Below are 57,671 nucleotides of genomic sequence, written 5' to 3'. Positions count from 1 at the left end.
TAGACACTGCCATCCTTAAAAGTATAGTTGCCAATCTTTATTTCAGTGGAGAATGTATCTTTAATTTTTCCGAAAAATCCGCCTTTTTTTCCTTCATTTTCTTGTGCCATCACTCCCTCTTGTGCAAGAAGAGCCAATAAAAGTGTAGTATATAGATATTTCCTCATTGGTTTTAGTCGTTACTCATTTTAGAATTACAATTTGGACAAAGATACAATTTCTATCCCAAACAGCCCACTTTCGGAAAGCAATTTATGACAACTTTTTACCTGCAATGACCTCTTTTAATGTCTCTTTGCACAAATAGCGCTGTGCCAAATCCTGTATTTCCATCGGAGTAACCTCATTCACAGCCAGCAGAGAACGTGAAAAGTAGTCATCATCCAGACCGGAAGTAGCTATGAAGATCCACGCATCCGAAAGTGAGAAAGGCGACTCATAACTACGGCACATTTCTCCCAACATATAGTTGCGTACAATAGTCAATTCTTCGGCTGACACAGGTTCCTGATGCAGGCGGTCTATTTCATGATACACTTCCTGTATCAACGGTTCCACATATTCATTATCCGTTTCTGTCGAGATAGCCAATAGTCCGCTATCCGGATAAAACATGATTCCTGCCGAAATACCATAAGTATATCCCTTCTCTTCACGAATATTAGACATCAGCCGACTGCCGAAATAACCTCCGAATAAAGTCATCAATACCCGAAGTTTCAAATAATCAGGATGATTACGAGTAATGGTCGTATATCCCATCTTCACAGCACTCTGCATGGCGTCTTCACGCTCTGTAAAAATTCTCTTTCCGGGAACAGCAGTAAAAGGAAAACTTAATCTCAACACCTGCTGCTGATGCTGGCCGAAAGAAGTGCCGAATGTATCTGTCACCCGGCTGATAATATCCTCCGTCACCTTACCGGACAAAAAGATAGAGCAATTACCCGAATGATAATACCGTTCATAAAATTCACGGAGCACTTCCGGAGTGATGGCATGATAATCCTCCTCCACCACTATTTTACCACATGGATGCTGTTCACCGTAAAGCGACTGCAACAGACTGCGGTGTGCCAGAAAATCAACTTTGGAAGTATTGACCTGGTATTGTTGGATATTGGTATCGAGAATGGTATGCAATTCCTTTTCCGGGAAAAGCGGTTCTTTAATCATGGATTCCACCACCTCCAATGTTTTCGCCAAATATTTATTCAACGAATAAACAGTGATATATGCATATTTCGACGAGCTGGACAATTCGAGCCATGAGCCGTAGTAATCCAGTTTCTCGGCAATGGTGGCAGCCGTATATTTTTTCGTGCCTTCGCGCAGCATCCGGTTCGTAAACAGAGCTTGCAGTTTCTGCGACTGTTGCCAGCGTCCCCCGGCAAAAAGCACATCTATGCGTACCACTTCCTGTTCACCCGCATTAATAATAGTCAACGGAATACCGTTTGGCAACGTCATTCGAACGGGAGGAAGTATACGAAAATTTTTCAGGGTTTGTATTTCAGGTTGTATCGTACGATCCATAAGATTAGATTCTATTCTTCAAAAATTCTTCTGCCCGTTCCAAGTCTTGCGGGGTATCAATTCCAATAGTTTCCACCTCACTGATGCCGACCTTTATTTTGTATCCGTTCTCCAGCCAGCGAAGCTGCTCCAAAGATTCGGCCAACTCCAAAGAAGACTGTGGAAGCATGGTAATCTCTTTCAGCACCTCTGTACGATAAGCATACAATCCGATGTGCTTGTAGTAGGTATGTCCCTTCAACCAGTCCTGTTTCTCGGCATTCCGCTGATAAGGAATGATAGAACGGCTAAAATAAAGTGCATTCCAGTTCTTGTTGACTACCACTTTCGGTGAATTCACGTTTTCCAGTACGGCAAACGGTTCATCAGCAGTAAAAGGCTTCACCAACGTAGCAATCTGCGTGGTTGCATCATCGAAACAAGCCTTTACCGCATCCAGTTGTGAAGGCTGAATAAAAGGTTCATCTCCTTGTATATTCACTACGACGTCAAAATCACCTCCAATCTTGGTACAGGCTTCATAACAACGATCCGTACCACTTTTGTGGTGAACGGAAGTCATCACAACCTTTCCCCCGAACGCCTTAACAGCAGCTTCAATGCGTTCATCATCCGTAGCTACATAAGCGTCATCCAAAACGCCTGCCACTTGTTCGTATACGCGTTGTATGACTGTTTTTCCGCCCAACACAGCCAACGGTTTCGCAGGAAAACGAGTGGATGCATAACGGGCAGGTATAATTCCAAGAAATTTCATCTACTTAATAAATAATGAAGAATGGAAAGCAGATAATGACTGTTGTATATATCCCCTTTGCCAATCCTCCGGTTTTAATATTTTGTTATCATATAAAAGCATGTCAATATCCAGACATACTTTTTCCTCTTTCTTATCCTCCGAACGACGTCCGGACCTCTGTTCTATATCTTTCAGCATTTTCCTCACCGTCTCTTCATCCTTATCGGAATAGAACAGAACCACTTGGTTGGAAAACAGAGCCGGATTCTTAAAAAACAAAGGTTTAGTTTCCAGTTCGGGAGCAAAACATATAGAAGAGAACGATTCAGTCAACTTCTGCCTGGCAAAAGTCAAGTTCTCTTTCCTGTTGTAATTACTCCCTATACAAACAATATACTTGTGCACTTCTTTAATTGAAAAGATCGTCCAATCCCCCTTCTTCTATCACTTCGCCATCAGGAGTTTCCGAACCGGCACACGGGTCAAACCCTTCAGGGAGTTTGAATCTCTCCTGCTGGTCATATCCCAAGGTCGGATCGTCATACACTTTCTTCATATACATTGCCCAGATAGGCAAAGCTGCAGCAGCACCCTGTCCATAGGTCATTCTACCGAAGTGAATATCACGTTCGTCCCCTCCTACCCAACAACCGGATACCAGTGAAGGAGTGAATCCCATAAACCAGGCATCGGAGTTATCATTGGTCGTTCCTGTTTTTCCACCCATATCGGCGGTAATTCCATATCGACGAACACGTCCACCCGTTCCTTCATTAATAACGGCACGCAGCATAACCAGCATTTTGTAAGTGCTCGACGCGCTTATTACTTCTTCCATTTGCGGTGCAAAAGTAGAAATGACATTGCCATCACTATCCTCAATACGGGTAACGAACAATGGAGCCACCCGGATTCCTTTATTGGCAAAAGCTGTGTATGCGCTGACCATTTCACCGACAGAAATTTCACAAGGTCCCAGACAAAGTGAAACCACCGGATCAATTGCTTTATTACGTACACCGAAACTATGAATCAGGCGTACCAAATCATACGGATTCAGCTTACCCATCAGATATGCAGAAATCCAGTTATCGGAGTTTGCCAATCCCCATTTCAGAGTTACCATTTCTCCATAACGCTTATCATTTGCATTACGTGGTGTCCAGGGAGTTCCATTCTCATCAATCAAAGTTTGCTCTACGTGGCGTGCCTGATCGCAAGGAGAAAATCCGTTCTCCATTGCCAATGTATATAAATACGGCTTAATAGTAGAACCTACCTGACGACGTCCTACCATCACCATATCATACTGGAAATATACATAATTCGGTCCGCCCACATAAGCCTTCACGTGTCCGTTTGCCGGATCCATTGACATAAATCCCGTCCGCAAGAAAGATTTGTAGTAGCGGATGGAATCCATCGGTGTCATAATCGTATCTTTATCACCCTTCCAGGAAAAGACAGTCATTTCTTCCGGTGTATCGAACGCCTTACGAATCTGTTGTTCCGAAGCTCCCGCCTCTTTCATGAGGCGATAACGTTCCGTTTGTTTCATTGCTTTCGTCAACAACTCTTCCACTCGTTTTTCCGGTAGTGATCGTGCATACGGAGCATTCTTACTTCCCTCTTTTTCTTTGAAGAATATAGGTTGCAGATAATCACCCAAATGCTCTTTTACAGCATCTTCGGCATACTGCTGCATACGTGAATTGATAGTTGTATAAATCTTCAATCCATCTGTATAGATGTTATAATTTGTACCGTCTTTCTTCTTGTTTTTCGCACACCAGCCATATAACGGGTTAGTTTCCCAAGCGATAGAATCCTCATAGAATTTCTGCATTTGCCAACCACGATAATCACTTCTTACCGGTTTCGGTGCTGTCATGACACCGCGGAGATATTCACGGAAATAAGTAGCCAGCCCCTCTTTATGGTCAACACGATTGTAAGTCAGTTTCAACGGAAGAGCCTGCAAAGAATCACATTCTGCATCTGTGATATATCCGGCTTTACGCATCTGCTCGAGCACCACATTACGACGGCCACGGGAACGTTCGTTGAAACGAACCGGATTGTAAAGTGACGGATTCTTACACATACCCACCAATGTAGCTGCTTCTTCAATCTTCAAGTCCTTCGGTTCACAGCCAAAATAGGTATATGCAGCAGTTTTGATACCAACAGCATTATTCAGAAAATCAAATTTATTGAGATACATACTCAATATTTCCTCTTTGGTGTAGTAACGTTCAAGTTTCACCGCAATCACCCATTCAATCGGTTTTTGGAAAAGACGTTGAAGTGTATTTCTCGCCACATTTTCTGTAAACAACTGTTTAGCTAGCTGTTGTGACAAGGTACTACCCCCACCTGCATTTTTCTGAAACATCAAACCACGTTTCACAAACGCACGGAACAACGCTTTGGCATCAATACCCGAATGCTCGACAAAACGAACATCTTCCGTTGCAATAAGAGCATTGATAATACTGGGTGACAAATCCTTGTAAGCCGTGTACACCCGGTTTTCCTTGCTGTAAGACCATGTACCAAGCACTTTCTCATCTTCAGAAAAAATCTCTGTTGCAAATTTATAGCTCGGGTTCTCGAGTTCCTCTACAGGAGGCATATAGCCAATCCAACCCTTTGAAATGGAGACAAAGACTATAACAATAGCCAATACTATGACTGCCAAGAATATCCAAAGAGCTTTTATTATTTTTCGAATCATGTTTTTTCTCGCTTAAAATGACGCATTTAATTAAGATGCAAAGGTAGATAAAATCCGCTATTCAGCCAACGAGTTTGATTATAATTTCTATTTTGTTAAAATATATAGCGATACTCCTAACAAATAGCATGAAACAAAACAAAAAAGAGCATTTTTCAAGAAAGCAACCCTCTTATTATATCTAAACACAAACAGGCGGGAAAAATCCCGCCTGTTATTCATTCATAAATATACCTATTTATAAGATAATCAATTACAAGGTTGCTGCCTGCACACCTACCACTCCGGCAATCGCACCGGCAACAGCAATAATCACTTTCAAAATAATACTCCACGTTTTTTTCATAGACATTTCTCTTTTTAAATTAAACACTAAATGAACACTCTAACCGTCAGCTATTAATCAACAAGACATTAAGCTGCGGGATCCGGTGCCTCTCCGCTACCGCCACCTTCATCTCCGCCACCTTCGCCTTCATCCGGTTTCTCGGGATCTTCCGGAGATACAGTAACGCTAATTTTCTTCAGATATTCATCCAGACTGATCAGATCTAACTTCTCATCTGCACGGGTAGCAGTTTTGGTGACACGCAACTCTTTATTGGCTTGGAAAAAGATACGAACACTATCCACACTCTTAGCATTAATATCCTTCGCCAACTCCGCACCTTTCGAACGGGCAGTCAACATAAACACACCCAAACCTTCGATATTCACAGACTTACCTTCCAACAACTGCTCCTTCATTTTTTCCACAAAATTCTGGATTACACTCTTGATGTCACCGATAGACAGCGAAGAACGATCCTGCATTTTCTGTGCAATATATTTCAGGTTGACGGACTGACCTAAAGTGATCAGATGCGGATAATATCTCTTAGGAGAATTGGGAACACGCGGATCTGTTGGCCGCGTAATGACTTTGTAAATTACACTCATACTACGTTTTTTTAAAGATTTAAATTCAAGTTTATTTATTCACCTTTTGTTGATCAACAATGCAAAGGTGAAACTTTTATTCCGGATAGAAAAGAAAAAAGCTCCTTGCGGAGCTATTTTCATTTACCTAAGTATATAATAAACTATAAATCAACAACATAATCAGCATCCTATAATCTCCCAGTCCCCAATCGTACACCGTTCGCTATCAAAACAGACAGCCACCTTTACGACAGGCAATCCACATAAAGCAAAGCGTTCCGGATAATTCTTCAAATCAATTTGCTCCATCGCTTCACCCGCACTTTTATCCAATTTCAGTTCCATCACATACAATGTAGTCTTCGTACGAAGTACTATATCTACCCGTCCACGAGGAGTACGAACCTCCACATCCACGTAATATCCCAACAAACTGAATATGATATAAAAGACCTGCTGATAGTGTCCTTCGAACCTTGTATTGTCGCAGTAAGGAATCGTAGACAGAAATTCCTGCAAACGGTGTAAAGCAGCATCCATATCACCATTCTGAATATCATAAAAAAGATAAGCTACCATGGTAGTTGCTTCAGGTGTCTTGTTATTTACATAATAAGGAAGAAGGCTCTCCATAAGTCCCAGCCTTACTTCTTTATTGGGAATATCCAGCGTATAAAGGTCTAGCATCTTATTATAATCCTTAATAGTGATATACCCACTTTGGTACAATAAAGGTACTGCATCAGTCATCGTTTCAGTAGGAGCATCGAAAACTGAAGATTTCAGCTGTCTACGTCCAATTTCGGAAGGTTTCACACCGAATTTATCCAACATCTTAACCAGATATGTAGGAGTACCGCTACCAAACCAATAAGATCCAAATTTTCCATCAGCAAAAGCATTTAGCAAACTGAAAGGATTATATATATCGGGCGAAGGAGATGTAAAATGATAACCATCATAATTTTCTTTCAATTTCATCAAAGCCTCTTCAGGTGTTATCTCCAATTTCTTTGCCAATCCTCCCAAATCATCCTTCATTTGCAAACGTATCTCATCTTCACTAATTCCACAGATAGCAGCGTATGGCTCATCCATACTAATATTCTTTATATTATTCAACTCACTAAAAATACTTAGTTGTGAGAATTTAGTAATACCAGTCAGAAATACATAACGCAAATAAGGATCACAAGCTTTTAACGGACTGTAGAAGTTACGCATGATGTTACGCAATACATCCAGATTTTCCCGTTCGTGCACCACATCCAGCAGAGGAGCATCATATTCATCAATAAGCACAACCACTTTCTTTCCGGTCTGCTCATAGGCACGTTTTATCAGTCCCATCAAACGCTGATTGGGATTAACCTCCTCCTCCAACCGTCCATAAATCTGTTCATAACCATATAGTTTCAGATTCAATTCTTGGAGCAACTGTTCACTATCCGCATGTTTGGCGGTACTCATATCGAAGTGAAGTACCGGATATTCCGTCCACTCCTTCTCCAGTTTCTCCATAGCCAATCCATGAAACAGTTCCTTACGACCGGAAAAATAGCTATGCAGCGTGGAAGTAAGTAATGATTTCCCAAAACGTCGTGGACGGCTCAAAAACATATAGCTGGAAGCCGAATGAGTCATCCGGTAAACATATTCCGTTTTATCAATATAGAGGTAATTCCCCTCCCGTATCTTCGAGAATGTCTGTATCCCGATAGGATATAGTCTTTGCAAATCTTCCATATCAATCATATTTTTCACAAAGCTACTAAAAAATATCCATCAGTCATTGCTTTACAAAAAAAATATCAACTATCTTCACAGACGGTTGATATAATAGAAATCACATCGGATTTACACCGACATGAGGGCGTTGATCAGGAATACACCGCTGTGTATTTCCTGACCACAAAATGTAGGGGTCTTCATGTGTGTAGCATGAAGTTAGGGACCTACATGTTCCATCTCACTTTTGTGTAAAGTATTAAAAGTACTCTATGACATTATTAACTTAAAAAATATCGGTCATTAATGGCTTTAGTCTTCCTTGGCGTGAGATTGTTCTCCATATCCATAACCGTAGCCATATCGCTTACCATAGCCATAATACTTGCCATATTTGCCATAACCGTAATAATAACCGTACTTTCTTTTCTTCAGATCCAAACCATTGATTACAGTACACAGGCTAGGTAATTTATCTTTTTCAGCAAGTTCGTTGATCAAAGTATACTCATTTTTATGAGTATAGTCTGCACGGCAGACATAAACAGATAAATCAGCCACACGCCCTATCAATAAGGTATCAGTTACCATACCAACAGGAGCTGTATCCAGAATCACATAATCAAAATTTTTCTTAAGAGTTTCAATCGCTTTATCCAGTCCATCACGAGCCAATAATTCGGTAGGATTAGGAGGAACTGTTCCACCGGGAAGAATATACAGATTTTTACTGACATCGGAAAGCTGTACTAAATCCATCAAGTTCTTTTCCGGATTAGCCAAATATTGAGTTATACCAACTTCTTTTCTTGGAATATTAAATACCTTATTCAAGCCCGGTTTACGAATATCAAGACCAACGATTACTACTTTCTTCCCTAATAAAGAAAGACTAATAGCAAGATTAGCAGAAATGAAAGATTTGCCCTCACCACTAACCGTAGAAGTAACCAGAATCACCTTCTTGTCATTTTCAAGCATAAACTGAAGATTTGTTCGGATATTACGGAAGGTTTCACTCATCAGGTTATTTTGATTCTCAAATACAGCAATAGCTCCTTGTTTTTCATCAGTTAATGGGATATCACCGACAATAGGCAAACTTGTGAGCTTTTCTACATCAGAACGACCTTCAATTTTAAACTTGGTTAATTCGAGCAAATAAATAACCCCTACCGGAATTCCAACTCCTAACACTAAAGCAATCAGGTAAATCATTTTACGTTTAGGAGATACAGGAGCATCATCTGCTATCGCGTCATCTATAATCTTTGCATTGTTGGCTGTAGCAGCCAGAGTTATAGCATTCTCCTCACGCTTCTGAAGCAACATCAAATAAAGTCCGGCCTTTATCTCCTGTTGGCGAGCAATACTCACAAACTCACGCTCCTGACCAGGTGCCTCACTAATGCGACGGGAATAACGGTTCGCCTCACGATCCAAATCCGCCTTCGTGATAAATAATCCACGCAACACTCTGTCTAAAGAGACTTGTACATTCTCTTTCATTGCACTAATGCTGGTATCCAGATTTATAATGGTAGGATTATTCTCTGTTGATGTACGTAATAAACGTTTCCTCTCAACAAGCACCTCATTATAACGGTTGATAGCAGCTGCAAGATTCAAATCCTGCAATCCGATATTACTAGGTAGAACCTCATAACCTTCATTTTGCATATATTTCTGCAAATCCTGCAGCAAATTAATCTGGGTTTGATTCTCCACACGCTTCTTTTCATATTCAGCACTACCGGTCAACGCAATCTGTGCATCACTAGTCAAATCCGTAATACCTGCCCCACGTTTAAAACTTTCCAGGTCCTTTTCTGTACTACCCAGTTCTTTGGAGATTATGCTAATACGTTCATTGATAAATTCTGCTGTTTTTTGTGCCACTTCATTCTTATCATTATTCGTATTGATATTATACATCTCCAATAACTTATTGATAAAATCCTTTCCTCGCTGTACATTTGAATTTTTCAATGATATGACAGCCACAGAAGTGGTTTTGGAAGTAGGCTCAATAGTCATATTCTTGCAATACGCTTTCGCTACAGCCAAAGGCTTATTAATTGTGGCTGTTATATTACGTGTAGTCTTTTCCGAAGCTGTAGTTTCTTCCAATATTCTTTTAGAAGACGAAATAGAATCCGGTGTCAGAAAGAAAGCCAATGTCCCTTTGTCAGTAGGAAAAACCGCTGGCAATTTCTCAAAATGTTTCTGATATTCATCATCGTCAATCTTCACAGTCACATCCATACTTCCCTGTGGTTGCAATGTCATCTCCACTATCATCGGTTCCTCCAACAAGTCAGCCTCCTGTGGAGTCAGGCTTACTTGTACAGGTGAAGTCTTATACATGTTTCTGGAAGGGAATTCATCTTCATCCGTATAGGAAATATAGAGTCCCAAATCTTCAACCACCTCTTTGACGATAGTCTTGGAACGGAGAACTTCAATCTCGTTATCAATATTCTGCGAAGAAGAGACCATACCATCCAATCCCAGACTCTCCAACCCGGAAAGCATTCCGGCACTACCACCTTTTTTATCATCCTTTATTAAAACCGTAGCGGAAATATTATATACGGGAGTGGATGTATAAAGATAGACCCATGCCGCAATCAAACACACCACAACCGCCCCCACAAACCAAGGCCAGTGGATCAAATACTTAAACAGTAGTTCCTTGACGTCTATATTTTCTTCCTTAGATTCTTGTGCTTCGTTGAAATCTGTTTCTTTCATTGCAAATCATTATTTTAAAATATTTACTAATAGGCTGACAATGGATACCAGGATAGAGGTAGCGGAGAACCAAAGACTGGTACTGTTGCCCACATCCGAATTTCGAGCCTTTGCTTTATTGGGAGTCACATAGACAATATCATTCTGCTGTAACCAATAGTAAGGTGAAAGAATGGTTTCGGCCTTATTCAAATCCAAGGTTACAATTTGCTGTTTACCGTTTGCGTCCTCACGAATCAACTTTACATTATCACGAAGACCGTAGACTGTCATATCACCAGCCATGGCCAATGCCTCCAACAGATTCACTTTCTCATTAGAGATAGTGAAAGTACCGGGACGGGTAACTTCGCCGATAACAGATATTTTATAATTTACCATACGGACCGTTACAATGGGAGTCTCCTTCATATAAGGCTTCAATTTATCTATAATCAGCTGTTCCGCTTCCCTTTTCGTTAAGCCTCCTAACTTCAATTCTCCTAAAACCGGAAAATTTATGTTTCCGTCATTATCAACCAAATAAGGCTGTAATACAGGTTGCGTAGTTACATAAGACGAACCGCTTGCAGCCAGACTGGCACTACTAGCCACTGTTAAGTTAAAGGGGATCGCTAGTTCAGGATTAGTACATGACACCACAATGGTCAACAAATCCTTCGGCATAATCCTGGCATCATAAAGCTTCTCCTGCTGTTCTACTTCATTCACCACTTCCACATCCTGGAAATAAGGTACTTTTTTATAAGACTGACAGGCGACCAGTAAGAATGATAGCAGCATCAGCCATAAATTTCTGTTGTTAAGTCTTCTCATCATAATTTTTAAATTCATAATTAAACGCCCTTTAATTCCTATTTTTTTATTCTCATTTTTTTATTTTCAAATATTAATTTTATTAATATGCTTCTTTTTCTCCATGTATGGCATTATACACCGTCTTATACATAATATATAAGTCCAATAAAAAAGTCCAATGCTCTATATACCAAATATCACGTTGTACACGTCCCTCCATCTGCCAGAGCTCTTTCGTCTCACCGCGAAAGCCCGTCACCTGGGCCCAGCCAGTTATTCCAGGTTTAACGAAGTGACGAACCATAAACTTATTTATCAGATTGGAATATTCCTCCGTATGCTTCAACATGTGTGGACGGGGACCTACAATGGACATATCACCCTTCAACACATTGATGAATTGCGGCAATTCGTCCACACTAGTCTTCCTCATAATCTCTCCGATACGTGTTTTACGAGGATCGTTTTCCGTGGCCTGAAGGGTATCACACTGCGCATTAACCTTCATCGAACGAAACTTGTAACACCAGAATTCACGACCATCCTCACCACTGCGTTTCTGTTTGAAAAAGACAGGGCCGGGAGAACTTAGCTTGATCGCAATTCCAAAAAATATATAAACGAACGGGAATACCGTACAAAGAAACAGCCCTGAACAAACGATATCAAAGGCACGCTTGATAATACGGTTCTCCAATGACTCCAATGGTTCACAACGAATGGAAAGTACAGGAACATTACCCAATAATTCAAAATGCATCCTACGTTTCAAATAATTACGGACATTAGGAACGCTAAAAAAACGAACCAGATGGTTCTCACAGTAATTAATGATGGGAACAATCTCCGCACTGCGCACAGAAGGAAGGCTGCAATAAAGCTGGCTGATCTCTCCTACATGTTTTTCTAAAAAAAGATTTACGTCACTAGGTTGTCCCAAATATGGAACATCCTGTGGATACCGGTCCGAAGGAAAATCCTCGAAATAACCCAGTATACGATAACCGGACGTAGGATCATCCGTCATCGCATGATAAAGTTCCTGCATATTCTCATGGCTCCCAACCAATACTACCTTGCGGACATTTCCGCCCTTTTTTCGATAAATCTCCAGTAAGTGACGGGAAATTAAGCGGTAGCTAATAATGACAATTATCAGTGCAACATAAAACAGTCCGAAATAGCGGGAATGAGAAAAATGAAAATGAAAAACAAGCAACGTACAAACCGATAAAAAGACAAAAGGAACCATGTTACGTAAAACACGAATCATGATCTGTTCAGGACGGACCACAGGACGGTGAAGAATAACACCCGAATGCATGTTACAAAGTAAATAGCACAGAGTGATAAGAGTCATACCCTGAAAGATAGAACCACAATGAATACACCAGAAACGGGTACCCAGAAACAAATTAAATCCCCATAAAAGCAGGTTCAGCAAAATAAGATCCCCCAAAAGGACCAAAGATTTTAGGACTTTGTTGAAACGTTGGACTTCTTGCATAAATGTTTCCTATGATTGATGTAAATTAGCCATAATACTATCGTCTCAAATTACAATAGCAAAACTTAGGGTTTTAAGATATTCAAATCAAATGCTTACAATAGGCAAATATTATCATGTCAAAAATGGCTTGTGCCCCTCTTTCCACGATTCATTTGCAAAAATATCATAATCCAATTTTGTCACATCGCCAATAATCTTTGCAGGAATGCCACCTACTATCATATTAGTATGCACGCTCTTATTCACCACCGCATTAGGAGCAACAATTACGTTATCTTCTATGATTACGGGACCTTGTATCACGACACCCGAACCTATATAGACATTATTACCTATCCTAGGACATTCCTTATAAGGACCTTGCCCCACAATCGACACATTGTTACCTATTTTACAGTTCTTACCAATGACAACTTTGAGATTTATCAGTACCCCTATGCCAGCATGGTTGAAAAAGCTCCCTCTCCCAATTGACATTTTATAACTAACAGAACAGTTATACATTAGAAAAGTGATAAGCTGCAATAATTTTGGTAAAAAAGGAATATGATGCAAATACAGCCAACGGGCAATCCTATATAATCTTATCGCATTTATCATCTCTATTTCCCCCTACTTCTAAAGTATCTGTCATATCCTTCAAGCAAAGCTTTACTAGTATGTTCCCATCCCAATTCGTTGATTACACGATTACGCCCATACTCACCCATCCATTTACGTTTTTCTGGATTATCAAGCAATTCTAGAATTTTCCTTGCCATATCATTCGCATCGTTGTGCTCGGCATAAAGTGAAGCATTTTGTGCAGAATATCGACCTTCAGTCAGATCAAACTGCACTAAAGGTTTACCCAATGCCATATATTCAAGCACCTTATTCATGGTACTCTTGTCATTCATGGCATTGTACTCGTCGCAGTTAACACACACATCAGCAGTATTCAGATAGTCAAGTAATTTCTGATCCGGTACGCGACCTGTAAATTCGACAATATCATCGAGTCCCATTTCATGACAAAGCTTTTTCATACGTTCCAAGTCGGGACCGCCCCCAACAATCCCCCAAAACACATCGTTACGTCCTGGTAACTCTTTGATATATTTTGCAGCTTTCAGTAAATACTCAATGCCTTCCTGCTGTCCAATCACACCCAGATAACCCACCATGAATTTCTTTCCACGTTTTATTTCTGATTTCGGTTCTTGTATCTTCAACCGCTCCAGTTTCGGACCACTACGCAAAACAAATACATCTTCCGCTTTCATCCCCCCACGTTCAATGGCTATTTTCTTATAGCTTTCATTGGTAACAAAAGCAAATTTGCAATGTTTGTAAGTCTGGCGTTCCAGCCATAGCTGACTTTTATAGAACATACCTGTAGTCTTTCCAAATTTTGCTTCATATAATTCTGGGCAAATGTCGTGATGATCGAAAATATAGTCCACTCCCTTTTTCTTAAACAGACGAGCAATCATCCAAATATCATCAGGCGGGTTACAGCCATGAATGCAATCAAACCCAACCTCTTTGTAACACTTCCTAGCCAAACGATATTCATGCCACAGAGCAGTCCCATATTCTCGTGCATATCCCAAAGCCCCATTGCCATCTTTCGGCAATTTGTGGCGATAAACATGTACTCCTTGTAAAAATTCATATTCTTTGTCATAGCCTTTGCCAATAGGACAAATCACCGATACAGTGTATCCGTTTGCAGCCAGTGTAGTAGCTTCCTGCCATACACGTGTATCGAAGGGAACCGGTAGGTTCTCTACGACAATCAAAATTTTTCTATCCATAAGATATAATGATGTTCTATAATAAATTGATACTAATTTTGATATCGTTACTTTTCGAGTGACTTCTGATCCTGATTACTTTGGATTTCTCTTTTATACCATATTGCTCCGATACAAAAATATCCTCTATTCGTATTTCTCCTTCACACGACTCCAATGTAAATGCATCACATGTTACCCTACGTTCTGACACCGATAGTTCATAATCCCTTGCTATCACGAAAGATGCCGTCCAATCACAATCTTTATCGAAACGGTCGTTAATCAGTAGTACCCCCTCAGATCGTCCAAAACGAAATGTACGCGTGTGCACCACTCTACACAACCCTGTGACACTAGCCGTAAGTTCGTCTACATCTTCTTGGAACGAATACGACAACAGTTTCGTTTCCGCCTTCTTACCCCAAAGAAAAGCCCCCAAAACCTGCGATTGCTCTTCCCCATTGATCATCACCGTATTGTGGTGATCAGTCCGACGGAAAATATTTCTTTCCTCTATCTGACAATGGTAGATATAAGTACCTGGATCGATGAAAATTCTTTTTCCGTCTTTCAGTATCTGAAAACTCAGTGCATCCGCATGTCCATGAGCGGCAATAGTGCCAAATCCCAGTGCCGCATGGTCGATACCTATCAATATACTTCCATCGCTACTTCTCAAAAAAGAGTTACCACCTTCACTAAAGCAACGGCTTCGAGAATTGTCATATATAGGCAAAGATTTTATCCGGTCAATCGACTCAGAACTAAACCACCAACCTACATTTTCGGTCACCTTTTCAAAACTATGATAGCGCATCCCTAATACTAATGAAAGCAACTGTAACACATAATTATAATGATCGGTATGTCCTCCAACCAAGTCCACAATCTTCCCCTCATCATTATCTCCAAATTCACATACTGCCTGTTCACACCAACAACAGTGACTTACAAACTCACACATCCTCCCTAACCATTTTTTCCATCCATCAGGCAGACATACGCCATTATGTAACATACAACACCCTACGATACCGTAAGCCTCCATGCCAAATGTCTGGTAATGCAGAGACAATTCCTTATTTACGCCATCCTTATAATTTTGCTTTGGCAATTCCTCAGACAGTATGCCAACAGCTAATTTCTGCCACGCCTGATGATGAAAAACAAACCCTGACAGAGCAATAGCAGCTGCTTCTACTAACAAATGATTATTAGCCGATGAAAAGCGTGAGTAGTGATTGCAAAGATAATCCGTCATGTTTACAATACCCGTCTCCATATTCTCCATCAATTCTCCATATAGAATATCACCTTTTTTTTGAAGAAAACTAAGAGCAATAGTCCACTGAATACAGCGAATAGCAATCTCCATAGCGCTTGTCCATGAAATACCATGTAAAAAACTATTCTTCTCATTCCAATCGATAAACAATTCCTCTAACGAGTCGGCATACTGCCGATCACCACTCACAAAATAGCCTTTTGCTAACAAAGCAAACTGAAAATGCCGGTTCAGTTCCCAATTGGTACGTGCATCTCCAATATCATCTCGTTGCTTATAGTTCAGATAGTAGCTAAACTCGCCATCCCAGCAATTCTTCGTTTGAAAACCGGCGGCCCAATCCTTCTTATAATAGTTATAATCATACCCACCGAGCAGATGAATGGAAGTATTCACACTATAATTACGATTACCAAAGTAAATCCCCAGTGCATCACAGTCAAACCTCAATTTTTCCAGCGCCTTGTTGAAGCGAAAAGAAGACACAGCCACCTTACAACCACTAAATCTTCTTTTCTCTTTCATTTGAATCTTTTTCTGCTCCAACCTCCAGATTACCTCCTGCAGGTTCATAGCTTTCAGGCGATTCACATACCAAGCCCATTTGCTCATTTAAAACTCAGTCTGTTTAAAATCCTCCACATACTCCATATTCTGTCCCTCATTAGTATTAATATTACCCCAAGAAAGACCTTCATATTGACCATTGTAATCCACCTCTTTCCATTGGCGTACCAAGTCAATTATAATCTTATGCGGATAATTTTTCAACACATCTGCAAAATCCTTCTCTTTATTAGTGACTACCAATACATCACTGTTTCTGCACACAACATCCAAGTCATCTGTTACAAAATGCTGCAAATGCGGAATTTTTGCCATAATAAAGTCCTTGTTTGTACCAGTCAATTCACTCACTTTTACATTACGATCGTAAATACGGATATTGAACCCCTTCCCCAGTAAGTTCTCCACCACATCCACGATAGGAGAGCATCGCAAATCATCGGTGCCCGCCTTGAAACTCAGTCCCAAGATACCAATATTACGGTGTCCTTTGCTCATAATCGTCTGCACAGCATTGCGCTTCTGTATCTCGTTGCTTTGGAAAATACTGTTAATAACAGGCACATCCACATACAAATCATGCGCTAGTGTCTTCAACGCCTTCATATCCTTCGGCAGACAAGAGCCACCATACGCAAATCCCGGTTTAAAATAATATGGAGAAATATTCAACTGTTTATCTTTGCAAAAAATCTCCATCACCTTATGTGAATCAATATCCAGTCCTTTACAGATATTACCCACCTCATTACCAAACACAATTTTCAAAGCATGATATGTATTGTTGACATACTTCATCATCTCAGCCACCTTTATATCAGTGCAAATAAACTCAGCGTGAATATCTTTATACATTTCACGGAACACTTGCTCCGCGTATTCAGAGTCAGTGCCAATCAAAGTCAACGGCGGGTTAAAGTAGTCCTCCACACTCGTCCCCTCACGCAGAAACTCTGGATTGCTCACTACAGTGAAGTGTACTCCCCTTTTTAAACCACTTTCCTGTTCGATAATCTCACCCACCTTTTGGTTTGTTCCCGGAAGTACAGTAGAACGAATAGCAATCAAGTGCATATTTTTAGGGGCGTTTTCACTAGCAAACTTCTCCTTCAAAGCCTTACCAATACGTCCAGCCACTGTATAGATATAATTTAGGTTTAAATGTCCTTCTTTGCTTGAAGGGGTACCCACTACAATAAACGACACCTCTGTTTGAGCAACAGCTTCAGCAGCTACAGTTGTAGCCGACATCAATCCTTTGTCGTGGGCTTCCTTACACAATTCGGCAATGCCTTCCTCAATAATGGTAGGTTTACCCTCGTTCATCAGACGGACCTTGTTCTCGTTTACGTCCACACCAATCACCTTGTGACCAAGCTTGGCACAACATGCCGCGCCTACGCATCCTACGTAGCCGAGACCAAAAATACTAATGTTCATGATTATTTGAATTGAGATTTATAAATTACTAATGACTAAAGCTAGTTTATTGCGTTTTGTATATTTCAACTCAGCCTCATTGATAAGTTGGATATCCACATCTATATTTCTTAAACCCATTTTTTCATCTATCAGACTAAGGATTATATTCTGTTCCGATTGTTTAAAATCCCTATCTGGCACAATATTCAATGTAACTTTTCCAAGTTCATTCTGAATAAACTGTGCCTTTCTGACATTCGACACATCCTTAAAAATAAACGTAAGAGCAGCATCACTATAACGGGTTCCATCCTTACCAACAATATTGGATGCAGCACGCCCTTCAATACTTTCTATCGTTGCATCATACGAATGTAATGGAAAGCAATCTTGCTTTGGAACAATACAATCTGTTGTTTTATATCGTATGAGTGGAAACACATCATTAATAAGCGATGTTGAAATCACATAATCATCATAATATTCTTCTATACCATAACCGGGATCTTCAAAATATCCGTCATGATCAAAAGATTCCTCTAAGCGGATCGTTCGCTCCGTAGTACCATAATGATCATAAATTTGAGTATTGAACACCTTTTCAATCAACATCCGCTGATAATCATGCAATGTCTCCGAAGAAGTAAATGCTACCGGAATATGACATTCTAATCCCTTATCATGTAAGACAAGAGCTAAATTATAAAGTGAACTTGGATATCCTTCTATCGCTTTGGCATGATGTTGCTTTATCAATTGATAATAAGTCATTGCCGTATGTTCATTTATGTTATAACTGGAAAGAAAAAGCGTATTACTCACATGTACTTTAAGCGATATATCACTTCTCCCCAAGTTCCCACGCAAAGAAACCATTGGTTCACCATAGTTATACCCACAACGTTTCCGATAACAAACAAAATAAGCCTGTTCTCGCCATACCGATGCCCAATCTTGAAACACGGTGAGCGGGGTTCCCGTTGTTCCGCTTGTATGATTCTTCATCAATCCTCGTTTTGAACGAGTCAGTAACTCCTTACCATGAGCTTTCAACATATCTTTAGTAAGAATCGGTAATTTTATTATATCTTCCAGATGTTGTATTTCGTCGGCTGACTTAACACCTTTTGCAAGGCATAACCTCCGATAATATTCAGATCTAAAATACACTTTTCTGAATATTTCCAAGAACCGCCTCTCGTTCCTCCTTCTCAGCTCTTCTGGTGTCATGTCATACATAGCATCAATTTCATCCATATATTTATGAATAAATAGACGAGTACGCAAAAGATACTTCAAGGATTCCTTTATGTATTTTCTCATTTTTTGCTATTTTTAATAGGGATTGTGAATCCCCATTCTAATCATCACTTTCCTTATTATTCGAAATAGGTTCCGCTGTATCCAATTAATTCGTTCTCCAAAATCATTGGTAAAAAATCTAGTACGAAAAGCTATATTCAAAAGAGAAGATTTCGAGCAAAACACCCTACAATATGTCCACCAATCATACTCAGTAGCAAACAAGCTATAATCCTTTTGTATATCATAGTCTAAATTCGGACGCAATACATTATTTTCCACATCAAAATAAAGAGAATATATATTGACATTCATTCCATCCCATTTTACGATAAATTCATTCTTCACTTCCTGTTGTCTATACACAAGTTTCTTATCTGCATAAAAAGTCTGCGGCAATATAAAATTGCCCAGAGAATAGAATATATGTTTCCCTTTATATATTTCAATAGGTTGTATTACATGGGGGTGATGCCCTACAATCAGGTCTACTCCCGCATCTATCATCCTATGAGCCAAACTCCTGTCAGCCGGTTCTGGATAGTAAAATTTCTCAATGCCCCAATGAGGAAAGACAACAATGTAACTATCTTTATTCTGCTGTCTGATTTCTTTTATTTCTTCAATAACTTTTAATGGAGAAAATAATGGCAAACTGTGCTCATTGGAAAATGTCGCAAACGTAATCACAAACAAAGGCTTACCATTTAATTTACTCTTCCATACATCGTGATTTTTTAAACCCCATGATTCTATGTTGTACTTCTTAAGTATATCGATAGTTTCATTTATATCATGTTGATAATCCAGTATATGATTATTACAAAGTGAAACGACTTCAACATTTAAATCCTTAAGCACGTTCAGCACTTTAGGACAAGAGTACAACGAAAACTTATCATTCCATCTGTAAAGCGTTGTTTCTTTTTCGTCTTTTAAAATAGAACCTTCGAAATTGACAATCGTTCTATGATTCTTAAACAAAGGTAGTATCGCGCTATAATCCACATCTGTATGATATGGAAGGACCAAATCACCACAGAATATCACTGACATAGCAATCTCCTATAAATCGTTATCAACTTTGTTATTTCCACATCTACATTATGATGTTCACGAATATGATTCTGACAAGCCGCACTCATCTTTGCAATATCACCAGATACTAATTTCAAAATAGCATTTTTATAATCTACAGCAGTTCCATCTAATGGTATTACAAATCCATGATTTCCGGTAACTTCTTCATTAAATCCTTGTGCAGACACGACTGGTATTAGTCCTGCAGACATCGCTTCTATCAGAGAATTTGACTGCCCTTCACCAATATGCCTAGTTGGAAAAATAAAGAAATGCATATCTGACAAAATCTGTTGAAGTTCAGAGGGGGGCAAAAAACCCAAATAGGCAATCTTGTTATCATTTAACATTCCTTTATTGCAATCGCTGCCAAATGCACCTGCAACATACAGTTTGAACCTATCATCAAGCATTTTAATTGTATTAATCACAATATCTATCCCTTTAGCTTTTGTCAATCGTCCAAAATACAGAATATTAAATTTATCCTTCGGCTTGTTTATAACTGGAAAATTGGAAACATTAGCAAGATTAGGAAAGTAATAGGTAGGTTTATCTACACCAATTACACTTTTTATCTGTTGGATATATACTGAACCTTCAACTGTTAACATGTCTGCTCTATCCAACATCTCTTTCATTTGACGCTGATATTTCTTCCCCTTAGTCTGGTAATAATATATTAATGAACCAGCACGAATATCAACTAATACTGGAATACTAAGTTTCTTAGCTACAAACACTGTAAATAATGCCGGAACCAACAGATTACCATACAATGGAGTTATATGCAATATCACATCTTTCTCATGACGATACTTCCAAAGGCTCAATGGCAAAAAAAATAACTTTATATATGCTATTTTCCCAAAGTTTCCCAAATGTCTATTAATAACCGGATTAGGGAACTCTACTACTTCAACACCCCTTTTCAACAAACTATCTATATTCTTTCTATTAGCAGCTTCATATCCTCCTATACTCGCCTGTCCTTTTTTTGAAATTGGACCAAAATATAATATTTTCATAAATCTAATTTTATCATATTCAACAAGCAATCTCATAAGAAAGAAAAATATTCTTCATTTGAATCAACAAATATTCTTTTGACAAACTTTGTGATATTCGTCCTATCTCCATTCTCTTTTTAGCATTATTCATCAATCATTCAATTGCTCGATTTATTTTTTCTCTATTTCCCCATGCTACTAAATATTCATTCATCCCGCCATGCACAATACAATAGCCAATAATGGTAACCTTAAAATATTCTCTGTGCTCATATTGTTTCCTATAATAATCTAAAATCACAGTAAAAACATAGTTTAGGCGGACTAAATAACTTTCTGTTATCTATTCAACATATCCAAAACCGTATTGATTCAGAGCCTCTCTCATCTCTTGCTTTTTCCATATAGAAACACCTTTATGTATCGTGTATTCTTTAGAAAAACAAGGCTTTTCACTTTGATATTTCAGATGTTTCTCCACAAATCCCTCATAAGAAGCAACTACTGTAGCAGGGTTTCCGCAAGCCACACTATTGTCAGGAATAGATTTTGTCACTACTGCTCCTGCTCCAATAACCACATTATTACCAATATGAACTCCACAAAGAACTATACTTCCAGCTCCGATAAAAACATTATTACCAATAGTTATTGGAGATATTTTACATAATCTTTTCGCCCCCTCCGGATGTTATATTATTAAAAATCAAACAAGTAGAAGCATCGTGTGCTATAATACGGACACCCGGAGCACAAGTTACATTATCTCCAATAGAAATGAGCCAACAATGAGAAATATCAAAAGTACAATTAGGTAATCTATGAAAATTGCGGCCTATTCTCATACCATTTTTCACATAAGTTTCTGTAGGTATCTCCCCCCGTAGCCGCATCTTTAATTTAGTTAAAATAGATCTTATCATATCAATCATTATATACTTTGAATAAATTATTCATCATTTGTTTTAGTGAATACCTATTTTGGGCAAATGTTTTTGCCCTCAAATAAAACTCTTTGTTAGCCTCGTAGTTATTAACTATTCTCCAAATTACATTGTACAAACTATCCACATTTCCTTTTTCACACATATACCCATATTTTCCATAGCCTATGACTTCAGCTGGTCCGTCATTCTTTGACACAACTACTGGCAAACCTGCTACCATTCCTTCAGCAACAGTTAATCCAAAACCTTCACACAAAGAAGCATGAACCATCAAATGATAATCGCACAAATGAGAATAAATATAAGCCCTATCTTTTAATCCAAGAAAATGAACATGAGTAGAAATCCCCAAATCATTAGAAAGCTTTTCCAAATACACTTTTGAATTTCCCACGCCAATCAAACTCACTTCAACATTTAGTCCTTGTTTTAAAAGCAAAGCCAAAGCCCTAAGAAGGAGATGTTGTCCTTTAATCTCATGTTCTAAACGTGCTACCTGCACAATTTGAAAAGATTGATTTTTATTATCATATTGATAATTTGCTTTACTAGAAATGGCCTCCACATCAATACTGTTATAAATAGTTTCAACATTACCAAAACCAGCATCATTCAAATCTTTTTTAACAAAATCTGAAATAGCAATCAGCTTATCGTACTTTTTCAATAATCTAATCGGCCATGATACAATCTTTGTAGACGAGTGCATCGTAAAATATTTTTTCGCAAAAGGATAAATTAGTAACTTTGTAAGTTGGGCATTATGACAATGAATTATATCCGGTCCTATCATATATAATTCATATATAAAACGCATAATTGGAAAAGGGCTCTGACTGCCTTCATTTCTACCCATAATATGAATTCTAACCCTTCTATCAATGGTGTCTCTCAAGTGCGGGTTCACCACATTATTAAGTACCATAAGATGAACTGTAGCAAAATCCACTTGCCCATTCATCGTATCCACAAGCATAGTCTCAGCACCACCGTAATCAAGAGAAAATATTACATGTATGATTTTCATAATTATTTATTTGCAGAATTTAAAACCAGCAAGGCACTGTTCTTTTTACACCCTAAAAACAATAAAGGAAGAATATAAAAGAATCCATCTACAAGAACAGCATTCCCTAATGATTGGAAAAACAAAGCCACTAATAAGTAACAGCCAAACAATTTACAAACGCCATATAATTTAAGTAACTGTATAATAAGACGCAACAAGAAAAATATGAAAATTAAAGTACCAACAATACCAAACCGAACAAATAATATCGACCAAGCAATATCACCTGTATCTAGCTGAATGATGTTATGTTCTTCATTAAGCAGACCTATAGTAAATATACCACTTTTAAAATTTCTTTCATTAATAAAACCCACCCCATGGAACCATTCAAAAAATCCTCCATTCAATACATACATCAGTCGTTCATAAGCATGTGCCATACGGAAAGAAAAATTATCACCTGCATTTTCTGTTCCAATCGTTGAAAGGTTTCCTTGAATTTCCATTATTCGTTCTGATATTGTAGGAAAAAGGACAAGCACAATATTGAGAAATATCATAACAAGAACTATATATGTAATGCTTTTCACCACATTTACACCATTTTTTATAATTAAGTATAAAACATATATCAAGACAATTGATAGTAAATAAGTCATCTTAGAGTTTAACAAAATAGGAAGAAGAAATACAATCACATGAGCGATCTGTTTAGGACGCGATACCTTAAAAACATTTATCAATGAGAGAAAGCTGCAAAAAATCGCAAATATTGGAGCCTTTACTCCTCGTTCTAAATTTATTGGAATAAATGGTATTAGTTCAATGTTAGTAAAACGTTGAAACAAGATAATCAAACAAATAGTTGCTGTTGCATAATATACCTTTTTGAGAACTTTGAGTATGACATCATATGAAAAAGAACCTGCTATAAATATAAAAGTTAAAAGTAAATAGCCTCGTAAATAGAACAAAATATCAGATATTTCAACATTTCGAGATACATCCATAATGGCGGCTATGAGAAAGTAGAAAAACAATAAAACAACTCCTATTGTTTGTGATAACCTGATATCCATTTTTCTATTAGAAATCACCTTGAAATATAGACATAAATACAACAACAAAGATGTATCCAATATTTGATGAGGAAAAGGGAATGTAGGTCGTATAAATTCAAGAGGTAGTCTCATCTGCATATAGTTAGACGATAGAAGTAAAATGATAAAAATAACCCAATCGTACTTCCTTTTTGCTAAGAAAACAAATCCGATAAACAAAATAATGATATCCATCAGCCTATAGCATTCACAAGAAAGGTCATTGAAACTTCTCTCATTTCAGACAGCTTCCTCTCTACTTCATTATAATTTATTTCCTCATTCAAGATTTCTTCTCTTCGCTGAATATAATCTTGTTCATCTTTTATCAAACGAGATGTTAAACCTAATTTTCTCAAAAGAGTAGCTACCCTATCAGACTTGCCAGGCATAATAAATGTGGCAAATCTACGATGAAGCAATATAGAGAAAACTGTTGCATGAAATGAATCTGTGACAACAAATTCAGAGTTGCCAATACTATTTAGCCATTCTTCTACTGTTACAAATAATTTATTTCTAAGCCCTCGTTTTCTTTTATAAGAAGCTAATATTAAAGCGGAGGTGTCTAATTGTTCTGCAAAGAAATTTGCAGCATCATAAAAATAAGGATTATTTTGAAAGTTGAATAAACATACCCCTTTTGGTTTTTCTTTCTTTAAAAAAATGGAATAATCACCTAAAAGTAATGTTGGATCTACCACAAGAGTGGCGTCCCTATTTGCTAAAGTTTGACAAATAGATATACCAGAAATCTCTCTGACCCCTATTGAATTAAATTTTTTGAGAAGAGAAGATACTTGAGAATATTCTCCAAACACATCCGTCTGACTCACTCCGAAACTAGCTGCATATGCAATTCTCCTCACATTGTCTGGAAGAAAATCGAAGAAATAAACACCAACACCAGCATCTCGGGTTATATTAGGATTCCATACTTGATCACTCCCCACTACATATAGATCTGCTTTTGGATATAATTTCTGCAAGTCGCTTTTGCTCTTTAAAGGAATAGAAAAAGGTGGCAAATATCTATTACGAAACTTTTCAAATAGTATTTTTTGAACAAACTGATGAAATCTATAAATAGGATTCAATGACTTTGATCTTGGTAATTGATAATCCAAAAGCACCACTTCATGTCCTAACCTTCGAAGGATTGTCGACAAAGCATAACATTGTAATGTTGCACCATAATTATTCACTTTTGAGAAAGTAAGAATCGCTATTTTCATTTCAATCGTTTTATTAGTTTACGTATTTGAAATCTTTGATAATTTAATATTAATTTATAATGCATTAATCTAACAATTTTCACTCCCAACCAAACAGGATTGAAACTATTTATCTTTCTAACATAAATTTTTTTTATTGTTTCTTTTGAGAAATGCTGAAATGCGTAAGGCATAATCATTCTCTCTATTGTATGGCGACAAAAGGGTTTATAACCTACACCGATTCTCGGGTTATAAGGTAAACATTTCTCCCATTTACTTTCTATTAGAACTACGTTGGAACGTTCTGCTATTTCTTTTCCTTTTGATGTATTAAGTATAACACAACTAATCCCCTTAAAATGTTCTTCAGGATAATCCTTTTCACCCCAATAATCCATAATAGTCATATCAGCCTTTGTATGAGGATAAGCATAATGACAATCATAGCAAGAACTTCTATTAGTCATACCTTGCAAGAACCCATTTTCCTGGATATCTGCGTCTTTATCGCCTACTATTAAATTCCCTTGTTTATCAACAAATGTTAACTTAGATCCATGTTTCCAGCCTTCCTCTTTATTCCTAAATGATTTTATTGTTTTATAGTCTTCATAATATTTGAGAAGATTTACTGAAGGCACACCATTACATACCAAATCAATGGTTATTAAATTCTCTGGAATCTTACATAAAAAAGAAAGCAAACCTGCGACCTGACATCGAGTTCCACAATACAACACCCAACGTCCTGTTTTAAGAACTATTTTCAATTCTCTATATATACCAGACATATCACTATGTATATACTTTGATCCTTGAATATCTGGTAATTGTGACACATTGTTGATGATAATATGTTTGGCACACATTCCATCCATTGTGCATCCACAAACAAATCCATTTTGAGCCAATACATATGTAGCAATAGCGCCAAAAATTCCCCCTGAAGCCCCACGAAGTCTTATCTTATCATCCTTAGCCCATGATAAATATGGCAAAGCTTTTATATCTTCTACATAATTAAAATGACTAAGCTCTGGACACTTTTTCATACAAACTCCACAACGAACGCATAGATCATAGTTAATTATAGGATATCGATGGCCGTCTTTTTCGACAATTGATGAAATAGCACTTCTACTACAACTATCTACACAAGCCATACATCCAGTGCAATCCGAGCGTTTTGCCAACTTTATTTTAATCATTCTTACGAAGTTTTTTAATAAGTATTGAGCACAAGTCTATATCCATCCTTTTACGCATATATGTATTCACAAACCATAACAGGCCAACAATTTCAATAAAAGCAATCACATACAGTTTAATTCCAGATACAAAATAAATAGAGAACCAAGCAATTAGAATAAACACACACGTTTTCACGATCAATCGCACGACCATTGAAGACAAATTGAAATCAAATAATCTTTTACACGAGAGGAAAACTATAGATAAGAAGACACTGTACGCAACGACATAATTAACTCCTAATCCTTCAAATCCAAAATAACTAGCAAAAAATATCAATAACAAATAATCTAATGTCCAAAAAACAAATTGAGAAATTGCATAAAGTAATGCCTTCCCCTTTGCTGCTATTGAATAACTAAATGGAAATGCAAATATGCGCATCATTACTCCCAATACTTGCCAACGAATTATTTCAGAACCAGATTCAAATTCCTTAGAATAAAGCAAATACAAGAATAAATCAGAAAATAACAAAATGCTAACAACACCTATACTGGACAACAAAATTCCTGTCTCTAATTGCTGATTGATCATCTTATTAACTTCCTCTTTATTACCTATAACTTTCATTAATCTCGGCATAAAGTCTACTCCCATAGCTGTCAAAATAATACCTATATACAAATTGGAAATCGTCCAACTAGCTTGATAAATTCCTACAGCTTTTAGTTCAAAATGATTACTTAAATATGAACGTGAAAGAAGTGTCATAACAGTCGAAATAAAACCTGAAAAACTAAAACTTAATCCTAACAAAAAAAGAGGTTTAGCTATTGTTTTAAATTCAAACCAAGTAAGTTTTACTTTTAAGATATGGATTTTTCTTACATAAAAAGTCGTTGAAAAAGCTAATGTTATACCGATAAATAATAAAGCCCAAGGAATAGAGGGCTCACCCCAAATTAACACTAATGCTACTGTAATACAACTCCCCAAAATTGTTCCATATATCTGGCTAATTGCAAGTTCTTTAAGATGTCTCAACCCATTTAATATGGATATATTTCCACGACTAATCCCCCTAAATATTAGTACAAAAGACAAGGCTACAACACCCCATCTATATTTATCTGTATTAAAAAGAAAAAGACTAATTTTTTCAGAACATATTATGACACAAATACATAGAATCGAAGACATTACTAATATCATTATTCTAAAAACATATATACACTTGGCTACAGTTAGACTATCTTCACTTTTTTGGGCTATATCCCTTACACCACTTTGATCAATACCCAATGTAGAAAAGGTTGTAACCATTTCCATAAAAGTATTAAAAAGTCCCCATATACCAAATCCTGAAGCTCCTAAGACTAAAGCAACAACTTTATTCCGAACTAATCCCAATGCCATTTGGAATATTTGAACATAAGCTATAAGCCCAGAGGACTTTAAAATTGACTTATAAGTATTTTCCATCCAGTTATCTCAGTTTAAAGATTTATGTCCTCCCCTCCCCCAAAAATAAAGTATGGAATTCGCTACTACCAGTCTTTTCATTTATTGTGTCAACTACGCTTTAGAGAGAAAAACTGTTTAATATGTAATCGGTTCCACATACCCAACCGGCATATCCGCACAAGCACACCCCAGCATATTTAACCGGACAGCAATCTTACTCCTGCCATCCACCATAACAAGCTCTCCTACAAGACCAGTCAAAGGACCTTTGACAACACGTACTTTTTCACCACGTGCCAAAGGAGCGCTATTCATACAGATTGCCTCTTCGGAATAATCGAGCATAAAACGGAAACGGGCCATTTGTTCATCAGGAATGATAGTCGGACTGCTCTCACCACGCATTACCATATACCGACTAACGGTAGAAAAGGAAAGAACCTCTTTACGTTCTTTAGGATCAGCATATACAAAAACCATCATGGGAAGCAACACGGATTCAACCACTTTACGGCGGTCGCTCCATTGATGTACTTCTTGCTGGACCGGTACAAAATTTTCAATCCCCATTTTGTCTAAACGTTCGGCTACCTTCTTCTCATGATGCATACGAACCAGAGCGACATACCAGCGTTTAGAGTGTGCTACGCCTTCCCCTGTCCCAATTTTAGGCCCAGCACTTAAAGTTTCTTTCGTTAGAATCATACTTTTTTACCCCTTAAGTTTCCGTTACTTCTTAGGTAACGGATAATTATTCGGTGCAAAGATATGCAAAAATACAAATAGTAAACAAGTAAAATCTTCTTTTTTTTCTGATTTGTTGAAATATGCAACAAAAATATATCAGGACATGATGGTTTTGTTTTATCATGCCCGATATTCCTATATTCTGTTTTCAAAGATGCTTTTCCCTTCGCGTAGGTTAGAAAAACATTGCTGTAGGCGGTTCTTGTCCATGTTTTTCTGTTTTCATCTGTTTTCCTGTGAATGAGTACCTTATCCGTTACCTAAGAAGTAACAGAAACATTTCGCCCTTGATTTCTAATACTTTATCGTCAATTATCTACCTAAACGATAGTTTCTAATGTAAGATAAATTCCCTTTATTTACCTCTGTACGTTCTCTTAGCTCAAAACCTTTTAAATAGATTTGTGTGGTTTTTATAGATTTATGTCCCAATGATTCACTAATCATTTCAATTGGCACTCCACGATACTTGGCTGTCGTTGCCCAGGAATGGCGAAGTGTGTAAGAAGAAACGGGAGAATTCAAACGTAGAGCTCTCGCCAAATCCTTCAAACGATTATTGAATCTCCGAAGAGCCGACTGATATTCACGGTATGCCCTTTCATCCTTCCGTTTCTTGTTACCGCAAAGTATATCGAACAGATAGTCAGGACAATCAGGAATGGGTTCCTGATTATTCCGGAGTTGATTAATCATTCCCCTGGCAGTATCAAGCACTTCCACGCTCATGGGAGTTTTCGTCTTGATTCGATTATAACGTAATACACTCTGATCTAAAGCAGATTTTTCCAGATGAGCTAAATCAGCAAATGACATTCCACCAAACTGGAACATCAGGGCGGCAATAGTTTGTGTACGACGTAAACGCTCCGATTTGGGATCTTCATACAGAAGTTTATGCAATTCACCGGCAGGCAAAGCTTTCTTTTGCCGGACATCCACGCCTGTATAAACATCATGAAATAATCGGGGAACATAGGGGGCACTACCCGCTTCCACTCCCCGATTGTAAATACTACGAAGCATACGCATATACGTAGAAATCGTATTGGGCTTCAAACCACACTCATAAAGATACTGACCATAACGTCGTAAACGTTCTTTGGTGACCTGTCTGAACGACATATTCAACATACCGCAAAACTTACTGAAAGAATAAAGGGCATTCTTATAGACGTGCGCAGTAGAATAGCGCCCCTCCTTTCGTAAACGATTGATGTAGTTCTCACCACATCGACTAAATCCATTTTTATTCATCATTTGCATCACTAGTTATTTTATATATATACTATTTGGCAAGCGACAAAAGAACAAATCTTTTTGCACGTTCAATTTCACTTTCCAGATATTATCACCTAATTAACATTTATTAATATTGCAAAAATTAATTAATCATGAGCAGTAAAAAATCTAAAAAAAGTAACAAAAGTGACGAAACAAAAAGAAATGTTCAAACAAAGAAAAAAGCCTCTGAAAAGCATTCAAAGGAAGAAATCATCAGTAAAGAAGAGCTAGATAACAGAATAGCAATCGATGGAGATATCCGCCTTTATTTGACTGTGCTTTTAAAAATCTTTATTGATGGACATTTCCACCATCCCAAGAAAAAAAAGCTGATAAATTTGGCCCAATATATCTATGACCAAAAAATATTATACATTCACAAACACGGCGGCTATAAGTTAATGGAATTTAGCAGTATACACGCAGAATTGGCAGCATTGAAAAAGCCTGTCGAAGAAGAGTATATGAAAGAAAAAAAGGAAAAAAAAGAACAGGCTGAAAAAGTCAAAAGCAAGTACTAAGAAAAAATAATTGTACAGGCCAAATGTAAGACCTACTTTTGACGTCGTTTTCAGTCGACTAGAAACAAGACTAGTTTCTTCAGAAAAATGGTGACGCTATCACAATGAAATAGCGTCACCATAATGGAAAGATAATGACGCTATGACAACAACATACCGTCACTATCCCCAAGAAGAAATTTGCATTTACAATTATCAATATTTTTTTCAATTAAAACAACTAAGGAATGAAAAGAAAAATGGAAAAAGACAAGTTGACAGCTTGCAAATTAGTATGGAAAAAACGTATTACTGCTGAAAAAGGAATTTCGGAAAAATGTGCGGAGAAAATAGTACAGAAGTGCATCAAATTAATAGAACGCATGCTATATGGGAATGCAATGATAGCTTTCCGTAAGCAAGACGGAACATTTTGTTTAGAAAAAGGAACATTGGTAGGATACGAAAAATTCTTTCATCGGGATTTCAAAATTACAGCAATACAGGAGTCTGTTATCTATTGGAGTGAAGAACAAAAAGGATGGAGAAGATTTATGATCGGAAACCTGATAGAATGGAAAGCTATTGTGTAATTTTATAATGAAAAATATTGAACTATGAATATGATTAATAAAGGGATACCTTACTTCCCGACACCGGCAAACTTTTTTGACGAAGAAGTGATGGAATTATTAGAAGCTAAATTTGGAGTATTAGCTTCTTACATTGTCATGCGATTGCTTTGTAAAATATACAAAGAAGGATATTACATCTCTTGGGGAAAGGAACAAAACCTGATTTTTGTCCGCAAAGTAGGCGGCGGGATCAAAGAAGATATGATGGAAAAGATTGTTGACCTGCTATTAGAAAAAGGATTTTTCCATAAGGGAACCTACGAAAAATACGGCATACTCACTTCGGAACAGATTCAAAGGGTGTGGTTTGAAGCTACTACACGAAGGAAAATTGACTTCTCCCAACTACCTTATTTATTAGAGACCAAGAAGAAAAAAGGGATGCAAAAAGAAGAGTTGAACGCGGAAAATGCAGACATTTTTGAAACTCAAGAGGAGGTGAGTCAAGAAAATGCAGACATTTCCCGACAAACTAAACTAAAGGAAACTAAACTAAATTCTGAAGAAGAAGAAATTAACGATGCTTCGATTGAAATTCCGGGGTATGCCTACAATCTGGCTACACACAACATAGCAGGATTGATGGAGAGCCTGGACAACCATAAAGTGACTGACCCAAAAGAGAAACAGACGATTCTCCGGCTATCGGACTATGGCAGGAAAGGCACCCAGGTGTGGAAACTGCTCTCCAATACGGCTTGGAGTAAAATCGGAGCACCGGGGAAATATATCATTGCAGCGTTAGCTAGCGGACGGAAATAAACCGACTGATTAAAAGCTGATAAAAAAGGTACGAAAAATCTGTGCTTTTCACAAATTCTTCGTACCTTTACGCTCCGGTAAAACAAGTTCTATCCACATAAAAGATAACAAAATGGAAAACAGAAGTTTAGTAACCATTGCCGAACATTCTAAAGAAAAAATCCTCTACATGCTCGAAATGGCGAAGCAGTTTGAAATGAACCCCAATCGCCGGTTATTACAAGGAAAGGTTGTAGCAACCCTGTTCTTTGAACCTTCCACCCGTACCCGCTTGAGTTTTGAAACAGCTGCCAACCGTCTCGGTGCACGAGTAATCGGATTCTCTGACCCCAAAGCTACCAGCTCTTCCAAAGGGGAAACACTTAAAGACACGATCATGATGGTGAGCAACTATGCAGATATTATCGTCATGCGGCATCATCTCGAAGGAGCTGCACGGTATGCCAGCGAAGTAGCCCCGGTGCCCATTGTCAACGCAGGTGACGGAGCCAACCAGCACCCGTCGCAGACGATGCTCGATCTCTACTCTATCTACAAGACACAAGGAACGCTGGAAAATCTGAACATTTTCCTGGTGGGTGACTTGAAATACGGCCGCACCGTACATTCTTTGCTGATGGCGATGCGACACTTCAATCCAACTTTCCACTTCATCGCTCCCGAAGAGCTGAAAATGCCGCAAGAATACAAACTTTACTGTAAAACGCACCAAATAAAATACGTTGAACATACGGATTTTACCGAAGAGATTATCGCTGACGCCGATATTCTGTACATGACCCGTGTGCAACGCGAACGTTTCACCGACCTGATGGAATATGAACGGGTGAAGAATGTATATATTCTCCGTAATAAAATGCTGGAGAACACACGTCCGAACCTGCGTATCCTGCACCCGCTTCCCCGTGTCAACGAAATTGCTTACGATGTGGATGACAATCCGAAAGCATATTATTTCCAACAGGCACAAAACGGTCTGTATGCCCGCGAAGCAATCCTTTGCGATGTATTAGGTATCACATTAGATGACGTTAAAAACGATATTTTATTATGAGCGAAAATAAACAAGAATTGCAAGTAGCTGCCCTGAAAAACGGGACAGTGATTGACCATATACCATCCGAAAAGCTCTTTACCGTAGTGCAACTGCTCGGTGTGGAACAGATGACTAGCAATATCACTATCGGATTCAACCTCGACAGCAAGAAGCTGGGTAAAAAAGGGATCATCAAGATTGCAGATAAATTCTTCTGCGACGAAGAGATTAACCGTATTTCAGTAGTTGCCCCGCACGTCAAGCTGAATATCATCCGCGATTACGAAGTAGTGGAAAAGAAAGAGGTGAAAATGCCGGATGAACTTCGGGGCATCGTGAAATGTGCCAATCCGAAATGTATCACCAACAACGAACCGATGGCCACTATCTTTCATGTGATAGACAAGGATAATTGTATCGTAAAGTGCCATTATTGCGAGAAAGAGCAGAAACGTGAAGAGATTACAATCCTCTGAATAAACGTATAGGCCTATGAAACAGGACTGGAAACCAGGAACGATGATCTATCCGCTGCCGGCTGTACTGGTCAGCTGCGGAAAAGAAGAAAGCGAATATAATATGTTCACAGTAGCATGGACGGGTACGATTTGTACAAACCCGCCCATGTGTTATATATCCGTACGTCCGGAACGCCATTCTTATGACATTATCAAAAAAAATATGGAGTTTGTCATCAACCTGACAACGAAAGATATGGCTTTTGCCACCGACTGGTGCGGAGTTCGTTCGGGACGTGATTATCATAAATTTGATGAGATGAAGCTGACACCCGGACAGTGTACGGTGGTCAGTGCTCCGTTGATTGAAGAATCTCCTCTTTGCATTGAATGCCGTGTGAAAGAAATCATCTCTCTCGGCTCACACGATATGTTTATCGCTGACGTAGTAAATGTGCGTGCGGACGACCGGAACCTGAATCCTGAAACCGGAAAGCTGGAACTGGCCGAAGCCAATCCGCTGGTATATGTGCACGGAGGATATTATAATCTGGGAGAGAAAATCGGTAAATTCGGTTGGAGTGTAGAAAAGAAGAAATCATAAAAAGTGCGATATTGCCATGAATATGCTGCGTAAATTCATCCTTCCCGGTTTGTTAGCCATAGCCTGCACGGCTGTCGGCCAGAACTATAACGCAGAAAAAGTAGACCGCCCCAATACAAAAAAAATAAATATCGGTATCAAGGCGGGATTCAACTCTTCCATGTTCATGGTGTCTGAACTGAAAATTAAGGATGTAACTATCGATGAGGTGCAGAATAACTACAAGATAGGTTATTTCGGCGCCCTCTTTATGCGCATCAACATGAAGAAGCATTTCATTCAGCCGGAAGTGTCCTATAATGTAAGCAAATGTGAGATCACTTTCGATAAGCTCGGTTCGCAGCATCCTGCCATCGAGCCTGATTATGCTTCCGTGCAATCGGTGTTGCACAGTGTGGATTTCCCTATTTTATACGGCTATAATGTGGTGAAAAAAGGGCCTTACGGAATGTCTATCTTCGCAGGCCCCAAACTTCGCTACTTATGGGGAAAACACAATGAAATCACTTTTAAGAATTTTGACCAAAAAGGGATTCACGAAAGGCTGTATCCGTTCAATGTCAGTGCAGTGATCGGTGTAGGCGTCAACATCTCCCGTATCTTTTTCGATTTCCGCTACGAGCAAGGCATCGGAAATATCTCCAAGTCCATCATTTACGACAATATCAATTCCGACGGCAGCACAGGAGTGAGCAACATTATTTTCCGTCGCCGTGACAGCGCGTTAAGTTTTTCGCTGGGATTCATCCTTTAAGAATAAAATATCATTAAATCCGGCTTTTTACTAACATTTTTCTTGTACTTCCTTCATTCTTTATTTATTTTCATTAACTTTGTGCGCTTAAAATAGGTATCTCGAATTAGAAATTTAATCTTACTTATAAAAGAATGAAAAGAGACGACATCATTTTCGACATCATCGAAAAAGAGCATCAACGTCAGTTGAAAGGAATCGAGCTTATTGCATCAGAAAATTTTGTGAGTGACCAGGTTATGCAGGCAATGGGTTCTTGCCTGACTAACAAGTACGCAGAAGGTTATCCCGGCAAACGTTATTACGGAGGTTGCGAAGTAGTAGACCAAAGCGAACAAATCGCTATCGACCGCCTGAAAGAAATTTTTGGCGCGGAATGGGCAAACGTACAACCACACTCGGGAGCACAAGCTAATGCTGCTGTTTTCCTCGCAGTTCTGAATCCGGGCGACAAATTCATGGGATTAAATCTTGCACACGGCGGACACCTTTCTCATGGCTCACTGGTAAACACTTCCGGTATCATCTATACTCCTTGCGAATATAACCTGAATCAGGAAACTGGACGCGTTGACTACGACCAGATGGAAGAAGTCGCTCTACGTGAGAAACCGAAAATGATTATCGGTGGTGGTTCTGCATACTCTCGTGAATGGGATTACAAACGTATGCGTGAAATCGCTGACAAAGTAGGCGCTATCCTGATGATCGACATGGCTCACCCTGCCGGTCTGATCGCTGCCGGAGTGCTCGAAAACCCGGTTAAATATGCACATATCGTCACTTCTACTACACATAAAACACTTCGCGGACCTCGTGGTGGTGTCATCATGATGGGTAAGGATTTCCCCAATCCATGGGGTAAGACCACTCCGAAAGGTGAGATCAAGATGATGTCTCAATTACTGGATTCTGCCGTATTCCCGGGAATCCAAGGCGGACCACTGGAACATGTAATTGCTGCTAAAGCAGTTGCTTTCGGTGAAATCCTGCAACCTGAATTTAAGGAATATGCTAAACAAGTACAAAAGAACGCTGCTGTACTTGCACAGGCTTTAATCGACCGTGGTTTTACCATCGTTTCCGGTGGTACAGACAACCACTCTATGTTGGTCGACCTGCGTAGCAAATATCCCGAACTGACAGGTAAAGTGGCAGAAAAAGCATTGGTTTCTGCCGATATTACTGTTAACAAGAACATGGTTCCGTTCGACAGCCGTTCAGCTTTCCAGACTTCCGGTATCCGTTTGGGTACTCCTGCTATCACAACTCGTGGTGCAAAAGAAGATTTGATGCTCGAAATTGCTGAAATGATCGAGACTGTATTGTCTAACGTAGAAAATGAGGAAGTTATTGCACAAGTACGTGCACGTGTCAATGAGACAATGAAGAAATATCCTCTTTTTGCTTATTAAAAAACGATTTCAAAGCTAATAGCTTCACTGTTATCAGCTTTATTTCTTATTTATAAAGTCTGCTCTTTGTGAAAGGAGCAGGCTTTTTTTATTTATTAACGGTCCCGCCCGAACCATCTGTCCATATTTTCGTTTTTCTTACTATAAAAGAAATATATGATGTCATATATCACTCATAGCAAGGACGAATTCAACCGTCCAGTGTGCAAGAAGAGAAAACAGAAGCGCACTGGACTCTATATACAGTCATCCCCGTCTTTCCACATTTTATTTCATAGGGAAAGACGGGGATTTATTTTACCGGCATCATACCGGAATATTTTTTTGAGGTATATATTTTAGCTCAATCCTTCTATTTCTCCATCCACAATATCGATATGCAATGCTTGCGGTTCTTTGGGTAATCCCGGCATACGAAGAATTTCTCCGGCAATGGCTACAATCATTTCAGCTCCGTTATTGATAACAATATCTTTAATATGGAACTCGAAGTTGTTTACCGCACCATAAATCTTTGGATCGGCAGAGAATGAATATTGTGTTTTAGCAATACAAACCGGATAATGAGTGATTCCCATTTTCTCAATCAGTTTGATACGGTTGCGTGCAATACTACTATAGGTAATAACGCTGGCTCCGTAAATATTAGTGGCTACCTTTTCGATCTTCTGCTGTATGCTATCTTCTTCTTTATAAGTGTAGCGTAAAGATTCGGACGGATTGTTCTCTATGGTATCTACTACCAGACGGGCCATATCTACTGCTCCCTCTCCTCCTTCACTGAACGCATTGTTAATGGCGAAACCCACTCCCAACTGTTCGCAATGTTCGCGCAGTAATTCCATTTCTTCATCCGTATCGGATGCAAACTTATTGAAAGCTACGATGATGGTCTGACCGAATGAGCGAAGGTTACGAACGTGTTTGTCGAGATTACGCAATCCTTCTTTCAAGCCTTCCATATTCGGCTCTTTGATACGGTCGAGACTGACACCTCCGTGCATCTTTAATCCTTGTGCCGTAGCGACAATCACTGTGAGACGTGGTTGGAGTCCGCTCTTGCGACATTTGATATTATAGAATTTTTCTGCACCGAGATCGGCACCGAATCCGGCTTCTGTTATTACATAATCACCGAAAGACATTGCCAATTTAGTGGCCAGAATAGAGTTACAACCATGTGCGATATTAGCAAACGGACCACCATGTACAAAAGCAGCGGTTCCTTCGGTAGTCTGCACTAAATTAGGATGGATAGCATCTTTCAACAACACAGTGATGGCTCCTGCCACTCCCAAATCTTTCACAGTAAAAGGTTGGTCGTCATACGTGAAGCCCAACAGGATATTTTCAATACGGCGACGCAGATCACTCACATCTTTGGAAAGGCAAAGAATTGCCATAATCTCCGAAGCAGGAGTAATATCGAAACCGGACTCTTGGGTAATCCCGTTCGATTTAGGTCCGAGGCCGACAACGATGCTGCGCAACGAACGGTCGTTCACGTCAAGCACTCTCCGCCAAAGAATTTCTTTCAATCCGAAACCTTTTGCCTGGTTCTGATAGAGATAATTGTCGAGTAAAGCAGAAATCATGTTATGAGCAGAAGTGATGGCATGAAAATCCCCTGTAAAATGGAGGTTAATTTTGTCCATCGGAAGCACTTGTGCATATCCCCCACCGGCTGCTCCTCCCTTCATTCCGAAACATGGACCGAGAGACGGCTCGCGAAGAGCGACAATCGCATTCTTTCCAATTTTATTCAATCCCAAAGCGAGACCGATAGATACTGTAGTTTTGCCAATGCCCGCTTTGGTTGCTGTGATAGCAGTTACCAGAATGAGATTGCTTTTCTTCACTTTCTCTTCATCAATCAGTTGTTCGGGGATCTTTGCTATGTAGCGGCCATAATTCTCCACTTCCTCACGAGGGATTCCGATACCTTCGGCAACTTGCTTAATCTTCTTCAGCTCAATACTGCGAGCTATTTCTATGTCTGATTTCATACAGAATATGATTAGTTTTATTTTTGAAGGAACAAAAGTATAACAAAAAAGCGAAATAGAGAAATTTAAAGTTCGACGGATATTATATCTCTATTTTTCATAACACAACAAACTCTTTTTACGCTATAACTGTTGTAAATGACATAACCTAAAACAACAACTTAATTATGGAATGGATTATTAATCAATTAAGGGTACATCCTGAACTTGCTATTTTCCTGACGCTCTTTGCCGGATTTTGGCTGGGCAGACTCAAAATAGGGAAATTCTCCTTGGGGACAGTCACCAGCGTTCTTCTGGTCGGAGTATTGGTCGGACAACTGAATATCACTGTAGATGGTCCGATGAAAGCTGTGTTCTTTCTGCTTTTCTTATTTGCCGTTGGCTATAAGGTAGGTCCGCAGTTTTTCCGCGGATTGAAGAAAGACGGCCTGCCACAAGTGGGATTTGCCGTACTGATGTGTATTGTCAGTCTGGTAGCCCCGTGGATACTGGCCAAAATCATGGGATATCATGTAGGAGAAGCTGCCGGACTGTTGGCAGGCTCACAAACAATATCCGCCGTTATCGGCGTGGCAAGCGATACGATCAACCAGCTGGGAATCAGCGATGCACAGAAAGCCACGTTCATCAATGCAATTCCGGTAGCGTATGCCGTAACTTATATTTTCGGAACGGCCGGTTCGGCGTGGATTCTGGCTTCTCTCGGCCCTAAAATGCTGGGTGGACTGGATAAGGTGAAGGCCGACTGCAAGGAATTGGAGGCTCAAATGGGAACATCGGAAGCTGACGAACCCGGATTTTCCCCAGCTCTTCGTCCGGTTGTGTTCCGTGCTTATAAAATCACCAATGAATGGTTTGGCAAAGGAAAGAAAGTCAGTGAACTTGAAGCTTATCTATGTAAAAATGATAAACGACTGTTTGTAGAACGGATTCGTCAAAAAAGAGTGGTGAAGGAAGTAGATCCGAACCTGATTCTTCATAAGAATGACGAAGTGGTACTTAGCGGACGCCGTGAATTTGTGATTGGAGAAGAAGACTGGATCGGTCCGGAAGTGATTGATGCACAATTACTCGACTTCCCGGCAGAAACTCTTCCTGTAATGGTGACCCACCGGACTTTTGCCGGAGAAACGGTTTCCAAAATCAGGGCGCAGAAGTTTATGCACGGGGTTAGTATCCGGAATATCAAACGTGCCGGAATCAATGTTCCGGTATTACCTAAAACGATTGTAGATTCGGGAGATATTCTCGAACTTACCGGTCTTAAACATGAAGTGGAAAGTGCTGCCAAACAAATGGGCTATATTGACCGGCCTACCAACCAGACGGATATGATCTTCGTTGGATTGGGTATTTTGCTCGGTGGTCTTTTCGGTGCACTGGCTATTCATCTGGGAGGTGTTCCTATCAGTCTTTCTACCAGTGGCGGCGCATTGATAGCCGGACTTCTGTTCGGTTGGCTACGCAGCAAGCATCCTACTTTCGGAGGTATCCCCGAACCTTCTTTATGGGTATTGAATAATGTAGGACTGAATATGTTTATCGCAGTGGTCGGTATCGCCGCAGGTCCCAGTTTCATTGCCGGATTCAAGGAAGTAGGCGTCAGTCTGTTTATCGTCGGCGCATTGGCAACGGCCATTCCTCTCCTCGCCGGATTGCTGATGGCGAGATACTTGTTCAAATTCCACCCTGCCCTGTCATTGGGATGTACGGCAGGAGCACGTACTACAACAGCTGCATTGGGAGCTATTCAGGATGCAGTGGAAAGCGACACACCGGCATTAGGATATACGGTGACGTATGCAGTCGGCAATACGCTCCTGATTATCTGGGGAGTTGTCATCGTACTACTTATGTAAAACTATATAAATAAATATCATTATGGAAAAGAAAACAAATAACCCTGCCATTACCAAAAGTTATGCCAAGAAAATGGAAACGATCAGCCCGTTCGAGCTGAAAAACAAACTGATCGATATGGCAGATGAAAGTATCAAGAAGATAGCGCATACGATGTTGAATGCCGGAAGAGGTAACCCGAACTGGATTGCTACCGAACCACGCGAAGCCTTTTTTCTGCTGGGACAATTCGGCCTTTGCGAATGTCGTCATGCGTTTTCACTGGAAGAAGGAATAGCAGGTATTCCGCAAAAGGCGGGAATTGCTGCCCGTTTCGAGGCTTTCCTGAAAGAAAACGAGAAAGCTCCCGGTGCTAACCTATTGAAAGAGGGCTATAATTATATGCTGATGGAACATGCTGCCGATCCGGATACACTTATTCACGAATGGGCAGAATCGGTGATTGGCGACCAGTATCCTGTGCCCGACCGTATTTTACATTTTACGGAGTTAATCGTACAGGATTACCTGGCGCAAGAGATGTGTGACCGCCGTCCGCCGAAAGGTACTTTTGACCTTTTCGCGACCGAAGGAGGTACGGCAGCCATGTGTTATCTGTTCGATTCTTTGCAAGAGAATTTCCTGTTGAACCAGGGGGATGCTATTGCTTTGATGGTTCCTGTGTTCACTCCTTATATAGAAATCCCGGAACTGCGACGCTATCAGTTCGACGTTACCGAAATTTCTGCTGACCAGATGACTCCTGACGGTTTACATACCTGGCAGTATAAGGATGAAGATATAGACAAGCTGAAAGATCCGCGGATCAAAGCGTTGTTTATCACCAATCCGAGCAACCCGCCCAGCTATGCACTTAGCAAAGAGACTACCGAACGTATCATCAACATTGTGAAGAATGATAATCCAAACCTGATGATTATCACGGATGATGTGTACGGAACATTTATTCCTCATTTTCGCTCATTAATGGCAGAGTTGCCGCATAATACGCTTTGCGTTTATTCGTTCTCCAAATATTTTGGAGCTACGGGATGGAGAACCGCAGTGATCGCTCTACACGAAGACAACATCTACGACAAAATGATTGCCCGCCTGTCGGAGGAGCAGAAATCAATCTTGAACAAACGTTATTCCAGTCTTAGTCTACAACCGGAAAAGATGAAATTTATCAATCGTATGGTGGCTGACAGCCGGCAGATTGCATTGAATCATACTGCAGGGCTTTCTCTACCTCAACAAATACAGATGAGTTTGTTTGCCATCTTCTCGCTTCTGGATAAAGAAGACAGTTATAAGAAGAAGATGCAGGAAATTATTCATCGCCGTCTGCATGCGTTGTGGGACAACACAGGTTTCACGCTGGTGGAAGATCCGTTGCGTGCCGGATATTATTCGGAGATCGATATGCTGGTATGGGCGAAGAAATTCTATGGGGATGACTTCGTTGCTTATCTGCAAAAGACCTACAATCCATTGGATGTGGTTTTCCGCCTGGCAAACGAAACTTCACTCGTCCTGTTGAATGGTGGTGGCTTTGCCGGACCGAAATGGAGTGTGCGTGTGTCACTAGCCAATTTGAATGAGACCGATTATGTGAAAATCGGACAAAGTATCAAATGTGTTTTGGAAGAATATGCCAAAGCATGGAAGGCATCCATACATTAAAATCAACAAGGTATTATAGGCTTTGAGAATATCCGAAAGTCAGTAGTTATCACTTCTTTATAACTACTGACTTATCGGATATTTCAGTATCTATTTCACTCCAAAAGTTTTTCGTTCAACTAGCTGGATTTAATAAAAAAAGCAGTAGATTTGCAAGCAAACAAAACAAAATATGCCATGCGACACCTACTACTTATCATATTCATAATTATACCCTCACTATGTTTTACAATAAATGCGTCGCAACACCCCAGCGACAGCCTCATATATCTTCTGAAGTCAACAAATTCTTCTCCTCAAAAGATTCAGATATGCAGAAATCTGGCGGATATATATCTGGATGCTCCGGAAGCAAAGATGTATCTTCTACAGATGTATCATGAATCCTTAAAGATTAACGATAAAGAAAATGCCTTGAATGCTCTCAGTGATATTATCACGGAAGAATTAAATAGCTTGAACAAAGATTCTCTTTCTAAATATATTAATTGTATCAAGAAGATAGCCAGTCCGGAAGAATGCGAAAGCCTGTTGCCTTTAGATCACATGCGTATTTTTGAAGCACAATGTTATTCTGACCAGAAAGATGAAGCTATTAAAAAAGAATTAGACTTTATGGATTCTAAGGAAAGCACAAGCAATATTTATAAAGAAACTGCAACAACATATACTGTAGGAACAAGTTTTTACATAAATCAGAAACACAAAGAGGCTTCTTCTTATTTAGAGAAAAGCCTGAAATTGGCAGAATCACTTTCTGTCAATGTGAAGAGTAAGTATCAGAAAAGAATTATCTGGAAGCTAGGCATGGCATACTCTAAAAGTGGCAGGAAACAGGAAGCGATCCTGTTAATAAAAGAGCTGATTAATATGGTAGAACAGGAATACAAAAGAGATTATCAGAAACAACGTCCGTTTTATAATATAGACTCCTATCGGATTCAATATTATTCGTTTATGATAAGCAATCTGGACCTGCTGACACCGAAAGAAGAAAATGATTATTGGAAAAGGATCTTACTGATTGGTAAAAAACTGACTAATGACTTTGACAAATACAATTATTATCTTTGTGCCAATAATTATTATACGAACAGCCGGACCCAAAAAGACTTGTCAAAAGCTATTGCAGCGAACGATACTCTTATTAAAATCGCCAAGATTCTGGCTCCACAAAATCTACCGGGATTGTTGAATACGGTTTCTCTGCTTTATGAAAAACAAAAAGATTATCCGAATGCTCTGAAATATTATAAGAACTCGCATTATATACAGGATTCATTAAGCAGTAATGACGCACGTCAACAGTTGAATGAACTCCAAGTGAAATATGATGTAAACACACTGAACAACGAAAAGGCTGAACTGGAAATAAAAAACAAAAAGACACAGATTATATCTTTAAGTACTTTATTGATTATTGTGATCGGGGTTTGTAGTTATCTTTACTTCTCTCTGAAAAGAGAAAAGAGAATGAAAGCGGAGCTTAAAGTCCTGAACCGTAAAGCGCAAGAAAGCGAAAAAATGAAGCAGGCTTTTATCAACTCGATCTGCCACGAGATACGTACGCCACTTAATGCGATTGTGGGGTTCTCCGACTTAATAATGAATGAAGATATTGACGAAGAGACACGCCGGGAATTTCCCGCCGAAATACAAAAAAGTACCCAGTTGCTCACCGGGCTTGTCAACAGTATGCTGGAAGTGGCGAATCTGGACGTTTCGGAAGATAAGCTGCCTTGTGAACCTGTTGATATCAGAAATATGTGTATGCAGGAAATGGAAAAGATTTCCCCCAAACCGAGAATAAAATATCAATTGGATATTACAGAAAATACACTGTTTATTCCGACAAATGCCCAATATCTCACTATGGTGATTGAACATTTACTGAATAATGCCAATAAGTTTACAGAAGAAGGGTTTATTGCGTTAGGGTATAAGGTCAATCTTTCGAAGAACCAAATATGTATCAGTGTCACCGATAGCGGTTGCGGTATCCCGAAAGAAAAACAGGAAGAGGTATTCAACCGTTTTTCGAAACTTGATACTTTCGTTCCGGGCAATGGGTTGGGATTGTATCTCTGCCGTCTCATCGTGAAACGACTTGACGGAGAGATTAAAATTGATCCGGAATATACGGATGGTACAAGGGTGGTTGTCAATTTACCGATGAATGAATAGAACCATGAGTTATTTCCCGCTTATTTAAAGCGGGAGGTATCGACTTCTTCCCTCTTCTTCTCTTTGTATCCTCCGAATTTATAGTTAAACGAAATACCGAATGTACGGGTAGTGCGCATATAGTGGTTTTTCACATTCTGCAATCCGTAACGGACTTGTGTCGAAATGGTGGAGGTATTGAACAGGTCGTCACACTTCAGCGTCAATTGTGCTTTTCCTTTTGCAAAGGTGTAACGAAGCGCTGCATCCAGATTTCCCGAACGAGGAAGATCGAAAATTCCCTGTATAGCTCTATTTTGATAGAATCCGGTCAGGGTGAATTTTAAGTCGGGTTTGGTGGAAAGGGTGAATGTGTTGTTCATCGTCAAGACGAATGTATATAGTTTACGGTCAAACGGGATATCCCAGAAGTCACTATCTTTCTGGCGATAACGAAAACCGATGGCCGTGAAACGGGAGTCGAGCCATTTTTTCACCTTAAAGGGAACTGTCATCATTAATCCGGCCTGCGATGAAAAATCAAAGTTGAAGAACTTGTAAATCTCCACCAAACGTTCCGGTGATTGGTAGAGGGTTTGCATTTGCTTGTTTTTGGTATAGCTATAAAAGGCGGAAAAAACATACTTGCCTTTTAATATATAATTAAGGCTGGTTTCATAGTTCGTGGCAGGTTTGAGATAGGGATTTCCTTGAATTTCAGAGTATGCTCCCATGTAAGAGATTGCATTCTGTACGCTCCAGTATTCGGGATATTCCTTGTCACTACTCAATGAGAATTGCAGGACATGTCCGGCAGCGGGCATATAAGTTAGATTGGCTACCGGGTACAGGCTCCATTCATTCCAGATATTTGTATGATATTGCTCTGCTGCCAGAGAAACATCGGCCGAGAGTTTTTCACCGAAGCTTTTGCTTAGTCCGGCATACACATTCAGGGTTTGTTCGCGACGGCGGGAGTTCATGTTATTATCCGGTAACAGGTTATCTGTTTCCGGGTCATAATATCTTTGATAGCTATGGTCTAAAGCGGTCGTATAGGTTATACCATAATTCAATCCCCAGCCTTTACCTAAGGTATGTTCTTGCCCGGCATAAAAACGCCATTGATTGATTTGCTGTTTATCCCGGCTCAAGAAATTCATTGTCTCTGTTCCCATCGTGCTATATAATAATTGGCTGCCGGGAGAATGATAGGATGTAAATGCCACTCCGGCTTTCAGCCCGAAAGGGGTTTGATAATCTAACTTTGCGTTATGGAGCTGGCTGTCTCCCTGTGAATCGGTAACAGAATTTTGCGCACCGGTAGCTATGGAATAATGTTTGGAATCGGTAAAAGCTGTTGTGTAGACCAGGCTTAACAGATGATCTTCTGCTAGAGAGTAATCCATTCCGAGACGTATCTGATGACTGTTGGTACGGGAAGTCATTATTTCATCCATATCCATCTGATGCGCTGAACCATCGGCTAACGTGTGAAGTGCTTCTTTCTCCGTAATCCTTCGGTCGCGATCATAAGAGTAAGAGTAAAGAAGATCTGCAGAGAATTTACGTCCGGAGTACAGAAGACTTCCACGTTCTGCCAAAGATTCGTAGTGATGTTGGTTAAAAGCTGTATAGAGTTCTCCTTGAAGGGAAGATGCTTGTCCTGTGCCGGGTGCTAATATCAGGTTAATCATCGGTCCGCGTACCTGATAGCGTGCCGGAGCGGAATACATCACTTCCGCCTTTTCAATCCGGCTGACAGGAATCGATTTTAATAAAGCATCCAATTGTTCGGCAGACAGAGTGGTCACTTTTCCGTTGATGACAACAGTTACCTCCTGTCCTCCCAACATCAGACTATTATTCATATTTACTATACCCGGAAGATTTTTCACAACATCATAGGCATTATCCACAGGCAGGTTGCCCACCAGTCTCGGCACGTCATACACGAGTTTGCCTTGTTCGGCTTTCACGATAGGGCGTTCACCTATAATCATCACTTCGGGCAGTTCCTGAAACAAACTATCCATATAACCTATATTCTTGATACTGTCGACAGGTTCCTGTGACTGTTGTCCGACTTGTGCTGTAGCGGATATCCACACACATAGAAGAGACATAAATAGTAAATTAATCCGTTTCATTTCGTCTTTATTTTTGGAATACGACAAAATACGGTAGAAAAAATGGAAATTTGCGTTATCACTGGCTTATCTAGTGTTATTTAGTCTTATCAAAGAGAAGAATAAGAATAGTTTCCTATTATCTTTGTCAGTATGAAATTACCACTAAAACATATTGTCATACTGGTTATCTGCTCATTAATCGGAATCTTTGTTTATCAAGCTTATTGGTTGACAGGGCTTTACCGGTCTATGAAGATGGAAATGGAGAGCAATATCAGAGATGCGATGCGGACGAGTGACTTTAACGAGGTCGTGCTCCGGGTAAATGATTTGCAAAAAGATAATGTGGAACACGGTTCGCTGACGGTATCAGCCGGATATGATGCGGACGGCAATTCATTAGTGACTAAACAAACGATTTCTTATACGGATAGTAGCCGTCAGGATACGATACACTCCCGGACAGAAACTACTACGGATACGGTAAAGGCCGTTGGTAACGCTCCGGAAGATTCTACACCTGTTGCAAGTAGCGAGAACGGGCTGGATGTGTTATTGAAAAAGCAAGATTCGCTAAAGGAGCTGTTAATGAGTATTCAGCAGGGTATTCATTCGGGTGTGGACACTTATATAGATGTCAACCTGCAGCGATATGACAGTTTGCTCACCCATGTGATGAAAGAGCATAATCTCTCTATTCCTCATCACACTCTTTTGATTTATACCGGAATCAGTGCCGATTCTTCCATTGTATATACCGATACATTAGGTATTGCGGGAGATAGCAGTTATATTCCCAGTCCCAAGGCAATCCGCTATGACTATGAATTTAATATGCATCACAGCCAACGCTACCAACTGGTGTTCGAGCCGATCAATTCATTGGTGTTAAAGCAGATGACAGGTATTCTGGTCACTTCATTTGTAATTCTTCTGATTCTCGGATTCTCTTTCTGGTTCCTTATCCGGACGCTTCTGAAACAGAAAACGCTGGATGAAATGAAAAGTGATTTTACCAATAATATCACGCACGAATTAAAGACTCCCATTGCCGTAGCCTATGCGGCTAATGACGCATTACTGAACTTTAACCAAGCGGAAGAGAAAAGCAAGCGCGACCAGTATCTACGCATCAGTCAGGAGCAGTTGCAAAGGCTTAGCGGGCTGGTGGAACAGATTTTATCCATGGGAATGGAGCGTCGCAAAACGTTTCGTTTGCATCCGGAGGAAATCAACCTGAAGGAGTTGATTACTCCGCTCATGGAGCAGCACCAGCTAAAAGCGGACAAGCCTGTACATATCGAATTGGATATTCAACCGGAAACGCTTGTCATTGTAGCCGACCGTACGCATTTCAGCAACATCATCAGTAACCTGATAGATAATGCAGTGAAATACTCGAAAGAGGAAGCCGAATTGTCTATTTCCTGCCGACAGACTGGGGGGACAGTAACCGTCAGCGTTACCGACCGGGGAATCGGGATTCCACTTGATAAACAAAAGCACATATTTGATAAATTCTACCGGGTCCCGACGGGTAATCTTCATAATATAAAAGGTTACGGACTAGGACTGTTCTATGTCAAGAGTATGGTCGAAAAACATGGAGGAACTATCACCGTAAAAAGTGAACCGGACAAAGGAAGCACTTTTACCATTACTTTATAAACCCATAAAATCATGAGTAAAAACAAAATTACCGTATTACTGGTAGAAGACGAACAGACGCTCGCCATGATTATCAAGGATACACTTGAAGAAAATGATTTTATCATTCATACGGCGAATGACGGTGAGGAAGGACTAAGCCTTTTCTTCGAACTTCATCCGGATGTACTTGTAGCCGATGTGATGATGCCGAAAATGGATGGCTTTGAAATGATACGTCGCATCCGCCAGACGGATAAACAGACTCCTGTCTTATTCCTGACTGCCCGTTCGGCCATCAATGATGTGGTGGAGGGGTTTGAACTCGGAGCGAATGATTACCTGAAAAAACCTTTCGGTATACAAGAGTTGATTATCCGAATCAAAGCACTGATGGGAAAGGCTTTTCTCTTCACTGAGAATAAGGTTGCCAATCATTTTGAGATAGGAAGTTATCTGTTTGATCCTGTTGCACAAACTTTATTACACGCAGGAACGAGACAGGAACTCTCTCATCGTGAATCGGAAATCTTGAAACGGCTTTGCGAAAACCGGAATCAGGTGGTCAACACGCAGGATGTCTTGCTCGAACTTTGGGGAGACGACAGTTTTTTCAATTCCCGAAGCTTGCATGTGTTCATTACCAAATTGCGGCATAAACTCTCGCAAGATGAACAGATACGTATTGTCAATGTACGGGGAATCGGTTATAAACTGATTGTCAACTAAACTCTTTAACACCGCAAAGTGCCATGAATAAAAGACAATTCACAGGATTTATGTTTTTACTTTGTACCTGTACCGCATTTGCGCAACAGGTGGAAGTAAAAAAGGATAGCATCGGCCGTGCGGTTCTTCTGCCACCGGAGCAAAAGCAGCCATTAAATATGGATAAGGAGGGCTTCATCTTACCCGATATGAATATAACGCCGAACGACAGGAAGCCAACCATTCAAACGGATAGCATGACGCTTCATATATCTCCTCCCGAATTTATAGATACTCCCTGGCCTACTCCCAGACTGGGTACTTCTTTCGATCCTTTCAGCCGCGACTATAATCGGTCGGATATTTTCGGGATCAATGCTAACAGCTATTTAAGTACGTATAGTTTGCATAATACGTATCCTACCATGGGGACGCATATTCAGGTAGGTGCCATTTATACGTATGCTCCTAATGAACGATGGGAGCTTTCAGGTGGGCTGTTCAGTGCCAAGTATACAATGCCTTCTTTCCAACATGGTGCCAGAAATGATTTTGGTTTTAGCGGTTCGGCCGCTTACCGGATTAATAATTTTCTGCGTATACGGGCTTTCGGCGAATATTCTGTGAATGGCGAACGAAATGCTTCGCAGGGGTATCTCACTCCTATCTATCCGCAAAGCGGTTATGGCATGATTCTTGAAATCAAGTTCAACGATTATATCGAACTCCATGGAGGTATGGAACGCTCATACAACCCGATGAAAAGGAAATGGGAGACGGCTCCTGTCGTTTATCCGGTGATTAAATTGAAAAGATAAGTTTTTTTCTAAGAAAACATAACGGAAGCGGATAGTCAGGTGGAAATTATCTATCTTTGTGGTAAATCAACCTTTACGAAGATGAAAAAACTGATTCTATTTCTTTCGCTGATATTATCGGTCGGTTTTGCATCCGCACAGTCGGAAATTCCTTCCGATAGTATTCGTCGTGCTCCATCTACCAATATCAAAGAGTTTGGTGGTTTTCTGCTGGATATGGGGTTAATGAACGTAGCAACTCCCGAACTTCCCAAATTTAATTTAGATATGCCTAATATGACGAAAGATTATAATCAGCTCTTTCGTTTAAACACGGATATTACCTATTCTCAAGGATTCACCGACTCTTTTTCTTCGTCTTCTTACTCCGGGTTTTCTGGTTTTGGATACGGATATGGTTGGGGATTGTCTTCTTCTCCACAGTTTATGCAGATGGGATCTTTCAAGCTGAAAAACGGAATGAGAATCAATACTTACGGAGATTACAACAAGGATGGCTGGCGGGTGCCTAACCGCAGTGCTATGCCTTGGGAAAGGAATAATTTCCGGGGAGCGTTTGAACTGAAATCTGCTAATGGTAATTTCGGAATACGAATTGAGGTGCAGCAAGGAAGAAATACTCCTTATTAAATAATAATTAGGCACGGATTTCACGGTCTTTAGGGTTATCATTACTGAAAAATAACCGCGTTAATCCGTGTAATCCGTGCCTAAAAAATAGCAATTAATTAGTGGCAGGTACTTATTAATCAGAAAGCTTTGTCTGCCGCACTGATTGCATTGGCTATACGGTCACACCACGAATCAAATTCCGGGTCGGGTGTTTGAGTTTCCGGATGAGAAAGCATATAATGTACAGCTTGCCGCAATCCGTCCGCCATAGAGATATGGCATATAAAATCCGGGACGAGCCGCTTTATCTTCGAATTATCGAAAACAACCGTAACTGCTTTATCTCCTAAGAGTTCCCCCCTGAAATCATAATGATCGCTATGTTTGGCAAGGAAATCGGATGCCACGTGCAATGCGTTCAGAGGTTTGTCTAACGCATCGGCGATTGTCTGGTAAATCTGATTCCAAGTCATACTTTCATCGGTAGTGATATGAAAAGCGTTACCAATGGCATGTGGATTCGCCATCAGTCCGACATAGCCTTTGGCAAAATCTTTGGAGTGAGTCAGTGTCCACAAAGAGGAGCCATCACCGGGAATAATGACAGGTTTGCCGTCAAGAATCCGTTTGAGAATCTGCCAGTTTCCCTTATCTCCATGTACGGCTACGGGAGGTTTGGTTCCGTTATAGGTATGGCTGGGACGAACGATAGTCACCGGAAAACCACTTGTCCGGTAGGCTGACATCAATACCTCTTCCGCTTCTATCTTGCTTCTGGAATACTGCCAGTAGGGATTGACCAGAGGGGTGCTTTCAGTAATGCGATAATCGGCCAATGGCTTTTGATAGGCAGAGGCACTGCTGATAAAGATGTATTGCCGCGTTTTATTCTGAAACAGGCGGATATCACGCTTTACGTCTTCTGCCGTATAACCGATGAATTGTGCAACCACATCGTAGTGTTCAAGTGCGATGGCTTTTGCCACAGCTTCTTCATCATTAATATCTGCAATGATACTGTGAATTCCTTCCGGCATTTTTTTTGAGCCGCGGTTAAGGAGAGTAATCTCCCACCCTCTCTGTTGCGCCAATGCAACTACATCCGTACTGATAGTACCCGTTCCTCCAATGAATAATGCTTTCATAAAACCTGTTTTTTATATTCTCCGGAGCAAATATATCAATTCCATGACTTACTTCCAGCAATCATTGCCATTTATTTTTCCGCCCGCAAGTTTATGTAGTATACAGATTACTGATTCTTGTACCCTTATTACTGATTTGAGGAATGAAATAAAAAAGATACCTCCAAATGTTTTATCTTTGTATCAGATTAATAACAAAGCATATGGATGAAATAACAAAAATTGAAACCGTCGATCAGTATGACCAGTTGTTTGGACTGGAGACATTGCACCCTTTAGTTAATGTAATCGACTTCTCAAAAGCTACCAAGTCGGTTGAGTATATCCGTATGAACATCGGATTCTATTGTTTGTTCCTGAAAGATGCCAAATGCGGGGATCTCAAATACGGACGCAAGAATTACGATTATCAGGAAGGAACGGTTGTCTGCATGGCACCGGGACAAGTGAGCGGAATAGACAACCGTAACCGAACGGCTCCCCGTACCAAGTCGATTGGGGTTTTATTCCATCCCGATTTAATCCGTGGAACTTCATTAGGACAGAATATCAAAAACTATACTTTTTTCTCTTACGAGGTAAATGAAGCATTGCATCTTTCAGATCAGGAAAGAGAAATCGTAACCGATTGCATACATAAAATCCGGCTCGAACTGGAGCATACTATCGACAAGCATAGCAAGCAACTTATCGTACGGAATATCGAACTGCTACTGGATTACTGTATGCGTTTCTACGAACGGCAGTTCATTACACGCAATCAGGCGAATAAAGATATAGTCGTTAAATTCGAGCAATTACTGGACGAATATTTCCAAAATCAGGTGGCAATGACCGAAGGACTGCCATCCGTGAAATACTTTGCAGACAAGGCATGCCTCTCTCCTAATTATTTCGGGGACCTGATAAAGAAGGAAACCGGAAAAACGGCACAGGAATATATCCAGTGTCGGATTATCGAACTGGCCAAAGAAAGAATACTGGAAGGTGTTCAAACTGTCAGCCAGGTAGCTTATGAACTGGGATTTCAATATCCACAGCACTTCAGCCGGTTATTTAAAAAGCATGTCGGCTGCACCCCGAACGAATATAAACAAAAAAACTAGACGTATTTTAGATACAGGAGTCTCAACATCATGGGAGATAAAGTACTCAAAATAGGAACCGTGCATCAATGCAATTGTTGCCTGGGGAGTAAGACACTACACCCGCTGGTAAGTGTCATTGATCTCTCAAAGGCTGACTTGTCAGCTCATACGGGCATCAAGTTCGACTTTTATACGATTCTATTGAGTGAGTGTAAATGTGAAGCGTATATGTATGGTCACCAGTATTATGATTTTTCGGATGGTACTTTGCTCTGCCTTAGTCCCGGAGAGTCTATCAATATGAAGGAAAACAGTAAGAATTTTCCTTCCAAAGGATGGATATTGGCTTTTCATCCCGATCTGATTTGTGGCACTCCGCTCGGACTTAATATACATAGCTATACTTTCTTCTCTTATCTGCCTGAAGAAGCATTACATATATCTTTGCGCGAGAAACAAATCATTCTGGAGTTTATGGATAAAATAAACCAGGAACTCGAACGTTGCATTGACCGCCATAGCAAGAAGATAGTTTCCAAGTATATAGAACTATTGCTGGATTACTGCGTCCGTTTCTACGAACGCCAATTCATTACACGTAATGAAGCGAATAAAACGATTATCAAACAATTCGATAAAATCATAAATAACCATTTTGAAACGAAACAGGTACCGACTGTCGATATACTTTCACATAAGTATTGTGCGAACCTGCTTCATTTGTCTCCTGAATATTTCAACGACTTACTGAAGTATGAAACGGGGAAATCATTTAAAGAGTATATCGAGTTCAAACGCTTCGAGATTGCCAAAGATTGGTTAGTGAATACTGATAAAACAATCAATCAGATAACGCAAGAGCTGGGTTTTCAGAATCCACAGTATTTCAGCCGGTTATTTAAGAAAATCACAGGTTGTTCTCCGAATGATTTCAGGATGCCTAATTGAAAGTATATGTCAAAGGGATTAGAGGAAGATAAAGCAATCAAAAAGTCTTAATAAAATTTGAATTGGAATATCAAATTCTTAATCTATGTTATGAAACATACTTTTTTTCTTGGATTATTTGCTAATTTCGCAATAGTCCGTATCTTTGCAATGTGTTTTTCATAGTATTAGATTTAAGGTTAACAAAGGTTGGAGCAAGGCGTTGCTCCTTTTTTTATGTCTATACGTAAGCTCTCTCCTTTTTCTTATTCATGATAATATAGGAATTACGCTATTTTTCAATAACTTTGCAAAAAGAGAGATGTCAATAATGTCTCGATAAGACAAATCAAAAGGTTCTCTTTTTACGTTACATATAAAAAGATTATTTAATCCTTGTAGAATAATGGAAACAATGCAACCATATTATCGTCTGATGAAATCAATCCTCTTTGTATTATTTCTTTCTTTTGGCATGATTTCATGTGAGAAAGAGGATCCTGTTTCTACCTCTCCAACTACAAGGCAAACGGATGACTCAACTACTGATCCGACAGATCCCGATCCGACTGATCCTGTTGTTCGTTCGAATAATGAACAGACGGTGTTCATGTATCTACCCTGGTCGAACAATCTCACTTCTTTTTTCTATCAGAACATTGCCGATTTGAAAAGTATCATCGGAAACAATATATTGAAGAATGAACGGGTGATCGTATTTATATGTACATCGGCCACCAAAGCCACTCTCTCCGAACTTGTCTATGAGAATGGCAAAGGTGTACAGAAGACTTTAAAAAACTACGATTATCCGGATCCTACCTATACAACTGCAGAGGGCATCACTTCTATTTTGAACGATGTACAAACCTATGCTCCCGCCAAACGATATGCAATGATTATCGGATGCCACGGAATGGGATGGATACCTGTATCGAGAGCAGTTTCACGCAGCAGCTTGCAGATTAGTAAAAAGCACTGGGAGTATGAACATGCACCGATGACACGTTTTTTTGGAGGAACACAAACGAAATATCAAACTGATATTACTACGCTTGCCGGAGGTATTTCGAACGCGGGCCTAAAGATGGAATATATACTTTTCGATGACTGCTATATGTCTACGGTAGAGGTTGCCTATGACCTTAAAAACGTAACAAGCCACTTGATAGCTTCTACAAGTGAAATAATGGCCTATGGGATGCCATACGACAAGATAGGCCAGTACTTAATCGGAAATATAGATTACGAAAAGGTCTGTGACGGTTTCTATTCTTTTTATTCAAATTATGTGACTCCCTGCGGAACAATCGGTGTTACTGATTGCTCGGAATTGGACAACCTGGCGGTTATTATGAAAGAAATAAATCAGCGTTATACGTTTAACGAAGAATTAACGGGCGAATTACAAAGATTAGACGGATATACGCCTACCATATTCTTTGATTACGGTGATTACGTTTCCAAACTATGTTCCGATCCGGATCTATTAGAACAATTCAACGAGCAGCTGAAACGCACTGTACCCTTTAAAAGGAATACCAAACAGTATTTTACAGCAATCTCTTCCTCCTACTATGGAGAAAGAATTGATATCAATACTTTCTCCGGAATCACGATTTCCGACCCAAGCACTAATCCGGGTGCTTCAAAAAAGAACGAAACAGCGTGGTATATTGCCACTCATTAAATCTACTCTAAGAAACATACGGTGGTAGAGAGTTGATTCTTCACATGTGGTCTGTCAAATCTCTTAATAAAAATTGAATTGAGAAAACCAATTCTTAATCAATGTTATAAAACATACTTTTTTTCTTGGATTATTTGCTAATTTCGCAATAGTCTGTATCTTTGCATTGTGTTTTTCATAGTATTAGATTTAAGGTTAACAAAGGTTGGAGCAAGGCGTTGCTCCTTTTTTTATGTCCATACGCTAGATACTCCTTTAAACATGGCATGACATTATCCCTTAATCACCGCCATTGGAGCCAGCTCCACCAACGGCTTCACCAAGTCCCGCTCATTCGCTATCACTTGCGCAATATCTTTATAAGCTCCCGGTGCTTCATCCAGTTCGTTCTGCGAACGAAGTCCGTGAATGATACCTTGCTGATCCATTCTCTCCTTCTCTTCATCCAGTGACAAACGGCGACAGGCATCCTTTCTTCCCATTAATCGACCTGCACCATGCGAACAGCTTTTGAAACTCTCCGGATTACCCAGTCCCTCAACAATATAAGACTTGGTACCCATAGATCCGGGGATAATACCGATCTCGCCCTCATAGGCACGCGTAGCACCTTTTCGGTGTACAATCACATCCTGATCGAAGTGATTCTCCCAAGCTGCATAGTTATGGGCAATATTAATCATAGGATCAAAGTCCGTTTCAGGTTTCACTGCCTGGATGGCTTCACAAATACGAGTCATCATCAACTGACGGTTGGCAAAGGCAAAGGCCACACAGTAATTCATTTCACGGAAATAATCCTTTGCCATCTGTGTCTCCATTGGCAGGTAAGCTAGTCCCGATACCATTTCAGAATACCATTTCTCATTCCAATATTGCGCAATCTTATTATAGTGATTGGCAACCTTCAAACCAATGTTACGGCTTCCGGAGTGAATCATCACCCAAACATCAGACGTTGCCGTATCTTTTTGAATCTCAATAAAGTGATTTCCACCTCCCAGAGTTCCTATCTGCTTCAAACAAGCCTCGTACTGATTCTTCAAAACAGGCATCTCTTCAAAGTCGAATCCTTGCGGAAGCAATTCCTGATCCTGCTTTTTATTCTGATGATCGAATCCCAAAGGAACAACTGCACGAATCTTCGACATAATGGAAGTCAAATCCGTATAACTAAAATCTTCCGCTTTTAGATTCGTCTTAATCGCACACATACCACAACCGATATCCACTCCCACAGCATTGGGAACAATCACGCCATTGGTAGCCAACACACCGCCAATAGGCATTCCTTTTCCCGCATGCGCATCAGGCATGATGGCAATATGTTTAAATGCAAAAGGCAGTGAAGTCAAATCCATAATCTGCGACATACAAGAGTCCTCTACTTCATCCAACCAAAGTTTAGCGGGTAAACGTGTTCCCATAATTACTTTTTCCATACATCTTTTCTTTTATCAATTCATATAAATCTCGTTATCGGGAGCAAAGTAAGAAGGGAAGTACGAAATCTATTTGCGTAGTTGATATTATTTTTTATTTTTGTAGAAATAATCTATAACATCTATAATATAGAACCTAATGAAGAAGATATTAATTATCGGCGCCAACGGATTCACCGGACGCCAGATTGTAAATGATTTATCTGCTTGTAAACAATACAAGCTGACGGGCTGCTCCCTGCATCCGGATATTCTTCCCAATAACGCGGAGGATTATCGTTTCATCGAAACAGATATACGGAATGAAGCGGACGTTAGGCATCTCTTCAAAGAGGTTCAACCCGATGTAGTCATTAATTGCTCCGCTCTGTCCGTGCCGGACTATTGCGAAACGCATCATGAAGAAGCCTATCTTACCAATGTTACCGCAGTAGGCCAACTGGCCGATTTATGCGAAGAATACAAAAGCCGGTTCATTCATTTATCTACGGACTTTGTTTTTGATGGAAAGATAAACGAAGCTGCCGGGCTGTTATATACAGAAAAAGACCTCCCTGCCCCGGTCAACTACTACGGATATACCAAATGGAAAGGAGAAGAGAGGGTGGCAGAAACTTGCAGCAGTTATGCCATTGTCCGTGTAGAAATCGTTTATGGCAAGGCACTGCCGGGACAACATGGTAATATTGTACAGCTAGTAATGAACCGTCTGAAAGCCGGACAAGAAATACGTGTCGTATCCGATCAATGGCGGACCCCAACCTATGTTGGAGACGTTTCGGATGGAGTGCTACGTTTAATAGAACATACGGCGAATGGCATCTTCCACATCTGTGGCGATGAATGTATGACCATTGCAGAGATTGCCTACCAGGTAGCAGATTATATGAAACTCGACCGTTCTCTTATCCATCCTACCACCACAGAAGAAATGAATGAAAGCACTCCCCGTCCCCGCTTCAGTGGGATGAGTATTGATAAAGCCCGGACAATGCTCGGATACAGGCCCCAAAAGTTAAAAGAAATTCTTGCGAACTGGGATAAATTATAAGGGAAAGAGCACATAACCAACTTTTTACAACCATCTATCTCGTTCCGGATATTCCTTTCTCTTTATTTATTGCATATTTATTTTGAAAATATGCAATAAATAACTATCTTTGCACCAAATTCAAAAAAGACCAATGATGAATCAAACATTACAATTACATAACGCTACTCTTTTTCTTGCAGGAATACCTATTTTCTGTAAGTCTTGTTGCGTGCATGTGCATTGGTTCAGTGGATTCATCTAAATTTCCCAACTATTTCTTTACAGGAACTACCTGCTGACTTGTTTTGTTAGCCATAGCAGTATTCCTTTCTGATTTTCAAGCAGATGTAATATCTTCTTTGAAAATTCTTTTGTGTGTTGTCAATCATCAGTTTAACCTAACCCAAAATATATACAATTATGTTCTCTATTA

The 57,671-nt window shown here is 39.7% G+C and carries 50 protein-coding genes (2 of these 50 only partly in view); 20 read left to right on the top strand and 30 right to left on the bottom strand.

The annotated features are described in order from the left end of the window. The 26 genes from AB5217_RS01540 to AB5217_RS01415 form a co-directional block, all read right to left on the bottom strand. Window positions 1-167: the 5' end (the start) of a phosphatidylinositol-4-phosphate 5-kinase gene (locus tag AB5217_RS01540; RefSeq protein ID WP_149943335.1), read on the bottom strand. The gene continues 1,003 nt to the left of window position 1, outside the view; the window shows 167 of its 1,170 coding nt (coding positions 1-167); its start codon is at window positions 165-167; its stop codon lies off the left edge, out of view. An 85-nt stretch (window positions 168-252) separates the two neighbouring features. Next, window positions 253-1,536 carry a M16 family metallopeptidase gene (locus AB5217_RS01535; protein WP_368112658.1) on the bottom strand — a complete coding sequence of 428 codons (1,284 nt, stop codon included), beginning with the start codon at window positions 1,534-1,536 and terminating at the stop codon, window positions 253-255. Window positions 1,537-1,540: 4 nt separating this feature from the next. Further along, a complete protein-coding gene (kdsB, locus tag AB5217_RS01530) occupies window positions 1,541-2,293 on the bottom strand; it encodes a 3-deoxy-manno-octulosonate cytidylyltransferase (protein WP_032847344.1) in 753 nt (250 codons plus the stop codon). Next, window positions 2,294-2,680, bottom strand: coding sequence for a 2-amino-4-hydroxy-6-hydroxymethyldihydropteridine diphosphokinase (locus AB5217_RS01525; protein ID WP_004318143.1), 387 nt, complete (start codon window positions 2,678-2,680; stop codon window positions 2,294-2,296). It lies immediately after the preceding gene. A 4-nt stretch (window positions 2,681-2,684) separates the two neighbouring features. After that, on the bottom strand, window positions 2,685-5,012 hold the full coding sequence (locus tag AB5217_RS01520) for a transglycosylase domain-containing protein (protein ID WP_368112659.1): 2,328 nt from the start codon (window positions 5,010-5,012) through the stop codon (window positions 2,685-2,687). 253 nt (window positions 5,013-5,265) lie between these two features. Continuing rightward, window positions 5,266-5,358 carry a smalltalk protein gene (locus tag AB5217_RS01515; RefSeq protein ID WP_004295819.1) on the bottom strand — a complete coding sequence of 31 codons (93 nt, stop codon included), beginning with the start codon at window positions 5,356-5,358 and terminating at the stop codon, window positions 5,266-5,268. Between the two features lie 68 nt (window positions 5,359-5,426). After that, window positions 5,427-5,951 carry an HU family DNA-binding protein gene (locus AB5217_RS01510; protein ID WP_004295818.1) on the bottom strand — a complete coding sequence of 175 codons (525 nt, stop codon included), beginning with the start codon at window positions 5,949-5,951 and terminating at the stop codon, window positions 5,427-5,429. Between the two features lie 162 nt (window positions 5,952-6,113). Beyond that, window positions 6,114-7,688: an ATP-binding protein gene (locus AB5217_RS01505; protein WP_118418893.1), complete on the bottom strand. Its 1,575-nt coding sequence runs from the start codon at window positions 7,686-7,688 to the stop codon at window positions 6,114-6,116. 285 nt (window positions 7,689-7,973) lie between these two features. Continuing rightward, window positions 7,974-10,415, bottom strand: coding sequence for a GumC family protein (locus AB5217_RS01500; protein WP_138274615.1), 2,442 nt, complete (start codon window positions 10,413-10,415; stop codon window positions 7,974-7,976). 9 nt (window positions 10,416-10,424) lie between these two features. Further along, on the bottom strand, window positions 10,425-11,249 hold the full coding sequence (locus tag AB5217_RS01495) for a polysaccharide biosynthesis/export family protein (RefSeq protein WP_171034510.1): 825 nt from the start codon (window positions 11,247-11,249) through the stop codon (window positions 10,425-10,427). Between the two features lie 64 nt (window positions 11,250-11,313). Further along, a complete protein-coding gene (locus AB5217_RS01490) occupies window positions 11,314-12,720 on the bottom strand; it encodes an undecaprenyl-phosphate glucose phosphotransferase (protein ID WP_118418891.1) in 1,407 nt (468 codons plus the stop codon). 114 nt (window positions 12,721-12,834) lie between these two features. Further along, entirely contained in the window at window positions 12,835-13,200 is a 366-nt protein-coding gene (locus AB5217_RS01485) for a serine O-acetyltransferase (protein WP_234122770.1), read from the bottom strand. A gap of 125 nt (window positions 13,201-13,325) precedes the next feature. Next, complete coding sequence (locus AB5217_RS01480) at window positions 13,326-14,522, bottom strand: glycosyltransferase family 4 protein (RefSeq protein ID WP_118418889.1); 1,197 nt, start codon at window positions 14,520-14,522, stop codon at window positions 13,326-13,328. 16 nt (window positions 14,523-14,538) lie between these two features. After that, entirely contained in the window at window positions 14,539-16,401 is a 1,863-nt protein-coding gene (locus AB5217_RS01475) for an alginate lyase family protein (protein WP_234122768.1), read from the bottom strand. Beyond that, on the bottom strand, window positions 16,402-17,796 hold the full coding sequence (locus AB5217_RS01470; protein ID WP_118418888.1) for a nucleotide sugar dehydrogenase: 1,395 nt from the start codon (window positions 17,794-17,796) through the stop codon (window positions 16,402-16,404). An 18-nt stretch (window positions 17,797-17,814) separates the two neighbouring features. After that, on the bottom strand, window positions 17,815-19,101 hold the full coding sequence (locus AB5217_RS01465) for a phenylacetate--CoA ligase family protein (protein WP_087318102.1): 1,287 nt from the start codon (window positions 19,099-19,101) through the stop codon (window positions 17,815-17,817). 12 nt (window positions 19,102-19,113) lie between these two features. Beyond that, window positions 19,114-20,136 (bottom strand): CapA family protein, encoded by a 1,023-nt coding sequence (locus AB5217_RS01460; protein ID WP_118418887.1) that lies wholly within the window; start codon window positions 20,134-20,136, stop codon window positions 19,114-19,116. Beyond that, window positions 20,127-21,188, bottom strand: a complete 1,062-nt coding sequence (locus AB5217_RS01455) for a glycosyltransferase family 4 protein (protein WP_162612969.1) — start codon at window positions 21,186-21,188, stop codon at window positions 20,127-20,129. Before AB5217_RS01455 ends, AB5217_RS01460 begins: the two co-directional genes overlap by 10 nt. Before the next feature lie 325 nt (window positions 21,189-21,513). Then, window positions 21,514-21,816 (bottom strand): DapH/DapD/GlmU-related protein, encoded by a 303-nt coding sequence (locus tag AB5217_RS24930; protein WP_410521102.1) that lies wholly within the window; start codon window positions 21,814-21,816, stop codon window positions 21,514-21,516. Window positions 21,817-22,094: 278 nt separating this feature from the next. Then, window positions 22,095-23,144, bottom strand: a complete 1,050-nt coding sequence (locus AB5217_RS01445) for a glycosyltransferase (protein WP_118418886.1) — start codon at window positions 23,142-23,144, stop codon at window positions 22,095-22,097. Window positions 23,145-23,146: 2 nt separating this feature from the next. Continuing rightward, the gene (locus AB5217_RS01440) at window positions 23,147-24,208 is read right to left on the bottom strand and encodes a hypothetical protein (RefSeq protein ID WP_138274613.1); all 1,062 of its coding nucleotides are present in this window, start codon (window positions 24,206-24,208) and stop codon (window positions 23,147-23,149) included. Window positions 24,209-24,423: 215 nt separating this feature from the next. Then, the gene (locus AB5217_RS01435) at window positions 24,424-25,464 is read right to left on the bottom strand and encodes a polysaccharide pyruvyl transferase family protein (protein ID WP_118418884.1); all 1,041 of its coding nucleotides are present in this window, start codon (window positions 25,462-25,464) and stop codon (window positions 24,424-24,426) included. Beyond that, window positions 25,461-26,654 carry a Coenzyme F420 hydrogenase/dehydrogenase, beta subunit C-terminal domain gene (locus AB5217_RS01430; protein ID WP_211480454.1) on the bottom strand — a complete coding sequence of 398 codons (1,194 nt, stop codon included), beginning with the start codon at window positions 26,652-26,654 and terminating at the stop codon, window positions 25,461-25,463. Before AB5217_RS01430 ends, AB5217_RS01435 begins: the two co-directional genes overlap by 4 nt. Then, window positions 26,647-28,122, bottom strand: coding sequence for an O-antigen translocase (locus AB5217_RS01425; RefSeq protein ID WP_118418882.1), 1,476 nt, complete (start codon window positions 28,120-28,122; stop codon window positions 26,647-26,649). Before AB5217_RS01425 ends, AB5217_RS01430 begins: the two co-directional genes overlap by 8 nt. 117 nt (window positions 28,123-28,239) lie before the next feature. Then, window positions 28,240-28,809, bottom strand: coding sequence for a UpxY family transcription antiterminator (locus AB5217_RS01420; RefSeq protein ID WP_211480453.1), 570 nt, complete (start codon window positions 28,807-28,809; stop codon window positions 28,240-28,242). Between the two features lie 354 nt (window positions 28,810-29,163). Continuing rightward, a complete protein-coding gene (locus AB5217_RS01415) occupies window positions 29,164-30,117 on the bottom strand; it encodes a tyrosine-type recombinase/integrase (protein WP_211480452.1) in 954 nt (317 codons plus the stop codon). Between the two features lie 128 nt (window positions 30,118-30,245). Here AB5217_RS01415 and AB5217_RS01410 point away from each other — a divergent pair, with 128 nt between their 5' ends. The 8 genes from AB5217_RS01410 to glyA all read left to right on the top strand — a co-directional run bounded on the left by AB5217_RS01410 (window position 30,246) and on the right by glyA (window position 36,299). Beyond that, a complete protein-coding gene (locus tag AB5217_RS01410) occupies window positions 30,246-30,656 on the top strand; it encodes a DUF4119 family protein (RefSeq protein WP_118418767.1) in 411 nt (136 codons plus the stop codon). Window positions 30,657-30,883: 227 nt separating this feature from the next. After that, window positions 30,884-31,228: an SH3 beta-barrel fold-containing protein gene (locus AB5217_RS01405; RefSeq protein WP_118418768.1), complete on the top strand. Its 345-nt coding sequence runs from the start codon at window positions 30,884-30,886 to the stop codon at window positions 31,226-31,228. A gap of 24 nt (window positions 31,229-31,252) precedes the next feature. After that, complete coding sequence (locus tag AB5217_RS01400) at window positions 31,253-32,032, top strand: DUF4373 domain-containing protein (protein ID WP_118418769.1); 780 nt, start codon at window positions 31,253-31,255, stop codon at window positions 32,030-32,032. Window positions 32,033-32,144: 112 nt separating this feature from the next. Further along, window positions 32,145-33,086, top strand: a complete 942-nt coding sequence (gene pyrB / locus AB5217_RS01395; RefSeq protein WP_118418770.1) for an aspartate carbamoyltransferase — start codon at window positions 32,145-32,147, stop codon at window positions 33,084-33,086. Further along, window positions 33,083-33,544 (top strand): aspartate carbamoyltransferase regulatory subunit, encoded by a 462-nt coding sequence (gene pyrI, locus AB5217_RS01390; protein WP_032843517.1) that lies wholly within the window; start codon window positions 33,083-33,085, stop codon window positions 33,542-33,544. The genes pyrB and pyrI overlap by 4 nt, the downstream gene beginning before the upstream one ends. A 16-nt stretch (window positions 33,545-33,560) precedes the next feature. Further along, a complete protein-coding gene (locus AB5217_RS01385) occupies window positions 33,561-34,130 on the top strand; it encodes a flavin reductase family protein (protein ID WP_004325806.1) in 570 nt (189 codons plus the stop codon). A 16-nt stretch (window positions 34,131-34,146) separates the two neighbouring features. Next, entirely contained in the window at window positions 34,147-34,884 is a 738-nt protein-coding gene (locus AB5217_RS01380) for a porin family protein (RefSeq protein ID WP_004295789.1), read from the top strand. 134 nt (window positions 34,885-35,018) lie between these two features. Further along, entirely contained in the window at window positions 35,019-36,299 is a 1,281-nt protein-coding gene (glyA, locus tag AB5217_RS01375) for a serine hydroxymethyltransferase (protein WP_004308877.1), read from the top strand. Window positions 36,300-36,637: 338 nt separating this feature from the next. On the opposite strand, the gene AB5217_RS01370 is transcribed toward glyA, so the two are convergent. After that, window positions 36,638-38,305, bottom strand: a complete 1,668-nt coding sequence (locus AB5217_RS01370) for a formate--tetrahydrofolate ligase (protein WP_004295785.1) — start codon at window positions 38,303-38,305, stop codon at window positions 36,638-36,640. 167 nt (window positions 38,306-38,472) lie between these two features. Between AB5217_RS01370 and aspT the strand changes: the two genes are divergently transcribed. The 3 genes from aspT to AB5217_RS01355 all read left to right on the top strand — a co-directional run bounded on the left by aspT (window position 38,473) and on the right by AB5217_RS01355 (window position 44,017). Then, on the top strand, window positions 38,473-40,167 hold the full coding sequence (gene aspT / locus AB5217_RS01365) for an aspartate-alanine antiporter (protein WP_004308876.1): 1,695 nt from the start codon (window positions 38,473-38,475) through the stop codon (window positions 40,165-40,167). A gap of 22 nt (window positions 40,168-40,189) precedes the next feature. Continuing rightward, a complete protein-coding gene (gene aspD, locus AB5217_RS01360; RefSeq protein WP_211480450.1) occupies window positions 40,190-41,833 on the top strand; it encodes an aspartate 4-decarboxylase in 1,644 nt (547 codons plus the stop codon). A gap of 177 nt (window positions 41,834-42,010) precedes the next feature. Next, window positions 42,011-44,017 (top strand): ATP-binding protein, encoded by a 2,007-nt coding sequence (locus AB5217_RS01355; RefSeq protein ID WP_368112660.1) that lies wholly within the window; start codon window positions 42,011-42,013, stop codon window positions 44,015-44,017. A 20-nt stretch (window positions 44,018-44,037) separates the two neighbouring features. Here the strand turns inward: AB5217_RS01355 and AB5217_RS01350 are convergent, their stop codons facing one another. Then, the gene (locus tag AB5217_RS01350; protein ID WP_211480448.1) at window positions 44,038-46,146 is read right to left on the bottom strand and encodes an outer membrane beta-barrel family protein; all 2,109 of its coding nucleotides are present in this window, start codon (window positions 46,144-46,146) and stop codon (window positions 44,038-44,040) included. Window positions 46,147-46,278: 132 nt separating this feature from the next. Here AB5217_RS01350 and AB5217_RS01345 point away from each other — a divergent pair, with 132 nt between their 5' ends. From AB5217_RS01345 to AB5217_RS01330, 4 genes are all read left to right on the top strand, one after another. Next, window positions 46,279-47,796, top strand: a complete 1,518-nt coding sequence (locus AB5217_RS01345) for a sensor histidine kinase (protein WP_004295781.1) — start codon at window positions 46,279-46,281, stop codon at window positions 47,794-47,796. 12 nt (window positions 47,797-47,808) lie between these two features. Then, complete coding sequence (locus AB5217_RS01340; RefSeq protein ID WP_211480446.1) at window positions 47,809-48,504, top strand: response regulator transcription factor; 696 nt, start codon at window positions 47,809-47,811, stop codon at window positions 48,502-48,504. Window positions 48,505-48,527: 23 nt separating this feature from the next. Then, the gene (locus AB5217_RS01335) at window positions 48,528-49,301 is read left to right on the top strand and encodes a hypothetical protein (protein WP_004325802.1); all 774 of its coding nucleotides are present in this window, start codon (window positions 48,528-48,530) and stop codon (window positions 49,299-49,301) included. A gap of 81 nt (window positions 49,302-49,382) precedes the next feature. Continuing rightward, the gene (locus AB5217_RS01330) at window positions 49,383-49,931 is read left to right on the top strand and encodes a hypothetical protein (protein WP_004325801.1); all 549 of its coding nucleotides are present in this window, start codon (window positions 49,383-49,385) and stop codon (window positions 49,929-49,931) included. A 119-nt stretch (window positions 49,932-50,050) separates the two neighbouring features. Here AB5217_RS01330 and AB5217_RS01325 read toward each other — a convergent pair whose 3' ends face one another. Further along, window positions 50,051-51,058, bottom strand: a complete 1,008-nt coding sequence (locus tag AB5217_RS01325) for an SDR family oxidoreductase (protein ID WP_347020498.1) — start codon at window positions 51,056-51,058, stop codon at window positions 50,051-50,053. A gap of 203 nt (window positions 51,059-51,261) precedes the next feature. Between AB5217_RS01325 and AB5217_RS01320 the strand changes: the two genes are divergently transcribed. The 3 genes from AB5217_RS01320 to AB5217_RS01310 all read left to right on the top strand — a co-directional run bounded on the left by AB5217_RS01320 (window position 51,262) and on the right by AB5217_RS01310 (window position 54,763). Then, window positions 51,262-52,164 carry a helix-turn-helix domain-containing protein gene (locus tag AB5217_RS01320; protein ID WP_074636059.1) on the top strand — a complete coding sequence of 301 codons (903 nt, stop codon included), beginning with the start codon at window positions 51,262-51,264 and terminating at the stop codon, window positions 52,162-52,164. Window positions 52,165-52,194: 30 nt separating this feature from the next. Then, a complete protein-coding gene (locus AB5217_RS01315) occupies window positions 52,195-53,094 on the top strand; it encodes a helix-turn-helix domain-containing protein (protein ID WP_347020499.1) in 900 nt (299 codons plus the stop codon). 385 nt (window positions 53,095-53,479) lie between these two features. Next, window positions 53,480-54,763, top strand: a complete 1,284-nt coding sequence (locus AB5217_RS01310) for a clostripain-related cysteine peptidase (protein ID WP_195529870.1) — start codon at window positions 53,480-53,482, stop codon at window positions 54,761-54,763. Window positions 54,764-55,035: 272 nt separating this feature from the next. On the opposite strand, the gene AB5217_RS01305 is transcribed toward AB5217_RS01310, so the two are convergent. Then, the gene (locus AB5217_RS01305) at window positions 55,036-56,205 is read right to left on the bottom strand and encodes an RtcB family protein (protein WP_004325798.1); all 1,170 of its coding nucleotides are present in this window, start codon (window positions 56,203-56,205) and stop codon (window positions 55,036-55,038) included. A gap of 139 nt (window positions 56,206-56,344) precedes the next feature. Here AB5217_RS01305 and AB5217_RS01300 point away from each other — a divergent pair, with 139 nt between their 5' ends. Next, entirely contained in the window at window positions 56,345-57,256 is a 912-nt protein-coding gene (locus AB5217_RS01300) for an SDR family oxidoreductase (RefSeq protein ID WP_004325797.1), read from the top strand. Window positions 57,257-57,658: 402 nt separating this feature from the next. Further along, window positions 57,659-57,671: the beginning of a LysO family transporter gene (locus tag AB5217_RS01295; RefSeq protein ID WP_004303461.1), read on the top strand. The gene runs 266 nt beyond the window's last position; the window shows 13 of its 279 coding nt (coding positions 1-13); it begins with the start codon at window positions 57,659-57,661; its stop codon lies beyond the right edge, outside the window.

Origin of the sequence: Bacteroides sp. MSSM.1001136sp1_RTP21357st2_D2_RTP21359_211015 (assembly GCF_040913205.1) — a bacterium.
In the GTDB taxonomy this organism is placed as follows: Bacteria; Bacteroidota; Bacteroidia; order Bacteroidales; family Bacteroidaceae; genus Bacteroides; species Bacteroides ovatus.
The sequence above is the reverse complement of the archived record's forward strand: the minus strand, read 5'-3'. Positions and strand labels throughout refer to the sequence as shown.

Coding starts and splice junctions, on each gene's coding strand:
- AB5217_RS01535 (WP_368112658.1), bottom strand. CDS start 1,536: ATGGATCGTACGATACAACCTGAAATACAAACCCTGAAAAATTTTCGT.
- kdsB (WP_032847344.1), bottom strand. CDS start 2,293: ATGAAATTTCTTGGAATTATACCTGCCCGTTATGCATCCACTCGTTTT.
- AB5217_RS01520 (WP_368112659.1), bottom strand. CDS start 5,012: ATGATTCGAAAAATAATAAAAGCTCTTTGGATATTCTTGGCAGTCATA.
- AB5217_RS01515 (WP_004295819.1), bottom strand. CDS start 5,358: ATGAAAAAAACGTGGAGTATTATTTTGAAAGTGATTATTGCTGTTGCC.
- AB5217_RS01510 (WP_004295818.1), bottom strand. CDS start 5,951: ATGAGTGTAATTTACAAAGTCATTACGCGGCCAACAGATCCGCGTGTT.
- AB5217_RS01505 (WP_118418893.1), bottom strand. CDS start 7,688: ATGATTGATATGGAAGATTTGCAAAGACTATATCCTATCGGGATACAG.
- AB5217_RS01500 (WP_138274615.1), bottom strand. CDS start 10,415: ATGAAAGAAACAGATTTCAACGAAGCACAAGAATCTAAGGAAGAAAAT.
- AB5217_RS01495 (WP_171034510.1), bottom strand. CDS start 11,249: ATGAATTTAAAAATTATGATGAGAAGACTTAACAACAGAAATTTATGG.
- AB5217_RS01490 (WP_118418891.1), bottom strand. CDS start 12,720: ATGCAAGAAGTCCAACGTTTCAACAAAGTCCTAAAATCTTTGGTCCTT.
- AB5217_RS01485 (WP_234122770.1), bottom strand. CDS start 13,200: ATGTCAATTGGGAGAGGGAGCTTTTTCAACCATGCTGGCATAGGGGTA.
- AB5217_RS01480 (WP_118418889.1), bottom strand. CDS start 14,522: ATGGATAGAAAAATTTTGATTGTCGTAGAGAACCTACCGGTTCCCTTC.
- AB5217_RS01475 (WP_234122768.1), bottom strand. CDS start 16,401: ATGAGCAAATGGGCTTGGTATGTGAATCGCCTGAAAGCTATGAACCTG.
- AB5217_RS01470 (WP_118418888.1), bottom strand. CDS start 17,796: ATGAACATTAGTATTTTTGGTCTCGGCTACGTAGGATGCGTAGGCGCG.
- AB5217_RS01465 (WP_087318102.1), bottom strand. CDS start 19,101: ATGAGAAAATACATAAAGGAATCCTTGAAGTATCTTTTGCGTACTCGT.
- AB5217_RS01460 (WP_118418887.1), bottom strand. CDS start 20,136: ATGTCAGTGATATTCTGTGGTGATTTGGTCCTTCCATATCATACAGAT.
- AB5217_RS01455 (WP_162612969.1), bottom strand. CDS start 21,188: ATGAAAATATTATATTTTGGTCCAATTTCAAAAAAAGGACAGGCGAGT.
- AB5217_RS01445 (WP_118418886.1), bottom strand. CDS start 23,144: ATGAAAATCATACATGTAATATTTTCTCTTGATTACGGTGGTGCTGAG.
- AB5217_RS01440 (WP_138274613.1), bottom strand. CDS start 24,208: ATGGATATCAGGTTATCACAAACAATAGGAGTTGTTTTATTGTTTTTC.
- AB5217_RS01435 (WP_118418884.1), bottom strand. CDS start 25,464: ATGAAAATAGCGATTCTTACTTTCTCAAAAGTGAATAATTATGGTGCA.
- AB5217_RS01430 (WP_211480454.1), bottom strand. CDS start 26,654: ATGATTAAAATAAAGTTGGCAAAACGCTCGGATTGCACTGGATGTATG.
- AB5217_RS01425 (WP_118418882.1), bottom strand. CDS start 28,122: ATGGAAAATACTTATAAGTCAATTTTAAAGTCCTCTGGGCTTATAGCT.
- AB5217_RS01420 (WP_211480453.1), bottom strand. CDS start 28,809: ATGATTCTAACGAAAGAAACTTTAAGTGCTGGGCCTAAAATTGGGACA.
- AB5217_RS01415 (WP_211480452.1), bottom strand. CDS start 30,117: ATGCAAATGATGAATAAAAATGGATTTAGTCGATGTGGTGAGAACTAC.
- AB5217_RS01410 (WP_118418767.1), top strand. CDS start 30,246: ATGAGCAGTAAAAAATCTAAAAAAAGTAACAAAAGTGACGAAACAAAA.
- AB5217_RS01405 (WP_118418768.1), top strand. CDS start 30,884: ATGAAAAGAAAAATGGAAAAAGACAAGTTGACAGCTTGCAAATTAGTA.
- AB5217_RS01400 (WP_118418769.1), top strand. CDS start 31,253: ATGAATATGATTAATAAAGGGATACCTTACTTCCCGACACCGGCAAAC.
- pyrB (WP_118418770.1), top strand. CDS start 32,145: ATGGAAAACAGAAGTTTAGTAACCATTGCCGAACATTCTAAAGAAAAA.
- pyrI (WP_032843517.1), top strand. CDS start 33,083: ATGAGCGAAAATAAACAAGAATTGCAAGTAGCTGCCCTGAAAAACGGG.
- AB5217_RS01385 (WP_004325806.1), top strand. CDS start 33,561: ATGAAACAGGACTGGAAACCAGGAACGATGATCTATCCGCTGCCGGCT.
- AB5217_RS01380 (WP_004295789.1), top strand. CDS start 34,147: ATGAATATGCTGCGTAAATTCATCCTTCCCGGTTTGTTAGCCATAGCC.
- glyA (WP_004308877.1), top strand. CDS start 35,019: ATGAAAAGAGACGACATCATTTTCGACATCATCGAAAAAGAGCATCAA.
- AB5217_RS01370 (WP_004295785.1), bottom strand. CDS start 38,305: ATGAAATCAGACATAGAAATAGCTCGCAGTATTGAGCTGAAGAAGATT.
- aspT (WP_004308876.1), top strand. CDS start 38,473: ATGGAATGGATTATTAATCAATTAAGGGTACATCCTGAACTTGCTATT.
- aspD (WP_211480450.1), top strand. CDS start 40,190: ATGGAAAAGAAAACAAATAACCCTGCCATTACCAAAAGTTATGCCAAG.
- AB5217_RS01355 (WP_368112660.1), top strand. CDS start 42,011: ATGCGACACCTACTACTTATCATATTCATAATTATACCCTCACTATGT.
- AB5217_RS01350 (WP_211480448.1), bottom strand. CDS start 46,146: ATGAAACGGATTAATTTACTATTTATGTCTCTTCTATGTGTGTGGATA.
- AB5217_RS01345 (WP_004295781.1), top strand. CDS start 46,279: ATGAAATTACCACTAAAACATATTGTCATACTGGTTATCTGCTCATTA.
- AB5217_RS01340 (WP_211480446.1), top strand. CDS start 47,809: ATGAGTAAAAACAAAATTACCGTATTACTGGTAGAAGACGAACAGACG.
- AB5217_RS01335 (WP_004325802.1), top strand. CDS start 48,528: ATGAATAAAAGACAATTCACAGGATTTATGTTTTTACTTTGTACCTGT.
- AB5217_RS01330 (WP_004325801.1), top strand. CDS start 49,383: ATGAAAAAACTGATTCTATTTCTTTCGCTGATATTATCGGTCGGTTTT.
- AB5217_RS01325 (WP_347020498.1), bottom strand. CDS start 51,058: ATGAAAGCATTATTCATTGGAGGAACGGGTACTATCAGTACGGATGTA.
- AB5217_RS01320 (WP_074636059.1), top strand. CDS start 51,262: ATGGATGAAATAACAAAAATTGAAACCGTCGATCAGTATGACCAGTTG.
- AB5217_RS01315 (WP_347020499.1), top strand. CDS start 52,195: ATGGGAGATAAAGTACTCAAAATAGGAACCGTGCATCAATGCAATTGT.
- AB5217_RS01310 (WP_195529870.1), top strand. CDS start 53,480: ATGGAAACAATGCAACCATATTATCGTCTGATGAAATCAATCCTCTTT.
- AB5217_RS01305 (WP_004325798.1), bottom strand. CDS start 56,205: ATGGAAAAAGTAATTATGGGAACACGTTTACCCGCTAAACTTTGGTTG.
- AB5217_RS01300 (WP_004325797.1), top strand. CDS start 56,345: ATGAAGAAGATATTAATTATCGGCGCCAACGGATTCACCGGACGCCAG.